General features: G+C 70.4%; 58 protein-coding genes (1 of these 58 cut by a window edge). 34 read left to right on the top strand and 24 right to left on the bottom strand.

The window, feature by feature from the left end; genetic code table 11:
- Positions 1-79, top strand: partial view of a hypothetical protein gene (locus FM051_RS02420; protein WP_158840175.1) — the final stretch only. It extends 455 nt beyond the left edge of the window; 79 of the gene's 534 nt are visible here — the last part of the coding sequence; its start codon lies beyond the left edge, outside the window; its stop codon occupies positions 77-79.
- Between the two features lie 24 nt (positions 80-103).
- Complete coding sequence (locus FM051_RS02415) at positions 104-1,099, top strand: TerC family protein (RefSeq protein WP_158840173.1); 996 nt, start codon at positions 104-106, stop codon at positions 1,097-1,099.
- Positions 1,100-1,170: 71 nt separating this feature from the next.
- Here the strand turns inward: FM051_RS02415 and FM051_RS02410 are convergent, their stop codons facing one another.
- Positions 1,171-1,365 (bottom strand): hypothetical protein, encoded by a 195-nt coding sequence (locus tag FM051_RS02410; RefSeq protein ID WP_158840171.1) that lies wholly within the window; start codon positions 1,363-1,365, stop codon positions 1,171-1,173.
- A 278-nt stretch (positions 1,366-1,643) separates the two neighbouring features.
- The gene (locus FM051_RS02405) at positions 1,644-2,381 is read right to left on the bottom strand and encodes a GntR family transcriptional regulator (RefSeq protein ID WP_238412091.1); all 738 of its coding nucleotides are present in this window, start codon (positions 2,379-2,381) and stop codon (positions 1,644-1,646) included.
- A gap of 187 nt (positions 2,382-2,568) precedes the next feature.
- Here FM051_RS02405 and FM051_RS02400 point away from each other — a divergent pair, with 187 nt between their 5' ends.
- Together FM051_RS02400 and FM051_RS02395 are read left to right on the top strand one after the other, a co-directional pair.
- Complete coding sequence (locus FM051_RS02400) at positions 2,569-3,552, top strand: 2-dehydropantoate 2-reductase (protein WP_158840167.1); 984 nt, start codon at positions 2,569-2,571, stop codon at positions 3,550-3,552.
- A 10-nt stretch (positions 3,553-3,562) separates the two neighbouring features.
- The gene (locus FM051_RS02395; protein WP_158840165.1) at positions 3,563-5,113 is read left to right on the top strand and encodes an aldehyde dehydrogenase family protein; all 1,551 of its coding nucleotides are present in this window, start codon (positions 3,563-3,565) and stop codon (positions 5,111-5,113) included.
- 169 nt (positions 5,114-5,282) lie between these two features.
- Here FM051_RS02395 and FM051_RS02390 read toward each other — a convergent pair whose 3' ends face one another.
- The 3 genes from FM051_RS02390 to FM051_RS02380 form a co-directional block, all read right to left on the bottom strand.
- Entirely contained in the window at positions 5,283-6,776 is a 1,494-nt protein-coding gene (locus tag FM051_RS02390) for an aldehyde dehydrogenase (NADP(+)) (protein ID WP_158840163.1), read from the bottom strand.
- A complete protein-coding gene (locus FM051_RS02385) occupies positions 6,773-7,597 on the bottom strand; it encodes an NAD-dependent epimerase/dehydratase family protein (protein ID WP_158840161.1) in 825 nt (274 codons plus the stop codon). The genes FM051_RS02390 and FM051_RS02385 overlap by 4 nt, the downstream gene beginning before the upstream one ends.
- Before the next feature lie 74 nt (positions 7,598-7,671).
- Positions 7,672-8,454 (bottom strand): IclR family transcriptional regulator, encoded by a 783-nt coding sequence (locus FM051_RS02380; RefSeq protein ID WP_158840159.1) that lies wholly within the window; start codon positions 8,452-8,454, stop codon positions 7,672-7,674.
- A gap of 139 nt (positions 8,455-8,593) precedes the next feature.
- Between FM051_RS02380 and FM051_RS02375 the strand changes: the two genes are divergently transcribed.
- From FM051_RS02375 to FM051_RS02340, 8 genes are all read left to right on the top strand, one after another.
- Positions 8,594-8,908, top strand: a complete 315-nt coding sequence (locus FM051_RS02375; RefSeq protein ID WP_158840157.1) for a hypothetical protein — start codon at positions 8,594-8,596, stop codon at positions 8,906-8,908.
- A gap of 308 nt (positions 8,909-9,216) precedes the next feature.
- The gene (locus FM051_RS02370) at positions 9,217-9,387 is read left to right on the top strand and encodes a hypothetical protein (RefSeq protein WP_158840155.1); all 171 of its coding nucleotides are present in this window, start codon (positions 9,217-9,219) and stop codon (positions 9,385-9,387) included.
- 10 nt (positions 9,388-9,397) lie between these two features.
- Complete coding sequence (locus FM051_RS02365; protein WP_158840153.1) at positions 9,398-10,300, top strand: 5-dehydro-4-deoxyglucarate dehydratase; 903 nt, start codon at positions 9,398-9,400, stop codon at positions 10,298-10,300.
- Entirely contained in the window at positions 10,297-11,553 is a 1,257-nt protein-coding gene (locus tag FM051_RS02360) for a glucarate dehydratase family protein (protein WP_158840151.1), read from the top strand. The genes FM051_RS02365 and FM051_RS02360 overlap by 4 nt, the downstream gene beginning before the upstream one ends.
- Positions 11,547-12,698 (top strand): hypothetical protein, encoded by a 1,152-nt coding sequence (locus FM051_RS02355; RefSeq protein WP_158840149.1) that lies wholly within the window; start codon positions 11,547-11,549, stop codon positions 12,696-12,698. The genes FM051_RS02360 and FM051_RS02355 overlap by 7 nt, the downstream gene beginning before the upstream one ends.
- 286 nt (positions 12,699-12,984) lie before the next feature.
- Complete coding sequence (locus FM051_RS02350) at positions 12,985-13,464, top strand: hypothetical protein (RefSeq protein WP_158840147.1); 480 nt, start codon at positions 12,985-12,987, stop codon at positions 13,462-13,464.
- An 89-nt stretch (positions 13,465-13,553) separates the two neighbouring features.
- The gene (locus FM051_RS02345) at positions 13,554-14,078 is read left to right on the top strand and encodes a hypothetical protein (RefSeq protein WP_158840146.1); all 525 of its coding nucleotides are present in this window, start codon (positions 13,554-13,556) and stop codon (positions 14,076-14,078) included.
- Positions 14,079-14,198: 120 nt separating this feature from the next.
- Positions 14,199-15,518: a jacalin-like lectin gene (locus tag FM051_RS02340; RefSeq protein WP_238412089.1), complete on the top strand. Its 1,320-nt coding sequence runs from the start codon at positions 14,199-14,201 to the stop codon at positions 15,516-15,518.
- Between the two features lie 40 nt (positions 15,519-15,558).
- Here the strand turns inward: FM051_RS02340 and FM051_RS02335 are convergent, their stop codons facing one another.
- Positions 15,559-15,816 (bottom strand): hypothetical protein, encoded by a 258-nt coding sequence (locus tag FM051_RS02335; protein ID WP_158840142.1) that lies wholly within the window; start codon positions 15,814-15,816, stop codon positions 15,559-15,561.
- 101 nt (positions 15,817-15,917) lie between these two features.
- Here FM051_RS02335 and FM051_RS02330 point away from each other — a divergent pair, with 101 nt between their 5' ends.
- Both FM051_RS02330 and FM051_RS02325 read left to right on the top strand, forming a co-directional pair.
- Positions 15,918-16,763 (top strand): helix-turn-helix domain-containing protein, encoded by an 846-nt coding sequence (locus FM051_RS02330; RefSeq protein WP_158840140.1) that lies wholly within the window; start codon positions 15,918-15,920, stop codon positions 16,761-16,763.
- Positions 16,763-16,954: a DUF397 domain-containing protein gene (locus FM051_RS02325; RefSeq protein WP_158840138.1), complete on the top strand. Its 192-nt coding sequence runs from the start codon at positions 16,763-16,765 to the stop codon at positions 16,952-16,954. The genes FM051_RS02330 and FM051_RS02325 overlap by 1 nt, the downstream gene beginning before the upstream one ends.
- Here the strand turns inward: FM051_RS02325 and FM051_RS02320 are convergent, their stop codons facing one another.
- Positions 16,955-18,637, bottom strand: coding sequence for a fumarate hydratase (locus FM051_RS02320; protein WP_158840136.1), 1,683 nt, complete (start codon positions 18,635-18,637; stop codon positions 16,955-16,957).
- Between the two features lie 87 nt (positions 18,638-18,724).
- On the opposite strand from FM051_RS02320, the gene FM051_RS02315 reads away from it, so the two are divergent.
- Positions 18,725-19,099, top strand: a complete 375-nt coding sequence (locus FM051_RS02315; RefSeq protein ID WP_158840134.1) for a phosphotransferase — start codon at positions 18,725-18,727, stop codon at positions 19,097-19,099.
- 261 nt (positions 19,100-19,360) lie between these two features.
- Here FM051_RS02315 and FM051_RS02310 read toward each other — a convergent pair whose 3' ends face one another.
- The 5 genes from FM051_RS02310 to FM051_RS02290 form a co-directional block, all read right to left on the bottom strand.
- Positions 19,361-20,353: a sigma-70 family RNA polymerase sigma factor gene (locus FM051_RS02310; protein ID WP_158840132.1), complete on the bottom strand. Its 993-nt coding sequence runs from the start codon at positions 20,351-20,353 to the stop codon at positions 19,361-19,363.
- 203 nt (positions 20,354-20,556) lie between these two features.
- Positions 20,557-20,982 carry a D-aminoacyl-tRNA deacylase gene (gene dtd, locus FM051_RS02305; RefSeq protein ID WP_158840130.1) on the bottom strand — a complete coding sequence of 142 codons (426 nt, stop codon included), beginning with the start codon at positions 20,980-20,982 and terminating at the stop codon, positions 20,557-20,559.
- A complete protein-coding gene (locus tag FM051_RS02300; protein ID WP_158840128.1) occupies positions 20,979-22,466 on the bottom strand; it encodes a DUF7782 domain-containing protein in 1,488 nt (495 codons plus the stop codon). The genes dtd and FM051_RS02300 overlap by 4 nt, the downstream gene beginning before the upstream one ends.
- A 57-nt stretch (positions 22,467-22,523) precedes the next feature.
- Positions 22,524-22,799, bottom strand: a complete 276-nt coding sequence (locus FM051_RS02295; RefSeq protein WP_238412087.1) for a MarR family winged helix-turn-helix transcriptional regulator — start codon at positions 22,797-22,799, stop codon at positions 22,524-22,526.
- A 101-nt stretch (positions 22,800-22,900) separates the two neighbouring features.
- Entirely contained in the window at positions 22,901-24,394 is a 1,494-nt protein-coding gene (locus FM051_RS02290; protein ID WP_158840124.1) for a PucR family transcriptional regulator, read from the bottom strand.
- A gap of 141 nt (positions 24,395-24,535) precedes the next feature.
- Here FM051_RS02290 and FM051_RS02285 point away from each other — a divergent pair, with 141 nt between their 5' ends.
- Positions 24,536-24,850 carry a DUF3099 domain-containing protein gene (locus FM051_RS02285; protein ID WP_158840122.1) on the top strand — a complete coding sequence of 105 codons (315 nt, stop codon included), beginning with the start codon at positions 24,536-24,538 and terminating at the stop codon, positions 24,848-24,850.
- Here FM051_RS02285 and FM051_RS02280 read toward each other — a convergent pair.
- Both FM051_RS02280 and FM051_RS02275 read right to left on the bottom strand, forming a co-directional pair.
- The gene (locus FM051_RS02280; RefSeq protein WP_158840120.1) at positions 24,832-25,728 is read right to left on the bottom strand and encodes a carbohydrate kinase family protein; all 897 of its coding nucleotides are present in this window, start codon (positions 25,726-25,728) and stop codon (positions 24,832-24,834) included. The two genes, FM051_RS02285 and FM051_RS02280, sit on opposite strands and share 19 nt — an antisense overlap.
- Positions 25,725-26,633 (bottom strand): pseudouridine-5'-phosphate glycosidase, encoded by a 909-nt coding sequence (locus tag FM051_RS02275; RefSeq protein WP_158840118.1) that lies wholly within the window; start codon positions 26,631-26,633, stop codon positions 25,725-25,727. The genes FM051_RS02280 and FM051_RS02275 overlap by 4 nt, the downstream gene beginning before the upstream one ends.
- Before the next feature lie 31 nt (positions 26,634-26,664).
- Here FM051_RS02275 and FM051_RS02270 point away from each other — a divergent pair, with 31 nt between their 5' ends.
- Entirely contained in the window at positions 26,665-26,913 is a 249-nt protein-coding gene (locus tag FM051_RS02270) for a DUF3039 domain-containing protein (RefSeq protein ID WP_158840116.1), read from the top strand.
- Positions 26,914-27,194: 281 nt separating this feature from the next.
- Here the strand turns inward: FM051_RS02270 and FM051_RS02265 are convergent, their stop codons facing one another.
- Complete coding sequence (locus FM051_RS02265) at positions 27,195-28,301, bottom strand: YihY/virulence factor BrkB family protein (protein WP_238412086.1); 1,107 nt, start codon at positions 28,299-28,301, stop codon at positions 27,195-27,197.
- Positions 28,302-28,502: 201 nt separating this feature from the next.
- On the opposite strand from FM051_RS02265, the gene FM051_RS02260 reads away from it, so the two are divergent.
- The 5 genes from FM051_RS02260 (at position 28,503) to FM051_RS02240 (ending at position 35,034) form a co-directional block, all read left to right on the top strand.
- Positions 28,503-30,215, top strand: coding sequence for a DEAD/DEAH box helicase (locus FM051_RS02260; protein ID WP_158840112.1), 1,713 nt, complete (start codon positions 28,503-28,505; stop codon positions 30,213-30,215).
- A gap of 167 nt (positions 30,216-30,382) precedes the next feature.
- On the top strand, positions 30,383-31,516 hold the full coding sequence (locus FM051_RS02255) for a sugar ABC transporter substrate-binding protein (RefSeq protein WP_158840110.1): 1,134 nt from the start codon (positions 30,383-30,385) through the stop codon (positions 31,514-31,516).
- 95 nt (positions 31,517-31,611) lie between these two features.
- Positions 31,612-32,385 (top strand): ATP-binding cassette domain-containing protein, encoded by a 774-nt coding sequence (locus FM051_RS02250; RefSeq protein ID WP_053717179.1) that lies wholly within the window; start codon positions 31,612-31,614, stop codon positions 32,383-32,385.
- A gap of 38 nt (positions 32,386-32,423) precedes the next feature.
- Entirely contained in the window at positions 32,424-33,857 is a 1,434-nt protein-coding gene (locus FM051_RS02245) for a sugar ABC transporter permease (RefSeq protein WP_158840108.1), read from the top strand.
- Between the two features lies 1 nt (position 33,858).
- Complete coding sequence (locus tag FM051_RS02240; protein WP_158840106.1) at positions 33,859-35,034, top strand: ROK family transcriptional regulator; 1,176 nt, start codon at positions 33,859-33,861, stop codon at positions 35,032-35,034.
- Positions 35,035-35,353: 319 nt separating this feature from the next.
- Here the strand turns inward: FM051_RS02240 and FM051_RS02235 are convergent, their stop codons facing one another.
- The 4 genes from FM051_RS02235 to ppgK all read right to left on the bottom strand — a co-directional run bounded on the left by FM051_RS02235 (position 35,354) and on the right by ppgK (position 39,887).
- Positions 35,354-35,533, bottom strand: coding sequence for a DUF7455 domain-containing protein (locus tag FM051_RS02235; protein WP_015800348.1), 180 nt, complete (start codon positions 35,531-35,533; stop codon positions 35,354-35,356).
- A 415-nt stretch (positions 35,534-35,948) separates the two neighbouring features.
- Complete coding sequence (locus FM051_RS02230) at positions 35,949-37,442, bottom strand: vanadium-dependent haloperoxidase (protein WP_158840104.1); 1,494 nt, start codon at positions 37,440-37,442, stop codon at positions 35,949-35,951.
- 181 nt (positions 37,443-37,623) lie between these two features.
- Entirely contained in the window at positions 37,624-38,928 is a 1,305-nt protein-coding gene (locus FM051_RS02225; protein WP_158840102.1) for an RNA polymerase sigma factor, read from the bottom strand.
- Between the two features lie 197 nt (positions 38,929-39,125).
- Positions 39,126-39,887, bottom strand: coding sequence for a polyphosphate--glucose phosphotransferase (gene ppgK, locus FM051_RS02220; protein ID WP_158840100.1), 762 nt, complete (start codon positions 39,885-39,887; stop codon positions 39,126-39,128).
- A gap of 95 nt (positions 39,888-39,982) precedes the next feature.
- Here ppgK and FM051_RS02215 point away from each other — a divergent pair, with 95 nt between their 5' ends.
- On the top strand, positions 39,983-40,783 hold the full coding sequence (locus tag FM051_RS02215) for an inositol monophosphatase family protein (protein WP_158840098.1): 801 nt from the start codon (positions 39,983-39,985) through the stop codon (positions 40,781-40,783).
- A gap of 88 nt (positions 40,784-40,871) precedes the next feature.
- Here FM051_RS02215 and cei read toward each other — a convergent pair whose 3' ends face one another.
- On the bottom strand, positions 40,872-41,585 hold the full coding sequence (cei, locus tag FM051_RS02210) for an envelope integrity protein Cei (protein ID WP_158840097.1): 714 nt from the start codon (positions 41,583-41,585) through the stop codon (positions 40,872-40,874).
- Positions 41,586-42,017: 432 nt separating this feature from the next.
- Here cei and FM051_RS02205 point away from each other — a divergent pair, with 432 nt between their 5' ends.
- Positions 42,018-42,317: a DUF4193 domain-containing protein gene (locus FM051_RS02205; protein ID WP_053717171.1), complete on the top strand. Its 300-nt coding sequence runs from the start codon at positions 42,018-42,020 to the stop codon at positions 42,315-42,317.
- A gap of 126 nt (positions 42,318-42,443) precedes the next feature.
- On the opposite strand, the gene FM051_RS02200 is transcribed toward FM051_RS02205, so the two are convergent.
- Positions 42,444-42,908 (bottom strand): DUF3093 domain-containing protein, encoded by a 465-nt coding sequence (locus tag FM051_RS02200; RefSeq protein WP_238412084.1) that lies wholly within the window; start codon positions 42,906-42,908, stop codon positions 42,444-42,446.
- 24 nt (positions 42,909-42,932) lie between these two features.
- Here FM051_RS02200 and dut point away from each other — a divergent pair, with 24 nt between their 5' ends.
- Both dut and FM051_RS02190 read left to right on the top strand, forming a co-directional pair.
- The gene (dut, locus tag FM051_RS02195) at positions 42,933-43,400 is read left to right on the top strand and encodes a dUTP diphosphatase (RefSeq protein WP_158840096.1); all 468 of its coding nucleotides are present in this window, start codon (positions 42,933-42,935) and stop codon (positions 43,398-43,400) included.
- Between the two features lie 5 nt (positions 43,401-43,405).
- The gene (locus FM051_RS02190; RefSeq protein WP_158840095.1) at positions 43,406-44,032 is read left to right on the top strand and encodes a DUF3710 domain-containing protein; all 627 of its coding nucleotides are present in this window, start codon (positions 43,406-43,408) and stop codon (positions 44,030-44,032) included.
- Here the strand turns inward: FM051_RS02190 and FM051_RS02185 are convergent.
- The gene (locus FM051_RS02185) at positions 44,017-44,751 is read right to left on the bottom strand and encodes an alpha/beta fold hydrolase (RefSeq protein WP_238412083.1); all 735 of its coding nucleotides are present in this window, start codon (positions 44,749-44,751) and stop codon (positions 44,017-44,019) included. The two genes, FM051_RS02190 and FM051_RS02185, sit on opposite strands and share 16 nt — an antisense overlap.
- A 105-nt stretch (positions 44,752-44,856) precedes the next feature.
- Here FM051_RS02185 and FM051_RS02180 point away from each other — a divergent pair, with 105 nt between their 5' ends.
- Both FM051_RS02180 and FM051_RS02175 read left to right on the top strand, forming a co-directional pair.
- On the top strand, positions 44,857-45,234 hold the full coding sequence (locus FM051_RS02180; RefSeq protein ID WP_158840094.1) for an OB-fold nucleic acid binding domain-containing protein: 378 nt from the start codon (positions 44,857-44,859) through the stop codon (positions 45,232-45,234).
- Complete coding sequence (locus tag FM051_RS02175; RefSeq protein ID WP_238412082.1) at positions 45,231-46,043, top strand: DUF3159 domain-containing protein; 813 nt, start codon at positions 45,231-45,233, stop codon at positions 46,041-46,043. Before FM051_RS02180 ends, FM051_RS02175 begins: the two co-directional genes overlap by 4 nt.
- Before the next feature lie 190 nt (positions 46,044-46,233).
- Here FM051_RS02175 and FM051_RS02170 read toward each other — a convergent pair whose 3' ends face one another.
- The gene (locus FM051_RS02170; protein ID WP_158840093.1) at positions 46,234-46,890 is read right to left on the bottom strand and encodes a potassium channel family protein; all 657 of its coding nucleotides are present in this window, start codon (positions 46,888-46,890) and stop codon (positions 46,234-46,236) included.
- Positions 46,891-47,646: a potassium channel family protein gene (locus FM051_RS02165; RefSeq protein WP_420803562.1), complete on the bottom strand. Its 756-nt coding sequence runs from the start codon at positions 47,644-47,646 to the stop codon at positions 46,891-46,893.
- Between the two features lie 388 nt (positions 47,647-48,034).
- Here FM051_RS02165 and FM051_RS02160 point away from each other — a divergent pair, with 388 nt between their 5' ends.
- The 6 genes from FM051_RS02160 (at position 48,035) to FM051_RS02135 (ending at position 56,312) form a co-directional block, all read left to right on the top strand.
- Positions 48,035-50,047, top strand: coding sequence for an APC family permease (locus FM051_RS02160; protein WP_158840089.1), 2,013 nt, complete (start codon positions 48,035-48,037; stop codon positions 50,045-50,047).
- The gene (locus FM051_RS02155; protein ID WP_158840087.1) at positions 50,044-51,273 is read left to right on the top strand and encodes a class I SAM-dependent RNA methyltransferase; all 1,230 of its coding nucleotides are present in this window, start codon (positions 50,044-50,046) and stop codon (positions 51,271-51,273) included. The genes FM051_RS02160 and FM051_RS02155 overlap by 4 nt, the downstream gene beginning before the upstream one ends.
- Before the next feature lie 74 nt (positions 51,274-51,347).
- Positions 51,348-53,246, top strand: coding sequence for a 1-deoxy-D-xylulose-5-phosphate synthase (gene dxs / locus FM051_RS02150; RefSeq protein ID WP_158840085.1), 1,899 nt, complete (start codon positions 51,348-51,350; stop codon positions 53,244-53,246).
- A gap of 249 nt (positions 53,247-53,495) precedes the next feature.
- Complete coding sequence (locus tag FM051_RS02145) at positions 53,496-54,137, top strand: slipin family protein (protein ID WP_238412081.1); 642 nt, start codon at positions 53,496-53,498, stop codon at positions 54,135-54,137.
- Between the two features lie 337 nt (positions 54,138-54,474).
- On the top strand, positions 54,475-55,161 hold the full coding sequence (locus FM051_RS02140; protein WP_158840083.1) for a response regulator transcription factor: 687 nt from the start codon (positions 54,475-54,477) through the stop codon (positions 55,159-55,161).
- Positions 55,158-56,312 (top strand): sensor histidine kinase, encoded by a 1,155-nt coding sequence (locus FM051_RS02135; RefSeq protein ID WP_158840984.1) that lies wholly within the window; start codon positions 55,158-55,160, stop codon positions 56,310-56,312. Before FM051_RS02140 ends, FM051_RS02135 begins: the two co-directional genes overlap by 4 nt.
- Positions 56,313-56,647 lie beyond the last annotated feature (335 nt).

Genomic DNA, 56,647 nt, shown 5'->3' with positions numbered 1-56,647 from the left:
GCGCTACGTGACGCACGCCCGCGTGGTGCGGGAATCGTCGGCACGCGGACGACGGAGGCGTGCCGCCGCGACGAAGTGACCGGCTAGCGAAGGGCTCGCACAGATGGCCATCCCCACCTGGGTCTGGATCGCCACGTTGGGCGGGATCACCGCGGTGATCGCGTTCGACTTCTACCTCGTGGCGCGCAACCCGCGTGACCCGTCGTTCCGGGAATCGCTGGTGTCGGTGTCGGTGTACGTCGGGCTCGCGGTGCTGTTCGGCCTCGGTGTGCTGGTGTTCGCCGGTCCTCGGTACGGCGGCGAGTTCTTCGCCGGGTGGATCACCGAGTACTCGCTCAGCGTGGACAACCTGTTCGTGTTCGTGCTGATCATGGGCCGGTTCGCGGTGCCGCGCGAGTACCGGCAGAAGGTGTTGATCGTCGGCGTGGTGCTGGCCTTGCTGCTGCGCGCGGTGTTCATCGCGGTCGGCGCCGAGGCGATCGCCCGGTTCGACTGGCTGTTCTACGTCTTCGGCGCGTTCCTGATCTTCACCGCGTGGAAGATGCTGAAGGAGGGACCGGGCGCGGAGGAGGGCGAGTTCCCGGAGAACGCGGTGCTGCGCGCGGTGCGCCGGGTGCTGCCCACCAGCCCGCGGTACGACGGCGCGGCGTTGACCACGCGGGTCGACGGGAAGCGGCTGGTCACGCCGATGCTGATCGTGATGGTCGCGGTCGGGACCACGGACCTGCTGTTCGCGGTCGACTCGATCCCGGCGATCTTCGGCCTGACCAAGGAGGGCTACCTGGTGCTGACCGCCAACGCGTTCGCGCTGATGGGGTTGCGCCAGTTGTTCTTCCTGGTCGGCGGTCTGCTCGACCGGCTCGTCCACCTCGGCAAGGGTCTCGCGGTGATCCTCGCGTTCATCGGGGTGAAGCTGATCCTCGAGGCACTGCACCACCACGGCGTCGCGTGGGCGCCGGAGATCCCGATCCTGCTGTCGCTCGGGGTCATCGTGGTGGTGCTGCTGATCACGACCGTGGCGAGCCTGCTCGCGTCGCGCCAGGCCCGGCAGCGGGCCGAGCAGGAGGGCGCACAGCAGGAGGGCGCAGCCGGGTCGTGAGCCGGGGAGCCGGGCGGTGCTGTGGGCGTCGTCCGGCTCCCTCGTGGGCGTTCACCGGTGGCCTCCGGGCGTCAGGAGACCGTGGTGGTCTCTTCGCCCTTGCTGCGCTTGTCGTTCACGTAGTGCTCGATGTCCGAGACGGCGTCGTCGGTCTCCCGGCGCTGGGCGTCCAGCGCGGTGTCCAGGCCGAGGCCGATCCGCCTGCCGTCGGCGGAGAACCCGGCGGGCCGGGTCAGGGCGTGCTTGAGCTGCTGCCATCCAGGCATGGTGCTACCTCTCTTGCTTCGGATTGTGGTTGAGCGCCTGCGCCTTCGGAGGCGACTCCAGTAGACCGCATCTGCACCGGCCGGAGGTGCTACATCCAGAATACAGGCTTTCGTATACAAAACGCCCGCAGCGTGAGGGCGGTCACCTGTGCTCGATTCAGGTGCTCTGAACTGGGCTTCGGTAACCCGATGTGGGACACCGCCCAGTGGTCCCGATCACGCTCCAGGCCCCGCTGGAGCCGAGGAGTGCTCACCATCACGCCCCTCGGCTCCAGCGGTCACTTCGACTGCGAGGCGTCGCGGTGCTCGTGGTACGCGGTGCGAGTGCGCTCGGTGTGCCGGCCCATCAGCAGCGAGGCGCGTTCGGCGTCGCCCTCGTTGATGGCCGCGATGATGTCGGCGTGCTCGTTCCAGGCGTCCTTGCCGCGGGTCAGCGCCAGCGGCGCGTAGTACCAGCGGACCCGGCGGTCGACCGTGGCGATCATCTCGGCCAGCACCGTGTTGCCGGACAGCTGCGTGATGAACGTGTGCAGGGCGGCGTTGGCCGCGACGACGCGTTCCACGTCCTTGGCCTTGAGGGCGGCGACGCCCTCGTTCTGGAGCTTCTCGAGCTGTTCGACGTCCTCGGGCGTGGCGTGCTGGGCCGCGAGCTTCGCCGAGTACGTCTCCAGGACGTTGCGGACGGAGAGGAGCTGGTCGGCCTCTTCGTCGGTGGGCGTGTGCACGAACGCGCCCTGGGCGGGGCGCAGGTCGACCCAGCCCTCGGTCTGCAGTCGCTGCAACGCCTCGCGCACCGGCTGGCGGCTCACGCCCAGGTGCTCGGCCAGCTCGATCTCGACGAGGTGCTGTCCGGGCTTGAGGGTACGGTTCACGATCAGGTCGAGCAGGGCCTCGTAGACGGCCTGGCGCAACGGCGCGGGCCGCTCGACCTTGCGGGCGGCGGCGCTGCTCAGCGATTCGCGGGCCGCGCGGCGGGGATTGCCCGCGCCGATCAGCGGCACGTTGGGCTGACTCACGGTCGCCTCCTCGGGCAGGTGTCGGAAATGCCCGCTCATCAGCATACAGACTTTCGTATGCAAAAAGCAATCTGACTACTCGGTCGAGTGACGCCGCCGACCTCGCGCTTCGGCGCCCGGTTTGGGCTATCGCTCGCACGGTTCATACAACATACTGTATGCAATCATTGCGAAGGCGAGGGACATCATGAAAGTCGCAGTTCTCGGAGCCGGAGCCATCGGTGCCTACGTCGGCGCGGCACTGCACCGCGCCGGGGTGGAGGTGCACCTCGTCGCACGGGGCGCGCACCTCGAAGCCATGCGCCGCAACGGTGTCCGGGTCCACAGCCCCCGCGGCGACTTCACCGCCGCACCGCACGCCACCGACGACCCGGCCGACATCGGCCCGGTCGACCACGTGTTCCTCGGGCTCAAGGCACACCAGTACGCCGCCTGCGGCCCGCTCATCAACCCCCTGCTCGGCCCCGACACCGCCGTCGTCGCCGCGCAGAACGGCATCCCCTGGTGGTACTTCCACGGCCTCACCGGCCACCCCCTCGAAGGCACCCGCATCGAGGCCGTCGACCCGGGCGGCAGCGTCAGCGCCGTCCTCGACACCCGCCGCGCCATCGGCTGCGTCGTCTACTGCTCCACCGAGATCGAGGCGCCCGGCGTCATCCGGCACGTCGAGGGCACCCGCTTCTCCCTGGGAGAACCCGACCGCACGATCTCCGCCCGCTGCAAGGACCTCAGCGAGGCCATGGTCGCGGGCGGCCTCAAAGCACCCATCGAACCCGACCTCCGGGACGACATCTGGGTCAAGCTGATGGGCAACGTCGCGTTCAACCCGCTCAGCGCGCTCACCCGCGCCACGATGGCGGAGATGTGCGAGCACCGCGACACCCGCGAGCTGGTCGCGCTCATGATGTCCGAGACGATCGCGGTCGCCCGCGCCGTCGGCTGCCGTCCCCGCATCTCCATCGAGAAGCGCATCGACGGCGCCCAGCGGGTGGGCCACCACAAGACGTCCATGCTCCAAGACCTCGAAGCGGGCAAGGCGTTGGAGACCGACGCGATCATCGGCGCGGTCGTGGAGATCGCCCGGCTCACCGGCGTCGCCGCGCCGACCCTGCGCAGCGTGTACGCCGCGATCGACCTGTTGGGGCGCAAGGCGCTCACCGCCGCTAGCTGAGAGGACCGACATGTCCCCGATCCTCAAGCCGGGCACCTCGTGGCCCGAGCTGTACGACCGGTGCGCCGGGATCGCGCCCGAGGCGTTCCACCACGACCGGCTGCTCAACCACGTCGGCGGGGAGTGGCAGCGCATCGGCACACCCACCGAGGCCACGTCCCCCGTGGACGGCTCCACCATCGCCGGACCGCCCCGCCTCGACGCCGCGCAGGCCGAGAACGCCGTCGCGGCGGCCGTCGAGCAGCACCGCAAGTGGGCCGCGGTCCCGTTGGAGGAACGCAAGGCCCGCACCAAAGCCGCGTTGGCCGAACTGCACGCCCACCGCGACCTGCTCGCGTTGTTGCTGGTCTGGGAGATCGGCAAACCGTGGCGGCTGGCGACGGCCGACGTCGACCGGTGCATCGAGGGCGTCGAGTGGTACGTCGAGGAGATCGACCCGATGCTCCACGGCCGGACCCCGTTGCACGGCCCGGTCAGCAACATCGCAAGTTGGAACTACCCGATGAGCGTCCTGATGCACGCGATGCTCGTGCAGGCGTTGGCGGGCAACGCGGTCATCGCCAAAGCGCCCACCGACGGCGGCGTCAGCTGCCTGACCCTCGCCACCGCCCTCGTCGTCCGGCACGGCCTGCCACTCACCCTGGTCAGCGGCGGCGGGCGGGACCTGTCGCCGGTGCTGGTCGGCTCACCGGACATCGGCTGCCTGTCGTTCGTCGGCGGGCGCGGCGCCGGAAACGAGATCGTCACCGGGCTCGACACCGGGCTCGACGCCACCAAACGGCACATCCTGGAACAGGAAGGCCTGAACTGCTGGGGCGTCTGGGAGTTCGGCGACTGGGACGCGCTGCGCCCGCAGATCCGCCAGTCGTTCGACTACGCCAAGCAGCGCTGCACCGCCTACCCGCGGTACGTCGTGCAGCGGTCGTTGTTCGACTCCTTCCTGGAGGTCTACCTGGAGGCGGTCCGCGAGGTGACGTTCGGCCACCCGCTGGCCGTCCCGTCGCCGGACGACGACCTGCCTCGGCTCGACTTCGGCCCGCTGATCACCGACGCCAAGGCGAAGGAACTGGCCGACGTCGTGGACGAGGCGATCGCCAAGGGCGGCGTGCCGCTCTACCGGGGCACGCTGGACGCCGGCCGGTTCCTGCCCGACCAGCAGACGTCGGCGTACTTCGCGCCGGTCGCGATCCTCGCGCCGCCGCCGTCCTCACCGCTGCACCACGCCGAGCCGTTCGGACCGGTGGACACGATCGTGCTCGTCGACACCGAGGCCGAGCTGCTGGCCGCGATGAACGCCAGCAACGGCGCGTTGGTCGCCTCGCTGTCGTGTGACGACGAGGGTGTGGTGCGGCGGCTGGCAGGCGAGGTGAACGCGTTCAAGTTCGGCCACGGCAAGGCGCGCTCACGCGGTGACCGCGAGGAGGTGTTCGGCGGACGCGGGGCGTCGTGGCGCGGCGCGTTCGTCGGCGGGGCGTTGCTGGTGCACGCGGTCACCGAAGGACCGCCCGGCGAACGCCTCTACGGCAACTTCCCGTCCTACTCCCTCTACCCGCCCACCTGACTCGCTCCTCTGCCGATTCGGAGGCTCCGATGTCCGTGTCCGTGTCCGTGTCCCACCGAACCGGCCTCGACCGGGTCGTCCGCACCGTGGTCGAATTCACCGCACGAGCCGAGCCGGGCCGCTCGACGGCGACCCGGCTCGGCGCGTGACTCGCAAGGACCAGACCGGCTCAGTGGACGCCCAGAACCCCGTCCACCCGGCGGGGAATGCCCAACGGGTTGTCGTCCCGCAGCTCGGGGGGTAGCAGGTCGTCCGGCCAGGACTGGTAGGTCACCGGCGCCAGCCACCGCCGGATCGAGGTGGACCCGACCGACGTGTGCAGCGGGTTGGTGGTGGCGGGCCAGGGACCGCCGTGGTGCATGCCCCAGGCCACGGCGACCCCGGTCGGCCAGCCGTTGAAGATCAGCCGCCCCACCACCGGCCGCAACGCCTCCGAGACCCGCCCGGCCACGTCGTGCTCGGCCTCGGCGGCGTGCACGGTGCCGGTGAGCGTCCCGGGCAGCCGGGGCAGCACCGGTTCGAGCTCGGCGGGGTCGTCGTAGGTCACCACGACCGCCGCCGGGCCGAAGTGCTCCTCGGTCAGCTTCTCCAGGTTCTCCGCGAACGCGGCCAGCGGCACCTCGTACAGCTTGGGCTCGACGCTCCACCCCTCGGAGGGCGCGGTCCCCTCGGCGACCAGCTCGACCAGACCCGACGCGCCCAGCCCCTCGGTGCCGGAGCGGTACGCGTCGGACATGCGCTCGTTGAGCATCGGACCGCCGACCGCCGAGGACACGGCGTCCGCCAACGCGGGCACCAGCGACTTCGGCGCGAACAGCAGGCCGGGGTTGGTGCAGAACTGGCCCACGCCGAGCGTCAGCGAGCCGACGAACTCCGCCGCGATCCCCTCCGGCCGCGCGGTGGCGACCCCCGGCAGCACGACGGTCGGGTTCACGCTGCCCAACTCGCCGTAGAACGGGATCGGATCGGGCCGGCCGGAGGCGATGTCGAACAGGGCGCGGCCGCCCGCGGTGGAGCCGGTGAAGCCCACCGCCTTGATCGAGGGGTGCTTGACCAGCGCGACACCGGCCTGCTGGCCGTGCACGATGCCGAACACCCCCGCGGGCACGACGGACGCGACGATCCGCGCCGTCTCGCGCGACGTGCCGGGGTGCGACGGGTGCGCCTTCACCACCACCGGGCAGCCGGCGGCGAGCGCGGACGCCGTGTCGCCGCCCGCGACCGAGAACGCGAACGGGAAGTTCGACGCGGCGAACACCCCGACCGTCCCCAGTGGACGGAGCATGCGCCGCAGCACCGGCCGCGGCGGGATGATGTCCGGGTTCGCCGAGTCCAGCGCGGCCTCGACGTAGCTGCCCTCACGCAGCACGTCGCCGAACAGCCGCAGCTGGTTGGTGGTCCGCTTCAACTCCGTGGTCAACCGCGGCACGCCCAGCGCCGTCTCGGCCTCCGCGAGCTCCACCAACGCCTCGGCCGACGCGTCCAGCGCGTCCGCCACCGCGTCGAGCACCGCGGCCCGTTCCGCCGTCGGCATCGCGGACCACGCCGGGAAAGCCGCCTCGCCGGCCCGCGCCACGGCGTCGACCTCGCGGTCGGAGGTCTCCGGCACCGGCTCGCCGACGGGCTCGCCGGTCCGCGGGTTGTACCCCTGCACGCCGCTCATCGACCGGCCTCCTTCACCGCGGTGTCGAACTCGGGGCTGCACCACGCGCCACCCAAGTACACCCGGGCGGGCGAGTCCTCCGGCGGCTCGCCGCTCGCGGCCAGCACTTCCTCCGCGTACACCTCGGAGTCGTCCAAAGACTTGTACCCCAACGCTTCCGCCTCGGCCAACGAGAACCACCGACGCGCGTTGTCCGAAACACCCCACACCACCCGGAACCCGGGCGACGGCGCCGAAAGACACGCCTCGAACAGCCGCGCACCGTCGTCGGGCGACAACCACGTCGACAACATCCGGAAGTCACGCGGCTTCTCGAAGCACGACCCGATCCGCACCGCGATCACGTCCATGCCGTACCGCGACGCGTACAGGCTCCCCAAGGCCTCCAACGCCACCTTGCTCACGCCGTAGTACGTGTCCGGCTGCGGGAACAGGTAGTCGCCCGCCTCACCGGACGCCCGCTCGTAGTACCCCACGGCGTGGTTGGAGCTGGCCAGCACGACCCGCTTGACGCCGGCCCGACGCGCCGCCTCCAGCACCACGTGCGTGCCGTTGATGTTCACGTCCAGGATCTGCGCCCACGGCCGCTCCAGGCTGTGCCCACCGAGGTGGATCACCGCGTCGACGTCCGCGCACGCCTCCTCCATCGCGGCCTCGTCGGTCACCGACGCCGTGACCAGCTCGACCCGTTCGCCGTCGGCGGCCGGCGGCAGCGGGGCGATGTCCAGCAGGCGCAGGGTCCGGTCCGGCGCGGCCAGTCGGGTGCGCATGAGCGTGCCGACCCCGCCGGCAGCGCCGGTGATCAGGATTCGTGCGGTCACGTTGAGCCCTTTCAGCAACAGTGTCAGCTCACAAAGCCAAACTCACAAAGCAAACTCACGTAGTCAGAACAACGTCAGCGGCCGAACTGGCGCAGCAGTTCGGTGATCGTGCGGGCGGCGTGCAGCAGTGCTTCGACGACCTGCCGTTCGTGGTCCGGGTCGAGCCGGCCCAGCGGCACCGAGCAGCTCATCGCGTCGAGCACCGGGTTGCGGTAGGGCAGGGCGACGGCGAAGCAGCCCAGACCGGGCGTGTTCTCCTCGCGCTCGTGCGCATAACCGACGGCTCGGAACCCCGCGAGCTGCGCGTGCAGCGCCGGGCGTTCGATGATCGTGTTCGGGGTGAGCGGGTCCAGCCGCGCGGGCAGTATCGAGTCGACCTCGGCCGGGGTGCGCGCCGCCAGCAGCGCCTTGCCCAGCGACGTGGAGTGCGCGGGCAGCCGGCGTCCGACGCGGGAGACCACGCGCAGGTGGTGTTCGGACTCGCGGCTGGCCAGGTAGATCACGTCGGCGCCGTCGAGCCGGGCCAGGTGGACCGTCTCGTTGATCTCCCGGCGCACCTGCTCCATCACCCGGATGGCCACCTGCACCACCGGGTCGTGGTCGAGGTACGACGTGCCGACGAGCAGCGCCCGGACACCGATGCCGTAGGTGCCGCGGCTCGGGTCGAGTTCCACCCAGCCGCGCGCGACGAGCGTCTGCAAGAGCATGTAGAGGCTCGACTTCGGGTAGCTCAGCTCGCGGTGCAGTTCGGTCAGCGTCAACGGGCGGTCCGACGCCGACAGCACTTCGAGCAGTTCCACAGTCCGATCGGCCGACTTGACCGCGTTCGGCCGAGCGGGTGACGCGGGTCCAGTCACCAAGTCCTCCACGGGAAATGTTCCGGCAACACGCTCTTGACACGTCGCTGCGCCGATTCTTACAGTCCGCCCAACACGTTCACAAGTACGACCCCAATTCATGTATCTGAACAAGGGCTGTGGACAGGAGTCAGCGACAATGACACCCTCCCGCGGGCGCACCACGGCCACCGCTGTCGTGACCGTCGCGGGTCTTGTCGTGTCCTCGACCTGCGGTTCCCCGCTGTCGAACGGTGCTCCGGCCCGGCCCGAGCGCGACGTGTCGTCCCAGCTCCGGGCCTGCGGCGCGGCACCGTCGATCAAGGTCCGCACCCGGTCCCGCGACGGCCGACTCGCCGTCGCCGCGGAGTCCGCCGACCCGGCGGCATCCGCCAAACCGGTGAAATCCCCGGAGCGGCGGTGGTTGCGCAACTCCTGGACGTGGACCGCCAGGTCGCCCAAGGTGGCCCGGTGATGGCGCTCGACACCCAAGACGTGGGGGCGGCGGCTAGTGGCGGCGGTGCCGTTGCTTCCCACCCTGTGGGGCGGCCCCAACCGGGTCGCCCCACAGGAACCACGCCACGCGGAACGCCCCGGAACGTGAAACGTGCCGCGACCGGTGCCGCGTCGGCGCGGACCCGCTCATTGTCGCCGATGGTGCCCTACTGCTCCACCTTGCCGTCAGTGTGTTCGCCGCCTATGCGCTGGCACGCAAGGAGTCCGCACGGGGAAGACGTGGATTCGGGCTCGGATCCGCCGCCTCCCCGTGCCTGCCCGCGCCCGGTGAACCGCACGCCGACCGCCGCACCGCCGTCGTCGCGTTCCGACGACCGGGTGCGGACGGGAATCGTGCTCGCCGGAGCCTTGCCGGCACTGGTGCCGAGCCTGCTCGTGTGCCATCCGCCGCAAAAGTCCTTCCTGCGTGGGATCACCACCGGAGCGATCAAGGGATGAAGGTCTGGGTATGCAACTGGATGGGGTGCTGTTCTTCCCGGTGACGCCGTTCGACGCGAACGGCGGGCTCGCGGAGGACGTGCTGGCCGAGCACGTCAAGCGCGGGGTGGCGGCGGGCGCGGGCGGCGTGTTCGTCGCCTGCGGAACCGGCGAGTTCCACGCGTTGGAGCCGTCGGAGGTCGAACGCGCGGTGACCGTCGCGGTCGAGGCGACCGCCGGGCGGGTGCCGGTGTTCTCCGGCGCGGGCGGTCCGCTGCCGACCGCCAAGCGGATCGCCGAGGCCGCCGCACGGGCCGGTGCGGACGGCCTGCTGCTGCTGCCGCCGTACCTGGTGACCAACCCGGCCAAGGGGTTGGTGCGGTACGTGACGGAGGTGGCGGGCGCGTCCGACCTGCCGCTGATCGTCTACCAGCGCAACAACGCGGTGTTCACGCCGGAGACGGCGGTGGAGGTCGCGTCGCTGCCGACCGTGGTCGGGTTCAAGGACGGGCTCGGCGACATCGACCTGCTGCACCGCATCGTGCTCGCGGTGCGCGCGTCGGTCGACAAGCCGTTCCAGTTCTTCAACGGGCTGCCGACGGCCGAGTTGACCGTGCCCGCGTACCGGGGCATCGGCGTGGAGCTGTACTCGTCGGCGGTGTTCTGCTTCGCGCCGGAGATCTCGCTCGGCTTCTACCACGCCGTGCGCAACGGTGACGACGCACTGGTCAACCGCTACCTGCTCGAGTTCTACAAGCCGCTGGTCGAGTTGCGCGACAAGGTGTCCGGTTACGCCGTGTCGCTGGTCAAGGCGGCTGTCAGAGGCACCGGTCTCGACGTCGGCGGTGTGCGTCCGCCGTTGCTCGACCCGACGCCGGAGCACGTGGCGGAGTTGGAGAAGGTCATCGCGGCCGGTCGGAGCCTGTCCGCATGAAGATCACCGACATCACCATCACCCCGGTGGCCTTCCACGACCCACCGCTGCTGAACTCGGTGGGCGTGCACGAACCGTGGGCGCTGCGCACCGTCGTGGAGGTGCACACCGACGAGGGGATCTCGGGGCTCGGCGAGAGTTACGGCGACATCGGCCACCTGAACCGGATGCGCACCGCCGCGCCCGCTCTCGTGGGTCTGGACGTGCACTCGTTGAACGGGATGCACTCCCGGATCGCCACGGCGTTGGGCGGCGAGGCCGGGTCGGACCGGCACGGGCTGACCGGGGCGCTGACCGTCGAGTCCACTGTGGACCGGGTGTTCTCGGCGTTCGAGGTGGCGACCTGGGACATCCGCGGCAAGGCTCTCGGCCGGCCGGTGAGCGACCTGCTCGGCGGCGCGGTGCGCTCCGCCGTGCCGTACAGCGCCTACCTGTTCTACAAGTGGGCCGGGCACCCCGGTTCGGAGCCCGACGAGTTCGGCGAGGCGCTGGACCCGGCGGGCATCGTGGAGCAGGCCAGGATGCTGGTCGACCGGCACGGGTTCGGGTCGATCAAGCTCAAGGGCGGCGTGTTCCCGCCCGAGCAGGAGATCGAGGCGGTCCACGCGCTGCGCGAGGCGTTCCCGGACCACCCGCTGCGGCTCGACCCCAACGCGGCGTGGACGCCCGAGACGTCGCTGAAGGTCGCCGACGAGCTCGACGGCGTGGTCGAGTACCTGGAGGACCCGGCTCCGGGCATCGACGGGATGGCGGCGGTGGCGGCGGGCGCGCCGATGCCGTTGGCGACGAACATGTGCGTGATCGCGTTCGAGCACATCGCCCGATCGGTGGAGGCGGGCGCGGTGCAGGTCATCCTGTCCGACCACCACTACTGGGGCGGGCTGTCCCGGTCGAAGGAGCTGGCCGCGATCTGCCGGACGTTCGGCATCGGCCTGTCCATGCACTCCAACTCGCACCTGGGCATCAGCCTGGCCGCCATGACGCACCTCGCCGCGACCACGCCGAACCTGAACTACGCGTGCGACACGCACTACCCTTGGAACGTTTCGGACGACGTGATCACCACGCCGTTCACGTTCGTGGACGGCGCGTTGTCGGTGCCGACCGCGCCGGGGCTGGGTGTGGAGCTGGACCGCGACGCGCTGGCGAGGCTCGCGGAGAACTACCGGACGTGCGGCGTCGTGCAGCGCGATGACACCGGTTACATGCAGAAGCACGACCCGTCGTACGAGAGGAAGCGCCCCCGGTGGTGACCACCGTTGCGCATTTGTACCCCTGGGATGTCGTAGGCGATCCCGACGCTGTCGCGCGGGTCGCGTCGTTGGGTGTGGACGCGGTCGCGTTGGCCGCGTCGTACCACACGGTGCGGGCCGCGACGCCGTTCCACCCTTCGCACCGCATGGTGGACGCCAGACACGCGGCGTTCTACCTGCCGGTGCGGGAGGAGGCGTGGCGGGACAAGCGGTTGGCGCCCGCCGCACCGTCCTGGATGGACGGTGACAACTCCTACGGTTCGGCTTCTTCGGCTCTTCGCGAGGCCGGACTGCCGGTGTACGCGTGGACCGTGCTGACGCACAGCAGCCGGTTGGGCGATGCGAACCCCGACGTGGTGGTGCGCAACGCTTTCGGTGACCTGTATCCGTACGCGCTGTGCCCGTCGAACGACGACGTGGTCGAGTACGCCCGGACACTGGTGTCCGAGGTGCTGGAGCTGGGCCGGCCGGACGGGATCGTGCTGGAGGCGTGCGGCCCGCTCGGGTTCTTCCACGGCGGGCACCACGAGAAGACCGATGGCGCGGACTGGTCGGCCGTGCAGCAGAAGCTGCTGTCGCTGTGCTTCTGCGGGGCGTGCGTTCAGCGCTACGACGACCCGGACGGCTTGCGCGCTGCGGTGCGTGCGGGCGTCGACAACGGCGCCACCAGTGTCGAAGAGGCGCTGGGCGAGAGGGCGCCGCAGGTGCGCGAGGTGCGCACGGAGCTCTCCCGCTCGCTGCGGCGGGAACTCGTCGGCCTCATCCGGTCGAAGTCGCCTTCCACGCGCATCGCCGCGCACGCGACGGCCGACCCGTGGGGCACCGGCCCGTTCGCCACGGTGGCCGGGGGAGTCGACGCCGATGTCGACGTGCTGACCATGACGTGCTGGCCGGGCGTCGACGCGTCCCTGCCCGCGATCCGCGCCCTGCGCGCGGAAGCCGACGTGCGCACTGCCGCGTACGTCCTGGCCCTGCCGCCGAAGCAGGCGGACGGCGACGAACTCCTGAAGGAGTGGCTGGCCTACGCGGAGGCCGGCGCACAGGAGTTCCACCTGTACCACGCGGGCCTGGCCTCAGCACAACGCATGGACGCCCTGCGCCACGCCGTAACAGGCATCAAGGCGGCCCTGACCCCCGCCGACTAGCGCCAAACCACGGGGTGGCCGGCGGTGCCCCTCCTCCACCGCCGCCACCCCCTCCCACCGTCCCTCTCCCGAACGCAGACCCCACCACCCCTGAACGTTCGACTCTCGGCCCCCGAACGTTCGACTCTCGCGAGAGTCGAACCCTCAGGTGGCGAGAGTCGAACCCTCAGGTGGCGTGTGTCCTACGTTGGGGAGGGGTGTGTCCTACGTTCGCGGTGGTCACCTGAACGGGTAACTGTGAAAAGGGTGGGGCAACCCCGGGGGCGGGTGGTTCCGTCCTCTGCACATGAGAAGCCTTGGAACCGCGATCGGTGCGGGTGCGCTGCTGGTCGTGCTCGCTGCCTGCGCAACGTCCACGCCCGACGTGGGTCCGGCCGCCGGGGGCCCGGTGCTGACCACGTCGGTGGAGCCGACCTCGCCCACCCAGGAACCGGAGTTCGAGAGCCCCGTGCCACCAGGTGGCAAGGAGGTGCCCAAGGACAAGCTCGACGCGAGCAGCGTCCCCGAGGGCACTCCCACCGCCGCCTGGACCGAGGGCGACGGCAGCACGCTCGGCGTCATCGCCCAGGAAGCCGGCTGCGGCAAGGCGAGCGTCGAGATCGCCGAGCAGAACGCCCAGGTGGTGAAGGTCGTGCTGGTCGAGACCACGCCGGTCGACCAGCAGATCTGCACCATGGACATCCGCTACCCGCCGCTGACCGCGAAGCTGGACGCGCCGCTCGGTGACCGCCAGGTCGTCCTCAGCACCCGGCAGGACACGAAGTAGACCTTCCTCCCTGGTGCCCGGTCGGCCTGCCCCCGGTCGGCCGGGCATCGCCCCTGCAACCTCAACGGCGCGAGTACCGTCCTCCAGCTATGAGGAACGTCAAGGTCGCCGTTGCCCTCGCCCTGCTAGCCCTGGCGGGGTGCAGCAGCTCCACCTCCAACGCCCCGCTCGGCTCGTCGCCGTCCTCCACCACGACAACAACCACGACCTCGTCGGCTGTCTCGACAACGTTGTCATCACCGGACGAGACCCAGCCGCCGGCCCCACCGCCGCAGACCACCGCCGCACCGCTGGCCGGCGGCCCCACCGAGGTCCCGGCCGCCCAGGTGGACGGCGGCACCCTCCCGGACACCTACAAACGGCAGGCCTGGACGTCGTCCGACGGCCGAACGGTGCAGGTCATCGGCCTGGCCGGCGGCTGCAAGACGGCGAGCGCCGAGGTCGCCGCGCAGTCCGGCGACCAGGTCCTGATCACCCTCGTCACGACCTACCACCCGCCACCCGGAGGCGGCCTGTGCACGCAGGAACTGCGCGACGTGCCGATCAACGTCACCCTCGACGCACCCCTCGGCTCACGCCGCCTCGTCCTGGAAGCCCGCGAAGACACGGCTTGACCTTCACGCGGACGTCAAGCAGACCGCGACCGGGTGAGCCTGCGCTGACCGGATGAATACATGAAGAGCTTTCGGATAACAGGGTTCCGAACGCTCGCCGTGATCGCCAGACTCCCCACCGTGAAACGACCACTGAACCTGCTGCTCGCGGTGGTGCTCGCCGGCGCGACGACCACCGCCCTGACCGCACCGGCCGCGTCCGCCGCCGAAGTCCAAGGGCAGTTCTCCGTGCTGACGTACAACGTCGCCGGGCTGCCCGAACCGCTGTCGTCGGGCAACCCGGAGCGGAACACGCCGATCATCGGTGCCCGCATCCGCGACTACGCCGTGGTCAACGTCCAGGAGGACTTCAACTACCACGCCGCCCTCTACGCCGCCGACAACCACCCGCACCGCACCCCCACCAGCGGCGGCGTGCCGTTCGGCGACGGCCTCAACACGCTGTCGGCGTACCCGTACACCGACCTCGCCCGCGTGAAGTGGAACCAGTGCAACGGCACGGACTGCTTGACGCCCAAGGGTTTCACGTTCTCCCGACTCCGCCTGGCCGAGGGCGTCTACGTCGATCTCTACAACGTCCACGCCAACGCCGGCAGCACCGACGCCGACCTGGCCGCACGCCGCGCGAACATCACCCAGCTGTCGCAGTACGTCGCCCGGAACTCCGTCGGCAACGCCGTGATCATCATGGGCGACACCAACACCCGCTACACGCGCACCGGCGACAACATCCGCGACCTGGTCCGCGCGAACGGCCTGACCGACGCCTGGGTCGAGCGGATCAGGGGAGGCGTCGAACCTGCCGCCGGCGCCCCGGCCCTGGTGTGCGACCCGGCGAACGTCACGAACACCTGCGAGGTCGTCGACAAGGTCTTCTACCGCGGCAACGCGTTCATCGACCTCGACGCGACCGGCTACCGCAACGACCACGCGGCGTTCCTCGACGCCGAAGGCCAACCGCTGTCCGACCACTACCCGCACACCGTCGGCTTCACCTGGAAGCTCGCCGACCACCTCCGCATGAGCGACCAGGTCGGCGGCCCGCACGGCACCCCGTTCACCGATGTCGCGGCCCTGCGCCCCGGCGCGACCGTCCGCGCGGTGACCCTCAAGGGAGGATCACGCCTCGACCGGGTCGGGATCACCCTCGCCGACAACACCGTGCTCGAACACGGCGGCACCGGTGGCACCGCGGCCTCGCTCACGCTCCCGGCGGGGGAGTACCTGACCGCGATCACGCTCACCCAGGGCCAACGCGACGGCCGCACCAGGATCTTCTCGGTCCGGATCACCACGAACCTCGGCCAGACGGTCGCAGCGGGCACGCCCACCGGCGACTCGACCACGTTCACCGCGCCCGCGGGCTGGCAGATCGCCGGCTTCACGGGCCGTTCCGGGGACGAGATCGACAAGCTCGGCGTCATCTACGTCCGGCGCTGAGACTCGTCCCGCTTGCCGGTGATGGCCTCACCCCTTTCGATCACTCGGCGGTCGCGAAGGTGGCCACCCCGTCCCACGCCAGCCACAGGTCGGCGTCGATCTGGTCGCCCTCGGCGGTAGTCGTGCCCGCCTCGGCGACGTAGAGCCCCAGGTGACACCGGTGGGCAGCGAGCATCCGCACCATCCACGCGTGCAGGTCCTCCTGCTCATCGGTCGTCATCCGCGTGATGTGGCGGAAGTTCACGCCGGAAACCCCCGACTCGATCAAGCTCAGCTGGCGGAACCGCGACCCTGCCATTCGTCACTCCCTGGTCATTGTCTTATACTCTCCGAACTTGGGACGACTATTTCGTATGTACAACCTGTGCACAAGTCCCGATCGGGTGATCGAGGAGAGCGATGACCAGCCCACACCGCAGTGCCGCCCGCATCCAGATCGGCACCACCCTCCGCCGCATGCGCGAAGAAGCCGGCGTTCCGCGTGACCGGGTGGGCGAGGTGCTGCACTGCACGATGACCAAGATCAGCAACATCGAGAACGCGATCAGCGGCGTCAAGCAGGCCGAACTGGAGAAGCTGCTCGACCTCTACGACGCGGACGAGGCGACTCGCGAGGACCTGCTGACCCTCAACTCCGAAGCCCACCGCCGCAGGCCGAAGAGCAAGATCGGCGGCGCGATCCACCCGTGGCTGCGCCGGATCCTCGACGTCGAGGCCATCGCCACCGAAGCCCTGTACTCGTCGTTCGAGCTCGTTCCGGCGGTGCTCCAGACCGAGGACTACGCCCGCACGCTCATGTCCGGCATCGGCCTCGGCGGCGAAACCCTGGAGAAGAACCTCCACCTGCGCATGGAACGAAGGGCGCTGCTCACCGACCGCGAGCCGCCGCTGCGCCTGTGGGCCGTGATCGCGGAACCGGCGCTGCGGGCCAACATCGGCAGCCCTGAGGTGATGCGCGACCAGGTCAAGCACATGCTGGCCATGACGGAGTTGGAGAACGTCGTGGTGCAGGTGATGCCGCAAGGGGCCGGGGCGCACGCGTTGACCGGTACTACGCTGACCTTGTTCCGGCTGCCCGAGAAGCTGCCGTCGCTGGTCAGCGTCGACACCCCGTACGGCGCTCACTTCGTGGACGGGCCCGACCAACTGGAGAAGACGAGCCGCTGGTTCGACTACACCCGTGCGAAGGCGTTGGGAGTCGAGGAAAGCCGCGAACTCCTGACCCGGATCACGGAGGAGACCTGATGACCCTGAAGCTGCACGAGTGGACCAAGTTCAGCGGCGGCGGCGACAACTGCGTCGAGGTCATGCGCACGGCCGACGAGGTCCTCGTCCGCAACAGCAACCGGCCTGAAGAAGCCCCACAGCGCTTCACCTACAGCGAGTGGGACTTCTTCACGCGCGGCGCCAAGCTCGGCGTGTTCGACCTGGGCTAGCTACCTCCGGAACGAGATCTGGAGGGTCGGGGCGGAGGTCTCGGCGAAGAAGTCGTTGCCCTTGTCGTCCACCACGACGAACGCCGGGAAGTCCTCCACCTCGATCTTCCAGACCGCCTCCATGCCGAGCTCGGGGTACTCCAGCACCTCGACCTTGCGGATGCAGTCCTGCGCCAGCCGCGCCGCCGGTCCACCGATCGAGCCCAGGTAGAACCCGCCGTGCGTCTGGCACGCCTGCGTCACCTGCTTGGACCGGTTGCCCTTGGCCAGCATCACCATCGACCCGCCGGCCGCCTGGAACTGCTCGACGTAGGAGTCCATCCGACCGGCCGTCGTCGGCCCGAAGGACCCGGACGCGTAACCCTCGGGCGTCTTGGCCGGACCGGCGTAGTACACCGGGTGGTCCTTCAGGTACTGCGGCATCGGCTCGCCGGCGTCCAGCCGTTCCTTGATCTTGGCGTGCGCGATGTCCCGCGCCACCACCAAAGGCCCGGTCAACGACACGCGCGTCTTCACCGGCAACGCCGACAGCGTGGCGCGGATCTCCGACATCGGACGGGTCAGGTCGATCTTCACGACCTCGTCGGACAGGTCCTCGCCCTGCACGTCCGGCAGGAAGTGCGCCGGGTCGCGTTCCAACTGCTCCAGGAAGATGCCCTGTGGGGTGATCTTCGCCTTCGCCTGCCGGTCCGCCGAGCACGACACCGCGATGCCCACCGGGCAGGACGCGCCGTGCCGGGGGAGCCGGATCACGCGCACGTCGTGGCAGAAGTACTTGCCGCCGAACTGCGCGCCGATGCCGAAGTTCCGGGTCAGCTCCAGCACCTGCTGCTCGAGGTCGACGTCCCGGAACGCGTGCCCCGAAGCAGATCCCTCGGTCGGCAGGCCGTCGAGGTACCGGGCGGACGCGAGCTTGGCGACCTTCAGGTTCTGCTCGGCCGACAGACCGCCGACGACGACCGCCAGGTGGTACGGCGGGCACGCCGCCGTGCCGAGCGAGCGCAGCTTCTCGTCCAGGAACTTGGCCAGGCGCGACGGGTTCAGCAGCGCCTTCGTCTCCTGGTACAGGAACGTCTTGTTGGCCGAGCCGCCGCCCTTGGCCATGAACAGGAACTCGTACTTCGGCTCCACGCCCGGCGCGGTGAACAGGTCGATCTGCGCGGGCAGGTTGGTGCCGGTGTTCTTCTCGTCCCAGAACGTGGTGGGCGCCATCTGCGAGTACCGGAGGTTCAACTCCTGGTAGGCCTCGAAGATGCCACGCGAGAGGGCTTCCTCGTCGGTGCCGCCGGTGAGCACGGACTCGGTGCGCTTGCCCATCACGATGGCGGTGCCGGTGTCCTGGCACATCGGCAGCACACCGCCCGCCGAGATGCACGCGTTGCGCAGCAGGTCCATGGCGACGAACCGGTCGTTGCCGCTGGCCTCGGGGTCGTCCACGATCGCGCGCAGCTGCGCCAGGTGCGAGGGGCGCAGCAGGTGCTGGATGTCCCGGATGGCCTCCTTGGCGAGCAGCGTCAACGCCGCGGGCTCGACCTGGAGGAACGTGCGGCCGGCCGCCTTGACGACCGACACGCCGTCCGGCGTCACCAGCCGGTAGTCGGTGTGGTTGTCCTTGGCCAGGGGCAGGACGTCGGTGTACTGGAACTGGGGCGCCAAGAGGTTTGGCGGAGTCACTGCGGGCACGTCGCGGGCTCCCTTGCGCGCTTCGGGTTCCGCCGAACCTATACCGATCACGCCGCCGCGTCCTGTTGTCGTGGTGTGATTCGCGTCGTGGTCGACAGCCTCACCAAGCGCCGCCTCTCCGCGCCGGAACTCGACGTCCTCGTCCGCCGCGCCCTCGGGGTGCCGCTCGTCCTGGCCGACGGCCGCATCGAGGGGATCATCGACCCGGAACGGGCGCTGTTCGGCGATCCGCTGGCGGAGATCGCGACCGTCGCCCTGTTCACCGAGTTGGACGACGACTTCACGGCCGGCTACGGCAGGCAGGCGTTCACCGGGTCGGAGCAGACCAGGATCGCCCTCTACCGGACGTACCCGTGCCTGGTCATGATCGTCGAAGGCGTGCCGCGCGGCTATTCCGGTGAGGAGCGCGACGGGCACGTGCGGTTCTTCCGCGACCGGCTCGCGGAGTACCTGGAGCTCTGAGAACGCAGCGAAGTCCGAGAACGCTGCGAAGTCTGGAGAAGTCCGGGAAGGCGGGAACGCGGAAGGCCGGGCCGGCCCCCGACCGCCCCGACCTTCCTCAGCGTGCGACAGCCTCCGCGTAATGAGGCGGAGGTGTCGCATAGCTCGTGTAACGCACGACCGTGCCGTGACAAGCGTCACAAGTCAATCCTGCTGAACGGGTGACTCCCAGCCGGATCGATTCCCTTACTGCCCGCGTACAGCTACCTCACGTGTCGACTGTCAGCTCGCGTAAGCGCGCAGCTTCGCCGCCCGCTCGCCCTGCCGGAGCTTCGACATGACCTCGCGCTCGATCTGCCGCACCCGCTCCCGCGACAGGCCGAACTGCTTGCCGATCTGGTCCAACGTGCGCGGCTGGCCGTCCTCCAGGCCGTAGCGCAGCCTGATCACCGCCTGCTCGCGCGGGTCCAGCGTGGCCAGCACCCGCCGCAGGTCGTCCTGCAGCAGGCCGGAGATGACCGCGCTCTCCGCGTCCGTCGCGTCGGAGTCCTCGATGAAGTCGCCCAGCGGGGCGTCCTCCTCGGTGCCGACCGGCATGTCCAGGCTCACCGGGTCGCGGGCGTGGTCGAGCAGGTCGACCACCTTCTCCGGCGACAGGCCCGCTTCCTTGGCCAGCTCCTCGTTGGTCGCCTCACGGCCCAACTGCTGGTGCAGGTCGCGCTTGATCCGGGCGAGCTTGTTGACCTGCTCCACGAGGTGGACGGGCAGCCGGATCGTGCGACCCTGGTCCGCCATTCCCCGCGTGATCGCCTGGCGGATCCACCAGGTCGCGTAGGTCGAGAACTTGAAGCCCTTGGTGTAGTCGAACTTCTCGACCGCGCGGATCAAGCCCAGGTTGCCTTCCTGGATCAGATCGAGCAGCGGCATTCCGCGTCCCGTGTATCGCTTCGCCAGGGAAACGACCAAGCGGAGATTCGCTTCGAGAAGGTGGTTCTTTGCCACGTGACCATCGCGGATCAACGCGCGCAGTTCCCGCTGGCGCTCATCCGGCAGGCCGGGGTGCGTCTCCAGCTTGTGCTGGGCGAAGACACCCGCCTCGATGCGCTTGGCGAGCTCCACTTCGTCGGCCGCGGTCAGCAGCGCTGTCTTGCCGATCCCGTTCAGGTACACCCGAACCAGGTCTGCGGCCGGTCCCTGGGCGTCGAGATCCAACTCGGCGCTGGTGGTGGTCGTCTCGTTCCCGACCTGACGGTCGAGGAGCTTCGGGACGGTCATGGAGCTCCCTCCCCCTTGTGTCGCGGGCTGGCAGTGCGGGTCGTGTCGCACACTCCGCGCTGCGTTGCGCGGCTCGCCTTTCGGCGTCTGACACTGAGGGAAACGCGAACCGGACCGAAATGGTTCCCGCTTCCCATGACCAGAAGACGTCACTGCGGTCACAGCGGTTGCGCCGCGAATCCTGAGGATTGGCTGAGAACGATCTAGAGTTCCACCAACACGGTGAACGGACCGTCGTTCACACTCCGCACGGACATCATCGCGCCGAACCGTCCCGTTTGAACTCGGGCGCCCTTGCGGCGCAGTTCCGAGACCACCGCGTCGACCAAGGGCTCGGCGTGCTCGGGCCGTGCGGCGGCGGTCCACGACGGCCGCCGCCCCTTCCGCGTCTCGCCGTAAAGTGTGAACTGGCTCACCACGAGCAGTGGAGCGCCGGTGGTGGCGCATGACTCTTCGTCACGAAGTACGCGCAGTTCGTACAGCTTTCGGGCCATCACGTTCGCCTTGTCGGCGTCATCGTCGACGTGGACGCCGAGCAGGACCAGGAGACCGGGCTCCTCGATCGCCCCGACGACCTCGCCGTCGACCGTGACGGACGCCTCCGTGACGCGCGCCACAACCGCCCTCACGCGGGCACCACCATCCCGTGCCGCACCAGTTCGCGGACCACCGGCAGGGCGGCGTCGGCGAGCGCGTCGGCGTCCAGGTCGTGGGCGTAGGCGAGCAGTGCGACCAGGTCCTCCAGCGGCAGCGCGCCGCGGAAGCCCGCGATCAGCGCGGAGGCCGTCTCGTCCAGCTCGTGCTGCCAGCCGGGGCCGTCCGTGCGGTGCAGGCGGCGGACGACCGACTCCCAGCCCTCGTCGGTGGGCGCGGAGACCTCTTCGAGGACGACCGTCTCCGGCACGGTGAAGCGGGTGCTCAGCAGCTTGGCGTTGTCGGTGGCGCGCAGCCAGGAGACCCGGTCCAGCCAGGCGGCGGACTCGGGACCCAGCGGGTCGTCGTAGGCGTGGCGGAGGTCTTCGCACACCACCTCGGCGTGCTCGGCGTCCGTGCGGCGGAGCGTGACGAAGCCGAACCCGATGCCCTCGACGTCGTTCTCGGCGAACCAGTCCAGCCAGGCCGAGGCCTTCGCGCGGCCCTCGTCGCTGCGCGGGTCGACCCCCGCGTCACGCAGCCACGTGCCGACGTACAGGGTGGGGTCGGCCACATCGCGCTGCACGAACCACGCGTCCACGCCGCCGCGCGGCAGCCAGTTCGAGACCCGGTCGGCCCAGTCCTCGCCCTTGCGGTGCAGCCAGGAGGCGAGCAGCTGGCCCACGCCGCCCTCGTTGAGGAAGGACGGCATCTGGCGGACGACGAGGGCGCTGGCGTCGTCACCGGCGAGGCCGGAATCGCGGTAGACGTAGTCGACGCGTGGCGGGCCGACGACGAACGGCGGGTTGCACACGACCTGGTCGAACCGCCGGCCGCGCAGGGGGCCGAACCACTCGCCCTGGCGGAGTTCGACGTCGACCTCGTTGATCCGGAACGTGCCCGCGGCCAACGCGAGCGCGCGCTCCGACAGGTCGGTGGCGGTGATCTTCTGGGCGTGCCTGCCGGCGTGCAGGGCCTGGACGCCGCACCCGGTGCCCAGGTCGAGCAGCGTGCCGACCGGGCGGCGCGACGTGGCACGGGCCAGGCTGATCGACGCGTGGCCGACACCCAGCACGTGGTCGGTCGGCACGGGCCCACCCCGTTGGTCGGAGTCCTGGTCGGCGATCACCCACCAGGAGCCCTCGTCGTCGCCGTAGGGCCGGATGTCCAGCCCAGCGCGCAATCCGTCCCCGGCGCCGCGCAACACCTCGGCCTTGACGGCCTGGCTGAGGTCGACGTCGGGCAGTGCCGCCTGGACGGCGGGCTCCGCCTCGGTGTCGCCCAGGAGGAACAGGCGGATCAGGGTGCCCAACGCGCCGGCGTCGCGGGTGGCCCGCCTCGCGGCCTCGGGCTCACCCCGCCCCAGGGCGGCGTGGGCCTGCGGCCCGAGCACCTCGACCACCCCGTCCGCGTCGTAGTCAGCGGCTCGGAACGCCTCACGCAGCCGAGCGGTCAGGTCGGCAGAAAGATCAGGGAGCACCGGGTAATCGTCCCGCGCGTGGTACTCCGACGCCCCGGCGGCCCCACGAACCTGTCCTCAGCCCAGGGGCGCTTGATAAGGCGTGGCTTCGCCGAGGATGTCGGCCGCGCGGTCGGTGACGATCTCGCTGATCTGTTCCAACGCGTCGAGCTGCTCCGGTCGGAGTGCGTCGATGACGAGGCGGCGCACGGCGGCGACGTGGCCGGGAGCGGCCTCGACCAGCTTCCGGCGGCCTGCCTCGGTCAGCTGGACCAGGTTGCTCCGCTTGTCCGTGGGGGAGGGGGTGCGGCGCACCCAGCCGGCTTTCTCCATCCGCGCCACCGCGTGGGACATGCGGCTCTGTGACCAGCCCGTGCAGGCCGTCGGCGAGCTGTTCACCGCCGAGACCGCCGCCGAACGGTTCGAGTTCGGCCTCGGCATGCTGCTCGGCGGGCTCAGGAGCTGATCGCCAACGCGATCGCCATGGCCAGCCGCTGCTCGGGATCGTCCAACGGCAACGACGTCACCGCCGCCATCCGCTGCATCCGGTACCGCAACGTGTTCGGGTGCACCGACAGCGCCCGCGCCGCCTCCCGCGCATCACCCTGAGCCGCCAGCCACGCCCGCAACGTCACCGCGTACTGCGTCCCGTGCTCGGCGTCGTGCCGCACCAGATCCGCAACCGGCCCCCGCAGCGGCAACCGCCCGGCCTCCGCCACCCCGGCCAACCGCCGCAACAGCACCCGCGCCCAAGCCTGGTCGTACACGACGGGCTCACCACCGGACAGCGCCAGGCACTCGTCGGCCTCACTCCGTGACGCGGCCAGCGACGCGGCATCCGCCCGCCCACCGACCCCGGCCGGCACGACCGCCTCCGCCGGCAGCTCACGCCCGAGCGCCCGAACCCAGTCCACCGCCGCCGCCGGGTCCTCCCCACACGGCAGCACGGTGTAGAGCACGTTGCCGAACAACGCCGAACGCCCAGGCCGTGACCAGCCGAAACCCGCCGTGGCGCGGGAGAACGCCAACAACGCCGCCCCGTGCTCACCCTCACCGGCGTGGGCCTGCACCGCGATCACCCGCAGGTCCGTCGACGGCAACCCCAACCGGGCCAGGTTCGCGGGCACCCCGGAGTCCAGCGCCTCGATCACCAGGTCCGCCTCGGCCTGCCGCTCCAGGTCCGCCGAAGCCCGCGCCCGCAGCAGGTGCAACGCCGCCGTCCGCGCCCCGTCCACCAGCGCCGCCTCACGCACCGCGTCGACCGGGTCGTCGACCTCGACCCACACCGACCCCAGCAACTCCCGCCCGGCCCGCACCGCCGCCACCAGCCGACCGCCCAACTGGTCGGTCAGCTTCGGCACGAACAACGGCTCGTCCGACCGCGCCAGGTGGGTGAACACCCCGTACGCGTCCAGCGCCTGCCAGGCCTCCTCCGGCACCCGCCGTCCCAGGATGGTCTGCACCCGCACCGGGTCGACGTCCTGCTGCCGGTACGAGTACGCCAGCACCCGGGACTGCTGGTCCTCGATCGTCACCGGCCCGCCGACCACCGCCGCGATCGCGTCCGCCACCGCGAACAGGTCACCGGACCCCTGCCCGCCGAGCACCAACGTCTGCGCGACGTTCGCCAGCTGCCCCCACGGCACCGACGGGTCCACCAACAGCACCGCCGCACCGGACCGCTTCGCCGCCGCGACCACCCGTTCGTCCAACGGCGGTGACCCGTGCAGCACGACCGCCGCCGCCGACGTCCCACCGACCAACCGGGCCGCCGCGGCGGGCGTCGGCACGCCCAGCCCCAGCAGCACGTCGTCCGGCGCGGCGGCCGTGTGCTCCGCCGGATCGTGCAGCGCCACACCGCGCAGCTCCACGTCCCGCCCTCGCGGCGCGCAGCTCAGGTGCGTGCCGAGGCTCCCCAGCACGTCCACCAGGCGATCAAGGGCGACCACAGCCGGATCGTACGGTCACCAGCGTCGACACGCGGCCGATCGACCACCACACGACCTCCCCGCGACGCCGGAGGCGGCGCAATCCAACACAGCAATCAAACCCAGCTATCGGTCCGGTCCCCGCGGTGGGACGATGGGTGCATGGTCAGTCCCGAGCGCGACGGCACACCGGTGCTCATTACCGAGGCGGCTCCTTCCTTCGAGGAGCAGCACGCCGCGCGCAAGCGCAAGTACGCGATCATGATGGGCGCGCGCATCCCGTGCCTCATCCTGGCGATGGTCTTCTACCAGACCTGGTGGCTGGCCCTGGCGTTGATCGTGCTGTCCGTTCCGCTGCCCTGGATGGCCGTGCTCATCGCGAACGACCGGCCGCCCCGCAAGGCGGAGAAGGCCAGCCGTTTCGCCAAGGAGAAGGGCGCTCTCGAAGCGCGCTCCCATCACGTCATCGAAGGCTGACGCGCACTCCCACCGGACGGCTGCGCACCCACCGCGGACACCGCCCGAGCCGCCGCACGCACCCCGCCGAGCAGCGCGTCCCGTCGTGACGCCCCGGCCAGCCACGCCGCCAGCAACCCGGCGTCGAACGCGTCACCGGCACCGGTCGAGTCCACGCACTCGACGTCCTCGGCCGGCACGGACACCACACCGTCCCGGTCCACCCAGCTCGCACCGTCCGCTCCGGACGTCAACGCCACCGCGCCCACCACGTCCAGCAGCACAGCGGCCGACGCGGGTGACGTGGACCCGGTGAGCGCCACCAGCTCCTCGGTGTTGGGCAGCAGCAGGTCCACCCCGCGCACGTCGTCCAGGAACCCGTCGTAGATCAACGCCGCCGACTGCGGGTCGACCGACGTGGTCAGCCCCGCCTCCCGCGCCGCCCGCAGCACCGCCAACCCGGCCGGCCGGGACGACGCGTCCAGCAGCACGTACCCGGACAGGTGCAGGTGCGAGGCGTCGGCCAACAACCCCGGATCGAGGTCACCGGGGGAGAACCGGGCGTTGGCGCCCCGGTCGGGCAGCATGCTGCGCTGACCGGTCTCGTCGACCAACACCACCACGCAGCACGTCGCCGCCTCGGTGTCGACCGCGAACGCGCACCGCACCCCGGCGGACGTCAGCTCGGCGTGCACCTGCCGTCCCGCAGAGTCCGCGCCGACCCGTGCGACCAGCATCGGGGACGCGCCGCACGCGGCCATCCACACCGCCGTGTTCGCGCCCGCGCCACCGGGCTCGATGGTCACCGACGCCCGCGAGTCGCCGCCGTGCACGATCGGACCCGCGTGCCGGGCCACCACGTCCAGCCCGGCGTCGCCGACGACCACGATCCCGGTCACGCCGCGAGCTCCACGGCCACCGCGGCCGCCAGCGAGGCGTTCGACACGACCAGGGCCTCGTTCGCGTCCAGGCTCACCCCGCCGCTCGCCGTGTGGAAGTGCTCCAGCAGCACCGGCGTGACCTCCTTGCCGTGCACGTCCCGCTCCCGCAGCAGTTCCAGGCCCTCGGTCAGCAGCCGTTCGTGCAGGTCGGCGTCCATCTCGAAGTCGACCGGGATCGGGTTGGCCAGCAGCACGCCCGCCGATCCCGGCACCCCGCGGTGCGCCGCCACCACCGCGGCCGCGTCCGCCACCGAATCCACCCGCCACGGCACGTCGAACTCCGATTCCCGCCGGTAGAACGCGGGGAACCGGTCCGTGCCGAAGCCGAGCACCGGCACCGAGCGGGTCTCCAGCAGCTCCAGCGTCGCGCCCATGTCGAGGATCGACTTCACGCCCGAGCACACCACCAGCACCGGCGTCGTGGCCAGCACGTCCAGGTCGGCGGAGACGTCCCACGTCTCCCGCGCGCCCCGGTGCACGCCACCCAGGCCACCGGTCGCGAACACCCCGATGCCTGCGGCGTGCGCCAACGCGGCCGTGCTGGCGACGGTCGTGGCGCCGTCGCGCTTCAACGCGTACGCCGCGCCCAGGTCCCGCCGCGACAGCTTCACCAGGTCGTTGGCGGGATCGCAGACGAAATCCAATTCGCCGGGGGTCAGCCCGACCTTCGGCACGCCACCGAGCACGGCGATCGTGGCCGGCACCGCGCCCGCGGCGCGCACCACGCCTTCGAGCCGTTCGGCGACCTCGCGGTTGCGGCCGGGCGGCAGCCCGTGCGACAGGATCGTGCTCTCCAACGCGACCACCGGCCGGTTCTCGGCCAGGGCGGTTTGTACCTCTTCGGTGATGCTCGGCGTACTCACGAGGGGCCATCATCCCAGGTACGCTGTTCGCGTGAGCACGCAGACTCTGCCCGAGGTGGAGACCCGGCCGGAAGGCACGGACCACACCGGGGACGACACCCCGAAGATGTTCCACTACGTGCGCAAGGCCAAGGTCGCGGAAAGCGCGGTGATGGGCACGCACGTGGTGGCGCTGTGCGGCGAGGTGTTCCCGGTGACGAAGACGCCCAAGCCGGGCTCTCCCGTCTGCCCGGAATGCAAGAAGATCTACGACAGCCTGCCCAAGGGCGGCGGCGAGTAGACCTCCGCACCCGCTGAAGGCCCCGGCGCCACACACGCCGGGGCCTTCACCATGCCCACCCGAGAGTCGAACCCTCAGCCCCCGAGAGTCGAACCTCCAGGTCGCGTGAGTCGAACGTTCAGGACCCCTGAGTTCAACACTCGCGTCGGCCGGCGGAGCACCCGAGCGTTGAATTCGGGGTACCTGAACGTTCGACTCACGGGACGCGAACGTAGGACTCTCGCGTGTGTCCTACGTTCGGAGCAGGTGTGTCCTACGTTCGGGACGCGCGAGTGGTCCGGTCAGACGCCGCGTGACTCGCGCGTCGGACGCTGCTGCGGCCTGTCCACCGGCAACGGCACGGTGTTGTTCGTGTCCGCGGGCGACGGCGCGGTGTGCTTGGTCTCCGCGGGCGACGGAGTGCCGCCGTTCTGCCACGCCTGCTTGCCCTCGTCCGACCGGATCCGCTCCGCCGCCCGCTCGATCTCCAGCCGCTGCCACCGCCGTCGCTGCCGCCGGGTCATCTTCGCCGGCCACATCTCCTGCAGCGCGCTGTTGAAGTACGCCCCGATCGTGATCGCCAGCCCGATCAGGTAAGCGAACAGCAGGAACGCGATCGGCGTCGCCAACGCCCCGTACGTGTACCCGGTGGTCGTGATCCACTGGATGTACAGCCGCAGCCCGATGGACGACAGCAGGAACACCGCCATCGCCAGCACCGCACCCGGCATCAGCCGGTGCCACGGCAGCTTGTTCGGCAGCGACAACTTGTACAACGTCGTCAACGCCAGCACCAGCAGCACCGCGATGCCGGGGTAGTAGAACGCGCTCAGCCAGAACCCGATCGTCGGCTGCCAGGCGGTCGGGAAGATCTCCGTCAGCAGCTCCGGCCCCAGCGCCAGCACCGGCAGCCCGACGATCAGCAGCACCAGGCTCGCCATGTACAGCAGCAGCGCGAAGATCCGCTGCCACACCTCGTTGCGCACCCCGTACTGGTCGTGCGCCGCGGTGATCGCGTCCACGAACGACGACATCGCCGACGACCCGGCCCACAGCGAGATCAGGAACCCGACCGAGACGATCTCACCCTTCCCGGTGGTCAGGATCTGGTCGACGGTGGGCACGATCACCCCGTTGACCACGTCCTGGCTGAAGATCGTCCGGCAGGTGGAGATGATCCGGTCCTTGACCGCGCTCACGACCTCCGGCCCGAACCAGTCACCGAGGTACCCGAGGCTGCCGAGCAACCCCAGCAGCAGCGGCGGGAACGACAGGACCTGCCAGAACGCCGCTTCGGCCGCCTCTGAGAAGATGCTCCCGTCCCACGCTTTCGACAGCGTGCGCGCCAACAGACGCAGCGGCCCCTTGCGGCCCGCGCTGCGTGCTGTGTCGTCCCTCGGCGAACCCATCGCAACATCAAGCATGGTGCATCCCGGGTGATTTCGCGGCATCGGCGCCCGTACGTCGTAGCGGCAGCGGGTAGGCTGTCGATGCCCTCGACGGTCACCCGCACCGAGGGCATTTGCGTGTCCACCGCCGCAACACCACCGCACCACCCATCGCAACACCTATGCGGCACCGCCGCTGATCAGCGCAGAAGGGGTTCGAGGTTGTCGCAACCGCAAGTCGCCACGACCCGACCTCTCCGCGCCTGGCAGCGCCGCGCGCTGACGAAGTACCTGGCCGCGAAGCCCAAGGACTTCCTGGCCGTCGCCACGCCCGGCGCGGGCAAGACGACGTTCGGCCTGCGCGTCGCCGCCGAGCTGCTGGCCGACCGCACGATCGAGGCCGTCACGATCGTCACGCCCACCGAGCACCTCAAGCACCAGTGGGCGATGGCGGCGGCCGAGGCGGGCATCGCGATCGACTCGAACTTCCGCAACACCAACGCGATGACCTCCCGCGACTACCACGGCGTCGCCCTCACCTACGCCCAGGTGGCCGCGCACCCGACGCTGCACCGGGTCCGCACGGAGAACCGCAAGACGCTGGTCCTGCTCGACGAGATCCACCACGGCGGCGACGCCAAGTCGTGGGGTGACGCGATCCGCGAGGCGTTCACGCCCGCCGTGCGGCGGCTGTGCCTGACCGGAACGCCGTTCCGCTCGGACGACTCGCCGATCCCGTTCATCAGCTACGAGCCGGGCCCGGACGGCGTCCAGCGCAGCCGCGCGGACCACTCCTACGGCTACTCGGACGCGTTGCGCGACGGCGTCGTCCGGCCGGTGATCTTCCTGGCCTACTCGGGTGAGGCGAGCTGGCGGACGAGTGCGGGCGAGGAGTTCTCCGCCCGGCTCGGCGAGCCGTTGACCCAGGAGCAGACCGCGCGGGCGTGGCGGGTGGCGCTGGACCCGACCGGCGAGTGGATGCCGTCGGTGCTCAAGGCCGCCGACATGCGCCTGACCCAGCTCCGCAACGGCGGCATGCCGGACGCGGGCGGCCTGGTGATCGCGACCGACCAGACCGTGGCCAAGGCCTACGCCGAGATCCTGAAGCGGCACACCGGCCACGACGCGACCCTGGTGCTCTCGGACGACCCGAAGGCGTCCGGCCGGATCGCCGAGTTCGCCGCCACGCAGGAACGGTGGCTGATCGCGGTCCGCATGGTGTCCGAGGGCGTGGACGTGCCGCGGCTCGCCGTCGGCGTCTACGCCACCAGCGCCTCGACACCCCTGTTCTTCGCCCAGGCCGTCGGCCGGTTCGTGCGTCAGCGCGCCAAGGGCGAGACGGCCAGCGTGTTCCTGCCCAGCGTGCCGGTCCTGTTGGGCCTGGCCAGCGAGCTGGAGCAGCAGCGCGACCACGTGCTGGGCAAGCCGCACCGGGAGAAGGACGGCTGGGACGACGAGCTGCTGTCCCAGGCCAACCAGGTCAAGGACGAGCCGGGCGAGGAGGAGAAGGCGTTCACCGCGCTGGGCGCCTCCGCCGAACTCGACCAGGTGATCTACGACGGCTCCTCGTTCGGCACGGCCGCGTTCGCGGGCAGCGACGAGGAGCAGGAGTACCTCGGTCTGCCGGGGCTGCTGGAGCCGGACCAGGTGCGCGCGCTGCTGCGCCAGCGGCAGGAGAAGCAGCTGGTCGACGCCAGCAAACGGCAGGTCGCCGCACCGCCGCCGCCCGCGCAGACGCGCCCGGCGAGCGTGCAGGAACGGCTGGCGCAGCTGCGCAAGGAGCTCAACACCCTGGTGGCGATGCACCACCACCGCACCAAGAAGCCGCACGGCAAGATCCACAACCAGCTGCGCGAGTACTGCGGTGGCCCGCCGACCGCGATGGCCAGCATCGAACAGCTCGAGGAGCGGATCGCCACGCTGCGCTCGTGGTGACTTCACGTGACGAAGTGCGGCATTAGGCGTAGACAGATGACCGTTCGGTTACCTCGTCGTTAGCGCATCGTGCCTTCTTTACCGGTCAAGTGTGCTTCCGGTCACCGCCTGTCCCGGCATACGTTGTGCGCCACAACATTTTCGCTCCTGCGTGAAAGGGATGGCGGATGCGCAGCAAGAGCCTCGCTCTCATCGCCGTTGGCACCGGCCTCGCCGTGGCCATGACGGCATGTGGCGCCAACACGTCCACCGGTGGCAACACCGCGGACACCAACACGAACAGCGGCTCGGGCGGCGCGAAGGTGGGCGTCATCCTCCCCGAGACCGCCAGCTCCGCGCGCTGGGAAGGCTTCGACAAGCCGCTCCTGGAGAAGGCGCTCAAGGCCGAAGGACTCGACCCCGATATCCAGAACGCCCAGGGTGACGTGCAGAAGTTCTCCACGCTCGCCGACGGCATGATCAACGCCGGCGTCAAGGTGCTGATCATCGCCACGCCGAACAGCGAGATCGGCGCGACGGTCGCCAGGAAGGCCGAGGCCTCGGGCATCGCGGTCATCGACTACGACCGGCTGAACCTGGGCGGCAGCTCGAAGTACTACGTCTCGTTCGACAACGAGGCGGTCGGCGCACTGCAGGGCGAAGGCCTGGTCCAGGGCCTGGCCGCGCTCGCGCCGGGCAAGAAGCCCGCCGAGATCATCGAGATCGAGGGCGCCCCGACCGACAACAACGCCACCCTCTTCTACAACGGCCAGCAGAAGGTCCTGAAGCCCAAGTACGACTCGGGCGACCTCAAGCTGGTCCAGTCCCAGCCGATCGACAACTGGGACAACCAGAAGGGCGGCACCACCTTCGAGCAGATCCTGACCGGCAACGGCCAGAAGGTCGACGGCGTCGTCGCCGCCAACGACGGCCTCGCGGGCGCGGTCATCACCGTGCTGAAGAAGTACGGCCTGAACGGCAAGGTGCCGGTCACCGGCCAGGACGCCACCCCGGAGGGCCTGCAGGCCATCCTGCGCGGCGACCAGTTCATGACCGTGTTCAAGCCGATCAACGAGCAGGCCGAGGCCACCGCCAAGCTGGCCGCCGCGCTGGCCAAGAACGACACCGCGGCCGCCGACGCGCTCGCCTCGGGCGTCACCAAGGACACCAAGGCCAACCGCGACGTCAAGTCGGTGCTGCTGCCCGCGCAGCTGATCACCAAGGACAAGGTCAAGACCGTCGTGGACGCGGGCTTCGTCAAGGCCACCGAGATCTGCGGCGGCGACCTGGCCGCCGTCTGCACCGAGCTCGGCATCAAGTAGTCCAGCTCGCGTCGGGGCGGGGTGTGGGAGACGCACCCCGCCCCGACGCGCCCACCCGTGTGTGGGGAAAACCCGGGTTAGACGGAGGAAATCCAGTGAGCGAGCCGATCCTCGAACTGCGCGGCATCAACAAGAGTTTCGGTCCCGTGCACGTCCTGCACGACATCGACTTCGACGTGCACCCCGGCCAGGTCACCGCCCTCGTCGGCGACAACGGCGCGGGCAAGTCGACGTTGGTCAAGTGCATCGCGGGCATCCACCCGACCGACTCCGGTCAGGTCCTGTTCAACGGCGAGGAAGTGCACATCCACGGCCCCCGCGACGCCGCGCACCTGGGCATCGAGGTCGTGTACCAGGACCTCGCGCTGTGCGACAACCTCGACATCGTGCAGAACATGTTCCTGGGCCGGGAACGCGGCAAGCTGGGGCTGCTCGACGAGGCGGACATGGAGCAGGCCGCCCGCAAGACCCTGACCTCGCTGTCGGTGCGCACGGTCAAGTCGGTGCGCACGCAGGTCGCGTCGCTGTCCGGCGGCCAGCGGCAGACCGTGGCGATCGCCAAGGCCGTGCTGTGGAACAGCAAGGTCGTGCTGCTGGACGAGCCGACCGCGGCGCTGGGCGTCGCCCAGACCCGCCAGGTCCTCGACCTGGTGCGCAGGCTCGCCGAGCAGGGCCTCGGCGTCGTGCTGATCAGCCACAACATGAACGACGTGTTCGAGGTCGCGGACCGCATCGCGTGCCTCTACCTGGGCCGGATGGCCGCCGAGGTGAACACCAAGGACGTCACGCACGGCCAGGTGGTCGAGCTGATCACCGCCGGTCGCTCCGGGGACCTGGGCATCGCCCGGCCCGAGACCGCCACCATCTGATGTCGCCGCGCCAAGCTCCCCACGACGAGGAACGCAGCATGACCAACACCACCAGCGAGACGTCCCCGAAGGACTCACCTCAGGGCGCCGCGATCTCCGACTTCGGCATCGACACCACTTCCCAGTCCACCGGCGAGGCGATGCGCGATTACGTCGCCCGCCTGCGCGGTGGCGAATTGGGCTCCCTGCCCGCGATCCTCGGCCTGGTCGTGCTGCTGATCGTGTTCAGCTCGCTGGCCGACACGTTCATGACGCTGGGCAACATCGCCAACCTCCTCGCGCAGGGCGCGAGCGTCGTCATCATCGCCATGGGCCTGGTCTTCGTGCTGCTCCTGGGCGAGATCGACCTGTCCGCCGGCACCGCGTCCGGCGTCTGCGCCTCGGTGATGGCGCTGCACCTGGTCAGGGGCGGCAACCTGCTCGGCGGTATGGGCGACACCGTCTTCTACCTGTTCTGCGGCCTGCTGCTGCTGGCCGCCGTGCTCGCCGCGCTGATGCGGATCTGGGCGGGCACGGCGTTGTCCCTCGTGGCGCTGGGCATCGCCGCGTTCGGCGTCCCGGCCAACCCGTGGATCGAGATGCTGCTGGCCGTCTGCGTCGGCACCGCCATCGGCTGCATCACCGGCTTCATGGTCGCCCGCGTCGGCATCCCGTCGTTCGTGGTGACCCTGGCGCTGTTCCTGGCCTGGGGCGGCGTGGTGCTGCAGCTCATCGGCCAGGGCGGCACGCTCGGCCTGAACAACGACACGCTGTTCAACGTCGCCAACGGCAACCTGAGCACCGCGGGCTCGTGGATCCTGTTCGTGCTGGCCGCGGGCGGTTACGCGGCGGTCGTGCTCGGCCGCCACTTCAGCCGGCTGCGCCGCGGCCTGGTCGCGTCGCCCACCCCGATGGTGCTGGCCAAGGTCGGCGCGGTCGTGCTGCTGGCCGCTGCGGCCACCTACGCGTTGACGCTGAACCGCTCGGTGAGCGACCTCGTGGTGATCACCGGCGTGCCGTTCGTGGTGCCGATCGTGCTGGTGTTGCTGGTCATCGGCACGTTCGTGCTCGAACGCACCCGCTACGGCCGGCACGTCTACGCGGTCGGCGGCAACCAGGAAGCCGCCCGCCGCGCCGGTATCAACGTGGCGCAGATCCGGATGAGCGTGTTCGTGATCGCCTCCTCGGCGGCGGCCATCGGCGCGATCGTCTACTCGTCGAAGGTCGGCTCGGTCGACCCGAACGCCGGTGGCGGCAACACGCTGCTGATGGCGGTCGGCGCGGCCGTCATCGGCGGCACGTCGCTGTTCGGCGGCAAGGGCAGGCTGCGCGACGCGGTCATCGGTGGCGCGGTGCTCGCGATCATCCAGAACGGCATGGGCCTGCTCAAGCAGCCCGCCGCGGTGGTGTTCATCGTGACCGGCCTCGTGCTGCTGCTGGCCGCGAGCGTCGACGCGCTGTCCCGCCGCCGGGCGGCGTCCGCCGTCCGCTGACGTGAGCACACCGACCGCGGGAGCCCGACCCGACGAAGTCCGCAGGCACAACCGCACGGCGCTGCTGCGCCGACTGCACGTGGACGGGCCGTCCACCAGGGCGTCGCTGGCGGCTGAGCTGGGCCTCAACCGCAGCACTATCAAGGCCCTGGTGGACGGCCTGGCCGAGTCCGGGGTGGTGGCCGAACGCGTGCCGGCGCAGCGCTCCGGCGCCGGCCGCCCGTCCCTGCTCGTGCTGCCGCAGCCGCACGCCGCCGTGGTGATGGCCATCGACATCCGCGTCGAGCAGGTGGCGATGGCCATGGTCGGCCTCGGCGGCGACATCCTCGGCCGGGACTCGTGGAACCTGCACCACCGGTCCCGCGACCCCGGCGAGGTGATCACGCACGTCGCCGACTCGGCGAAGCTGCTCGCCGACGAACTCGACGTGCAGGCGGTCGGTGTCGGCGTCTCCGTGCCCGGCGTGGTCCGGCGGGCTGACGGTTTGGTGCACGAGGCGCCCAACCTGCACTGGACCGACGTGGCGCTGGGCGAACGGCTGTCGTCGGTGCTGAAGGTGCCCGTCCAGGTCGGCAACGACGCCGAGCTGGGCGCCCTGGCGGAACACGTGCGCGGCGCGGCGCGCGACTCGTCCGACATGGTCTACATCTCCGCCGACGTCGGCATCGGCGGCGGCGTGATCTCCAGCGGACAGCCACTGCGCGGCACCGGCGGCTACGTGGGTGAACTGGGGCACATGGTCGTGCGCCCAGGCGGCCGGCGCTGCTACTGCGGCTGCCAGGGCTGCTGGGAGACGGAGGTGGGCGAGGCCGCCCTGTGCCGAGCCCTGGCCATCCCCGAGGACTCGCCGCGCGGCACGGTGGTCGCGGAGCTGCGCTCGCTGGCGGCGGGGTCGCCGGACAGCGTCTCGCACCGGCTGGGGGAGTTCACCGAGTGGCTGGCCATGGGGCTCGTCACGGTGGTCAACATGCTCGGGCCCGAGCTGGTGGTGCTGGGAGACCTGTTCACCGCACTGCCGGAGAGCATGGTCGACGAGCTGCGGCGCATCGTGCAGAAGCGCTCACTGGTGTCCCGTGCGGTCGGCGGCACCCGCATCATCTCGTCGCCCCTGGGGCGTGACGCGAAGCTCATCGGCGCCGCTGAGCTGGCCTTCGAACCCGTGCTGGGCGAGGTCTGATCGTTCCTTCCGCCCACTACGCGAGGTTGTGCCGGTCTGCACGCCCTGGTTGTCGTGCACGTCGATGCGGTACTTGCCGGCGCTCGCATCCTCGGGGGCGGTCGGCTCCTCGTCGCTCCCACCCCGGCGCAATGCCCGGCGCGTCAGCGACTTCAAGCCCTGATTGTCGCCGCCGGTATCGAAGACATCCCGCCAGTTGATACGGGCAATACGCCCGCACGCACCCAAACAGCCCATCGAAAAGGAGGGGGGCGGGGATCCTCTCGGATCCCCGCCCCGGACGGCTAGGGTGCTACGAGCCCGTCAGGGCTCGTGGTGTTCAGCCCTGCTGCAATTCCGCAGCGAGTTCACGCAGCTTGGTGCTGTGCTCACGGGCGTGGTGCCCGCAGAACAGCAACTCGCCCCCGGAGGGGAGCACGGCGCGAACCTGGGCAGCAGCCCCGCAGCGGTCGCAGCGGTCGGCAGCGGTCAACGCGGGGCGGGTGAGCGTCGTAGTCATGGAAATCTCCCTCCGTCCCGGCACCGGGGATCGGTGCCCTCACACCTAGCTGCGACCACCTCGCATCTGGCGGGTGCGCCGTGTTCGCTGCTTCCACTCTTGCAGACGCACGGGCGGAAGTCAGTGTTCCCGCGGTCGTGGCGACCCGCGTCACTCATCATTTACCCGGCGCCGGGGTGGCCCGAACCTGGGATTTCCACCGGATCGATCCGCCTCTGATCACGTTCCGCTGTCGTGGCAACGGTTACATGACCTGCGAATACGGCGTTGGACGCACATCCGCTGCTCCAAAAGGTGGGCACCGGGGGACCTTTACTGTGACCGGTAACACTTTGGTCAGCTGAGAGCGAACACGGCCCCCGGTTCCACCATTCGGACGCCGAATCGTCCGGTTCACGACCCGTTCGACAACCCGTCAGATGGTGACGCGACGTCCGTCGAACCGCGTCAGACCGAACGACGCGTCCTCGTGGTTGACCCGCACGTGGTCCCGCAGCACCCCGATACCGACCTGCTCGCCCAGCAGGACGGCCTCGGTGAAGTCGGTCCGCCAGTGCACGCCCCCCATGTTGCGACCGGTCGCGACGTTCGCCGCCACCTTGTCCAGCTCGCCGCCCACGGTGAGCGCCTCACCGCCCTTGTAGGGCTTCAGTGCCGTCCCGTCGGCGTTGGGCACCACCGGGTCGGGCAGCACCCACGACTCGTCGAACCACGCCTTCAACACCGTCACGCAGGCCCCCGCGACGGTCGCGTGACCCGAACCGTAGGCCGGGTGCGTCGGCGAACCCTCCGGGAACGCCTGCGGCAGCAGGTACGACCCGTGCTTCTCGTGGGCGAGCTTGACCGCCTCCGAGTCCAGCACCTCGCGGTCGATCATGTCGTAGTCCCGCAGCCCGGACAGGTGCGCGTGGACCCGCCCGCCGAACGCCTCCGGCCGCAGCCTGCGGTGCACGAACCACTTCTGGAACCACACCGCCTTCAACGCCCTGGTCGCCACCTCGGTCACCAGCGACAGCAGGTGCGGGCCGCCGTAGGTGCCGAAGCCGATCTGGTTCGCCGAGTGCTCGTACGGGTTGCCGGTGTCGACCGGCGCGCCCAGGTCGAGCAGGATCAGCGCGGCGTTGAGGTACGCCTCGTACAACGCGTCGAAGTGCACGTAATTGGCCAGGTCACGGCCGTTGCGCAGGTACCGGCGGTGCACTTGGTCCCGCTCGATGCCCGGCACCGCGGCGCCTTCCTGCACCGCCCGCCACGCCTTGAAGTCGGTCAGGAAGTCGCAGTCCGGCTGCACGGTGTCGTGCAGCTGCGGGATGCGCAGCGTGCCGTACTGGATGTCCCGCAGCAGGAACTGCGACACGAACGGCCCGCGCAGGTCGCCCCGCGTGTCACCGCGGAAGATCGTGGCGGGCGTGACCCGGCCGCCGACCTTCGGCGCCCGGTAGTCGCTCAACCGGGACAGCTCCTCCGCCGCCTGCGCGATCAGCGGGTTGTCGCCGTACTCGGTGAACGGCACGTCCCTGGTCAGCGCCATCCAGTACAGCTCGACCGCCTCGGCCGAGTTGCGCGCGCTGTCGATGCGCGGCGCGGGCGGCATGGCCAGCGACTGGGCGTCCGGGCCTTCGAGGTCGAACGCCAGACCGGACTGCGGGTTGGTGAGCCTGAGCCCCCGCCCGAGCGGGATGCGCTCGAAGTCCTCGGGCCGCCCGGTGGCCAGAGCCCGCAGCAGCGTGTTGTACGCCTCGGGACGGACCTCGCCGAACTTGTCGTGCGGCAGACCCTTGCTGTAGTTGGCGACGTACGGGTAGTCGCCCTCCTCGCCGTTGTTGGCGTGCTCCGGCCACGGCTGCCGGTCCAACGCGTCGGCCGCGGCCAGGCGCGAAAGGCGTGCTTCAGTGCGACGTTCACTCATGAGCTCCCCCTTGCGGTGGCGCGTCCCCTGTGCCGCCCCCCGGCGGCTGCGCCTCTTCCAGGAGAACACGCAGAGTGAGCTCTGGCATCATCCAATCGGGTGGACGATCGAGTGCAAGAGCAAGGGCCCCTCGGCCGAACAGCCGAGGGGCCCTTGCTCTTGGTGATCTTCAGCCTGGGTATCAGTCCAGGTAGTCGCGCAGCACCTGCGAACGCGACGGGTGCCGCAGCTTCGACATGGTCTTCGACTCGATCTGCCGGATCCGCTCCCGCGTCACGCCGTAGACCTGGCCGATCTCGTCCAGCGTGCGCGGCTGGCCGTCGGTGAGGCCGAACCGCAGCCGCACCACACCCGCCTCGCGCTCGGACAACGTCGCCAGCACCGACTGCAGCTGGTCCTGCAGCAGCGTGAACGACACCGCGTCCACCGCCACCACGGCCTCGGAGTCCTCGATGAAGTCACCGAGCTGGCTGTCGCCCTCGTCGCCGATCGTCTGGTCCAGCGAAATGGGCTCCCGGGCGTACTGCTGGATCTCCAGCACCTTCTCCGGGGTGATGTCCATTTCCTTGGCCAACTCCTCCGGGGTGGGCTCGCGGCCCAGGTCCTGGAGCAGTTCGCGCTGGATGCGGCCCAGCTTGTTGATGACCTCGACCATGTGCACCGGGATGCGGATGGTGCGGGCCTGGTCGGCCATCGCGCGGGTGATCGCCTGGCGGATCCACCACGTCGCGTACGTGGAGAACTTGTAGCCCTTGGTGTAGTCGAACTTCTCCACCGCGCGGATCAGACCGAGGTTGCCCTCCTGGATCAGGTCCAGGAACGCCATGCCACGACCGGTGTAGCGCTTGGCCAACGACACCACCAGGCGGAGGTTCGCCTCCAGCAGGTGGTTCTTGGCCCGTTCACCGTCCCGCACGATCCACCGCAGGTCGCGGCGCAGCTGCGGGGTCAGCTTCTCCTGCTCGTCCTCGGCACGGCGCACCCGCTCCGCGGCGTAGAGGCCGGCCTCGATGCGCTTGGCGAGTTCGACCTCCTCCTCCGCGTTGAGGAGCGCGACCTTGCCGATCTGCTTCAGGTATGCCCGGACCGAGTCGGCCGAGGCGGTCAGTTCGGCGTCCTTGCGGGCCTGCCGCAGGGCCTCCGACTCCTCCTCGTCCCAGACGAAGTCGCCTTCGCCGGGTTTCGCCGTCTCTTCCTCGGCGGGCTCCTCCTCGACCGGCTCGTCGATCAGTTCGACGTCGTCGACCAGGTCTTCGGCATCCGGAGCACCCTCGAGGTCCTCGGGCTCGTCGCCTTCCTTCTTCACCTTGCCAGGCGCGGCAGTGGCGGCCTTGGCGGCCGTCTTGCGCGGCGCCCGCGTGGCCGTCTTCCCCGCCGCGGCGGTCTTCGCCACCGGCTTCTTGGCCGGGGCCTTCCTCGCCGAGGTGGCCTTGGGCGTCTCCTCGGCGTCAGCCTTAGCTGCCTGAGTCGTCTTCGCGGCTGCCACGTACGCCCTTTCGCGACTGTCGATCAAGGCAAACCGAAGGGCGCGAACTTCGGTCGCCGGAGTACGGGGGATCCCCCGCCGGATCGTTCGTCAGCGGGGCACCGTTCCATTGTAACGACGAGAATCGCGTGCCGTTGCGCCCCGGCGTCCTCGGAAGTGGGCCGGCACGCGTTCTCGCAGGTGGGAGGACTGCGAAATCAGTGCCGGAGACCCTGCGCGGCGGCCACCGCGGCGCCCACGATGCCCGCGTCGTTCTTCAGCGCGGCGGCCACCACCTCGGTGCGCACCTCCAGCAGCGGGAGCCACTTCTCCGCCTTCTTGCTGACCCCGCCGCCCGCGATGACCAGGTCCGGCCAGATCAGGTTCTCCAGCACGCCGATGTACCGGGAGACGCGCGGCGCCCACTCGGCCCAGGTGAGGCCCTTGTCCTCCTTCACCGAGGCCGCCGCGCGCTTCTCCGCGTCGTGGCCGTCGACCTCGAGGTGGCCGAACTCGGTGTTCGGGACGAGCTCGCCGTCCAGGAACAGGGCGCTGCCGATGCCGGTGCCGAACGTCAGCAGGACCACCAGGCCGTCCCGGCCGGCGCCGGAGCCGAACCGCATCTCGGCGATACCGGCGGCGTCGGCGTCGTTGAGCACGACGATCTGCTCCTTCGGCCGGCCGAGGCGCTCGGCGAACAGCCCGGCGGCGTCCGTGCCGATCCACGCCTTGTCCACGTTGGCGGCCGTGTGCGCGACGCCGTGCTTGACCACGCAGGGCAGAGTGATGCCCACGGGGCCGTCCCAGTTGAACTTCTGGACGATCTCGGCGACCACGTCGGCGACCGCGTCCGGCGTCGACGGCTGCGGCGTGACGATGCGCAGGCGTTCACCGTCCAGCGCACCCGCCTCCAGGTCGACGAGCCCGCCCTTGATGCCGGAACCGCCGATGTCAACGCCGAACCCGCGGGTCATGCCCATCCCCGTGGCCCTTCCTACTCGATTCAGTAACCGTGGCCGCAGACATTAGCCTGCAGTTCTCCGATAGTCCCGTGAGAGTGACACAGGAGGAACAGTTGCGTTTCGATCCGCGCTCATTGGTGGACGTCGCCGTGCTCGTGGCCCGCGAGGCGGGCGAGCTGGCCGTCACCGTGCGCGAAGCCGCCGTGACCGATGTCGACACCAAGAGCAGTGCTACCGATGTGGTGACCGCGGGCGACCGCGCGTCCGAACAGCTGGTCCGGCGGCGGCTCGCCGAGCTGCGGCCCGGTGAGCCGGTGATCGGGGAGGAGGAAGGTGGAACGGCCGCCGTCGAGGGGCTGACCTGGGTCGTCGACCCGATCGACGGCACGGTGAACTACCTGTACGGGATCCCGCACTACGCCGTGTCGATCGCCGCCCAGATCGACGGCGCGTCGGTGGCCGGCGCGATCGTGGAGCCGGTCAGCGGCCGGGTGTGGACGGCGGCGCGGGGCGGTGGGGCGTGGCTGGACGGGCGGCGGCTCGCGGTCTCGGACGCCACCCGGTTGGACCTGTCACTCCTGGGCTACGGCTTCGCCTACCGGGCGGAGCGGCGGCAGCGCCAGGCGGACGCGTGGGCCGGTCTGGCGACGAAGGTGCGGGACATGCGGCGGGCCGGTGCGGCGTCGTTGGACCTGTGCGCCGTGGCGGCCGGGCGGCTGGACGCCTACGCCGAGCACGCCCTGGGCCGGTGGGACTGGGCGGCGGGGGCGTTGCTGGCCCGTGAGGCCGGTGCGGTCGTCCACCTTCCGGGTGAAGCTCCGGAACTGGGTGCGGACGCCACGTTCGCCGCGGCGCCCGGCATCGCCGACGCCCTGTTCGCCGCCCTGGTGGAGTCCGGCTTCGGCAAGGTCTGACCCTGGAAGGTCCGACCCTGCCGCACGTCTCGCGACGTCAGTGCCGACTCGCGGCGTGCCGGACAGCCGGGCCGATCAGCCGGGCCGGTCAGCACTGGACGTCGCGGGCGCCTGCGAGCTGGTCGGCGTTCAGCGACGGCGGTGCGGAACCCTCGGCCGCCTGGCCGCCCTGCTGCTCCGGCTGCTGCGCCGCCCACGCCGTCAACTGGTCGAGGACCTTGCGGGCGTCGCTGTTCGGCTTCACCTCGCCGAACTTCTGGCCGATCGCCAGGTCCACCGTCGCGTCCTGCCGCTCGTCGCGCACCAGCTCCAGGCACGGCTCGATCAGGCTCAACGTCCGCGCCGCACCCGCACCGGGCGCCCCGAACCGGATCTGACCGCGACAGGTCATGTCCTGCGCCGGGTACACCGGGTCGTTGCCCGGCTCGGCCGCCTGCTTCAACCCCAGCTCGGTCAACGTCGTCGCGACGAACCGGGCCTGGTTGCGCTGCGTGCTCGCGTTGAACACCCGGAACTGCACGTCGGCAGGCGGCACCGGATCGGTCCGGTCCAGCGCGTCGTGCTCCAGCACCGTGCCCAGCGCGGGCGGCGGCTCCGCCGGTGCCGGCGCGCCGGCCGAGGACGAAGTCACCCCGCCGGGCGGATTGCACCTGATCGCCGCGTCCACGTCGCCCGCGTCGGACAGCACGCGGTTCCACACCACCACCGCGGTCACGGCGAGCACCAGGAACAGGACGAGCGCCGGCACCGGCCGCCGCTTTCGGTACCGCGACGACCCGCTGCTACCCGAACCGGGTCCCACGTCCGTCGACCTCCCCTGGGCCAGTGTTGTTGGTGATCAGGCTATGCCGCGTCCCGCCGTCCCGCGTCTCGGGCGGGGTGTAGCGGGGCGCAATCACCCGGTCGCGGACGGTCAACGGCCCCGTCGGGCGTCGCGGCACTCGATCACCGGATGGGCGACGCCCCTCCAAAGCCTATCGGGCCAGCGTGCGAAGGGCCTCTCACCCGTCTGCTCAATTAGGGGGAACCCGCTGCGCGACCCCCCGATCAATGAGCTACCCTCTCGGCGCTCCGCGCACCGCCGGACACCGGAAAGCGTCGACGAACAGGGGGTTGGCGCCCGGCCGCGAGAGCGAGACCTCCGTCACTGGGGACGGAGGGCACAAACAGGGGCGCTGGTGCGTTAACCAGCGACACGAAGAGTATCTCCGTTGACCGCAGGGGTGAAAGAAGTATGGCGACCGACTACGACGCACCGCGTCGCAGCGAGGCAGACGAACTCGCTGAGGACTCCCTCGAGGAGCTGAAGGCGCGGCGCAATGAAACGCAGTCCGGGGTCGTCGACATCGACGAGGACGCGACCGCCGAGAACTTCGAGCTGCCGGGCGCCGACCTGTCCGGTGAGGAGCTCACGTTCAAGGTCCTGCCGAAGCAGGCGGACGAGTTCACGTGCTCGAAGTGCTTCCTGGTGCACCACCGCAGCAGGCTGGCCGAGGAAGTCAACGGCCAGTACATCTGCCGCGACTGCGCCTGAGGCACCTCCGGGCACGACCCGCTCGAAACCGACCGACCGAGCAACAAACACCTACGACCAGATCTGGGCGCTCACCCCCACCGCCGGGGTGGCGCCCAGTCCCCGTCGACCCGGCCCGGCGGGAGTTCACCGATCGCGCAGCAGGGCCGCCAGCTTCTCCGCCGAACGCACGCTGAACAGCCAGTACGGCGTCGGGTCCGCCGGGTCGTCCAACGCGACCCGCACCATCGGCCCGATCCACCCGCGGTGCGTGACGTACGCCATCGGGTCCAGGTTCGGCCCCATCGCCTTCCGCTTGCTCTTCGCGTCGAACACCTCGACCTCGCCGAGCAGGTCCAGCGGCACGTGCGCCGAGCCGACCCGCAGCTCGCCGCCGGACACCTCGACCTTCACCGAACCCAGCCGCACCAGCAGCAGCACCGCCAGCGGCACGGTGATCAGGTACGGCAGCCACGAACGGACGCCCGGGAACCCCATGTGGATCTCGGCGGCCAGCAGCACGGCCGCGGCCAGCGGCAACGGCCAACCCCACCAGGGGACGTACAACCGCTCGCGGAACACGATCGGGGCGGTCACAGCAGTCTCGCTCACGCCACCAGGGTAGTCTCGCGCGCCGTGCCCAGCGTCGAGGTCCTGTTGTCCCGGCTCGATCCTGCCGTCCCGCTCCCGGCCTACGCCCGACCGGGTGATGCCGGCGCGGACCTGGTGACCACCACCGACGTGGTGATCGAACCCGGTGAACGCGCGGTGGTCGGCACGGGGATCGCGATCGCACTGCCCGAGGGGTACGCGGGATTCGTGCACCCGCGTTCCGGTCTGGCCGCGCGCGTCGGCCTGAGCGTGGTCAACGCACCGGGCACGATCGACGCGGGCTACCGGGGAGAGATCAAGGTGTGCCTGGTGAACCACGACCTGCGCGAGGCCGTCGTGCTCACGCGCGGTGACCGGATCGCCCAGCTCGTGGTGCAGAAGGTGGAGCACGCGGTGTTCCGCGAAGTCGACGAGCTGCCCGACTCCGCGCGGGGTGCGGGCGGCTACGGCTCTACAGGCGGGCACGACGTGCTCGCCCGGACGGAGGGGTGAAGGCGATGTTCGGAAAGCGCCGCAAGCGCGGTAGGCACTCCGCGAACCGGGGGACGGCGCAACCGGAGGTCGAGTTCGACGGCGTCGAGTCGGCCGAGGACGGCCCGTTCGACGAGTCGCAGGCCCCGAACGACGGCTTGAACCGGCTGGACCTGGGTTCGATCCGGCTTCCCGTGCCCGAGGGCGCGCAGTTGCAGGTGGAGATGGACCCGGCGGGCTCGGTCCGGGCGGTGCACCTGTTGACGACGGTCGGCCAGCTCACCGTCAGCGCGTTCGCCGCGCCGAAGTCCGACCGGCTGTGGCCGGAGGTCAGCGGCGAGATGATCGCCCAGTTCAAGTCCGACGGCTTCCGGATCATCCGGGAGAACGGCGACTGGGGCGAGGAGATCCTCGCCCGCAACAACGAGGTGCACCTCCGGGTGGTCGGCGTGGACGGCCCCCGGTGGATGCTGCGCGGCATCGCGGCGGCGCCGACGGAGGAGCAGAGCGTCCGGGCGACCGACGCCCTGTACGCGCTGATGCGGGACACGATCGTGGTGCGCGGCGAGCAGGCGATGCCGGTGCGGACCCCGTTGCCGATCGAGCTGCCCGAGGCGATCGCCCGGCACATCCAGGCTCAGCAGGAGAGCTGACCCGGCGCGACCGCCGACCTCGACACCGACTCCGACGACCTCGGCGCCGGCGCTGACGCGTCGAGGTACGCGGCGAGCGCGGCGCGGCCCAGGGACTCCCGGTCCGCGCCCAACGCCGCCAACGTCGTCGTGCGCAGAGCGGCACGGGGGAGCGCCCCGACCCACGTCCGGGCGACCTCCAACGGGTGAACGGGGTCGTCGGTGCACGCGGCGACCCCCACCGGCGCCGTCAGCCCGCCCAACTCGGCCAACGTCGGCGAGGTCGTCCCCGCCGCCTCCCGCAGCACCGCCGCCAGCCGCGTCCCGTACCGGGGCCACGCCCGGCGCAGCTCGGCGCCGAGCCACCCGTCGACCCCGTCCAGCGCGGCCTCGACGCCCGCCGACTCCACCACCGAGGCACTGGCCGACGCCGCCAAGGCCGCGGGCGCGCCGTCAGCGGGCCCGTGCCACGCCGGCAACGCCACCAGCACCCCCGCGCACCGCTCGGGGTGCCTTACCGCCCACGTCGCCGCCACGTGCGCGCCCAGTGACACCCCGCCCACGATCAGTGGCGTCCCGTCCCAGGCGGTGTCCAACGCCTCGAAGTGCTCCCGGACACCTCGTGACGCGGGCGCGACGAGGGTGAAACCGGCCTCGGCCAGCGGGCGTGCGAACGCCGAGGACACGAACACCTCGTCGGACGCGGTGCCCGGCAGCAGAACGGCGCGTGGCTGTCTCATGTCGCCAGATCCTCCCCCAGTCGGATACCCGGTTGGGTGTACCCGGTTACGCTGGCTGTTGGACGGGCTTCGTCGTCGAGGCCCCGCGCATTCCAGGAGTCGGGGATGACTGGTACTGGGGGTGGCTACTGGCGCCGCCTCGTGCGTCGGCTGACCACCGACGTGAGCGAGTTGGACGCCGACGACCTGTCCCGAAAAGCCGAGGCCGTCGGGGCCATCCGCGCGTGCGACTGCGAATCCGGCCAGGAGGTGACGGTGTTGGGACGGTTGCGCAGCGTCGAGCTGTGCCCCCGTGACGCCGCCGCCACGCTGGAGGCGGAGTTGTACGACGGCACCGAGGGCGTGACGCTGGTCTGGCTGGGCCGTCGCCGGATCGCGGGCATCGAGCCCGGCCGCACCATCAAGGCCAAGGGCCGGATCGCGGTGCGGGACGGTCGCAAGGTGCTCTACAACCCCTACTACGAGTTGCAGAACGCTTCATGACACAAGTGAACGAGTCCGAGAAGCAGCCCACGATGCTCGAACAGATGGGCGGCGTCAGCGGCCTGGTGTTCTCCTCGTTGCCAGTTGTGGTGTTCGTGCTGGTCAACGCCTTCGCCGGGCTCATGCCGGCGATCTGGAGCGCGTTGGCGTCGGCCGTGCTGATCGGCATCGTGCTGGCCATGCGCAAGGGCTCGGTGCAGCCGGCCGTCTCGGCGGTGTTCGGCGTCGGCATCGCCGCGTTCATCGCCTACCGGACCGGTGACGCCAAGGGCTTCTTCCTCTACGGCATCTGGCAGAGCCTCGTCTACGGCGGCGTGTTCCTGGTGTCGATCCTGGTCAGATGGCCTCTGGCGGGTGTGATCTGGTCGTTCCTCAACGGTCAGGGCACGGCGTGGCGGCGGGACAAGGCGAGTGTCCGCGACTACGACATCGCCACCCTCGTGTGGGCGCTGGTCTTCGGCGCCCGGTTCGTGGTGCAGCGCTGGCTGTACGACGAGGCGTCGGTCGGCTGGCTGGCGGCGGCGCGACTGGCGATGGGCTACCCGCTGATGGCGGTGGCGCTGGTCGTCACCGTGTGGGCGGTGCGCCGTTCGGACAAGCGCCTCAAGGCCACCCTCGCCCGCGAGGAGGAGGAGAACCGGGAAGCGGAGGAACGCCTCCGAGCCCAGGCCGAGGCCGAGGGCAGGCCGAACATCTACGACAAGGTGCTCGAAACCGCCACCGACGAGATCCTCGACGACGTCACCGACAAGATCCTCGACGACGCCGCCAACCCCCGCCCCCAGCCCGCGCGGGCCGACGAGCGGTAGCCGCACCACTACACGCGGAGCGCTTCACACGCCGAACGCTCCACGCCCAGAACGCTTCGCAGGGGTCCCCGCCAGGGGACCCCTGCTTTTATCCTGCCGGAGAGCACCGACGAAATCCGGGCGCTCGTCGTCGCCTGTGGACAACTCGGCAGAACGACCCCGCCTGTGGACAACCCGCCAGGCGTCAGCGTCAGTAGCCGAGCGCCGAGCGGATCTCGCGCTCCACGTCCGCCGCGGCCACGAACAGGAGTTCGTCCCCACCTTCGAGCGTGTCGTCGGGCGTCGGCACGATGACCCGGCCCCCGCGCAGGATCGTCACCAGAGCCGCGTCCCGCGGCAGCGCCAGCCCGTTCACCGGAGACCCGGCCAGCGGCGTGTCACCGGGCAGCGTGATCTCCACGAGGTTCGCCTGGCCCTGGCGCAGCGTCATCAGCCGCACCACGTCACCGACCGTCACCGCCTCCTCCACCAGGGCCGACAGGATGCGCGGCGTCGACACCGCGACGTCCACCCCCCACGACTCGGTGAACAGCCACTCGTTCGCCGGGTCGTTCACCCGGGCCACCACGCGCCGCACCGCGAACTCGGTCTTCGCCAGCAACGACACCACCAGGTTGACCTTGTCGTCACCGGTCGCCGCGATCACCACGTCGCACAGCTGCATCCCGGCGTCCTCCAAAGAGGACAGCTCGCACGCGTCGGCCTGCACCCACTCGGCCTGCTCCACGGTGTGCGGCTCGAACTGCGTCCGATCCCGTTCGATCAGCATCACCTGGTGCCCGTCGGACACCAACTCGGCCGCGATGGACCGGCCCACCGCACCGGCACCCGCAATCGCGATACGCACTCAGCTCTCCTCGGGCGCGTGAGCCGCAGCCGCGGCCACATCGGTCACGGTGCCGGACAGGGCGGCCACGTACACCTGGTCGTCGGCCTGCAGCACGGTCTTCGAATCGGGCAGCACACCGGTCCCGAACCGCATCACGAACGCCACCCGGCACCCGGTGGCCTCCTCCAGGTCGCGCACCGTGCGCCCCACCCAGTCCTCGTGCAGCTCCAGCGGCAGCACGGCCACGCTGCCCGACGGGTCGCGCCACACGGTCGCGGTGCCCTCCGGCAGCAGCATCCGCAGGAACCGGTCGGTGGACCACGGCACGGTCGCCACGGTCGGGATGCCCAGCCGCTCGTACACCGCCGCGCGCTTCTCGTCGTAGATCCGCGCGACCACCGCCTCCACCCCGAACGTCTCCCGTGCCACCCGCGCCGAGATGATGTTGGAGTTGTCGCCGCTGGACACGGCCGCGAACGCGCCCGCCCGCTCGATGCCGGCCTGGATCAGGACCTTCTGGTCGAAGCCGTTGCCCACGACCTGCTGCCCGTGGAAGTCGGGGCCGAGCCGGCGGAACGACTGAGCGTCCTTGTCGATCACCGCGACCTGGTGGTCCAGGCGTTCGAGAGCCTTGGCCAGGGAGGAGCCCACCCGGCCGCAGCCCATGATCACCACGTGCACGAAAGCCTCCTGAACGACGCCTACGGAGAACCTACCGTTCCTAATCGGTGAGCGAGAGTGGGTGTTGGCCCCGCGTCCCGGCACCGCGCGCATCCCGAACGGTGTCGGGTGCGCTGGTCGCCCGCGTTTTCTTGGTGGTCCCGTTTTCTTGGTGGTCCCTGTCCGGCGGCGTGCATCGTGTGCGCGTTCCGTGGTCCGTCGCCGGAGCGGGTGGCCGAGGGCGCGTCGTCCGATCGCGACCGCTGCCGCGTCGTGACGGGTCATGGCGCGATCCTCGCTGGTGAGGGGCTTGCGTCAGTGCTCGGCGCCCTACCTGCTGGTGCAGGCCCAACGTATCGAACACATGACGAACTCCCCGACGAACACGCGAACGACCACCTGTTCGAGCCGCCACACCAGACCGGCGACGCACATCACAAGCCACCCAGTGCTCACCTGACGACAACACTCGGCAGGTCACCACCCCTTACGCTTTCGACCCGTGTCCAAGCTCGCAACCGCGGCCAAGCGCCTCCTGGTCGGCAGGCCCTTCCGCAGCGATCGCCTAGCCCACACCTTGCTGCCCAAACGGATCGCCTTGCCGGTGTTCGCATCGGACGCGATGTCGAGCGTCGCGTACGCCCCCGAGGAGATCTTCCTCGTGCTGTCGGTGGCTGGTCTGTCGGCGTACACGCTGGCACCGTGGGTCGGCATCGTGGTCGTCATCGTGATGCTCACGGTGGTGGCGAGCTACCGGCAGAACGTGCACGCCTACCCCTCCGGGGGCGGCGACTACGAAGTCGCCACGGTCAACCTGGGTCGCAGAGCGGGCCTCACGGTGGCGAGCGCGTTGCTCGTCGACTACATCCTCACGGTCGCCGTCTCGATCGCCGCCGCCGCCGCCAACATCGGTTCGGCCATCCCGTTCGTCGCCACCCACAAGGTCGGCTTCGCGGTGGCCGCGATCGTCATCCTCACCGCGATCAACCTGCGCGGCATCCGCGAGTCCGGCAGCGCGTTCGCCATCCCGACCTACGCGTTCATGGCCGGCATCATGCTCATGATCGGCTACGGGCTGTTCCGCGGTTTCGTCCTCGGTGACGAGATGCGCGCGGAGAGCGCGGGCCTGGAACTGCGGGCCGAGGACGACCACCTGATGGGTCTGGCGTTCATGTTCCTCGTGCTGCGCGCGTTCTCCTCCGGCTGCGCCGCGCTGACCGGTGTGGAGGCGATCAGCAACGGCGTGCCGGCGTTCCGCAAGCCGAAGTCGCGCAACGCGGCCACCACGCTGTTCCTGATGGGCATGATCGCGGTCGTGATGCTGATGGGCCTGATCGTGCTGGCCCAGCTCACCGGCGTGAAGATGGCCGAGAACCCGGCGCACCAACTGGTCAACGCTCCCGAGGGCTACGAGCAGAAGACGATGGTCGCGCAGATCGCGGGCGCGGTGTTCGAGGGCTTCCCGGTCGGCTTCTTCTTCATCACCGGTGTCACCGCCCTGATCCTGGTGCTGGCGGCGAACACCGCGTTCAACGGCTTCCCGGTGCTCGGCTCGATCCTCGCCCAGGACCGCTACCTGCCCCGCCAGCTGCACACCCGCGGCGACCGGCTGGCGTTCAGCAACGGCATCGTGTTCCTCGCGGGCGCGGCGATCGTGCTGGTCATCGCGTTCGACGCGGAGGTGACCAAGCTCATCCAGCTCTACATCGTGGGTGTGTTCGTGTCCTTCACGATGAGCCAGACCGGCATGATCCGGCACTGGAACCGGCTGTTGGCCACCGAGGAGGACCCGGCGGCGCGCCGCCGGATGCGCCGGTCCCAGGCGATCAACACGTTCGGCCTGGTGATGACGGCCGCGGTGCTGATCGTCGTGCTGATCACCAAATTCCTCCACGGCGCGTGGATCGCCATCGCCGTGATGGCCGCCATCTACGCCCTGATGACCGCGATCCGCCGGCACTACGACCGGGTCGCCGAGGAACTGCGCCAGCAGGAGCGGCAGAAGCTGCTGCCCGCCCGCAACCACGCCATGGTGCTGGTGTCCAAACTGCACATGCCCACGCTGCGTGCCCTGTCGTACGCGAAGGCGACCCGGCCGGACATCCTCGAGGCGGTCACCGTGAACGTCGACGACGGGGACACCCGCCGCCTGGTGCGGGAATGGGAGAAGGAGAACTTCAAGGTGCCCCTGAAGGTGATCGAATCGCCCTACCGGGAGATCACCAGGCCGGTGCTGGACTACGTCAAACGGGTCCGCACGGACAACCCGCGGGACGTGGTGACGGTGTTCATCCCGGAGTACGTGGTCGGTCACTGGTGGGAGCAGTTCCTCCACAACCAGAGCGCGCTGCGGCTCAAGGGCAGGCTGCTGTTCCAGCCCGGCGTGATGGTGACGAGCGTGCCGTGGCAGCTGGCGTCATCCTCGAAGGTGACCGACAGGGACGTCCTCGCGCCCGGAGCCATCCGGCGCGGCCTGGACAAGCGCGGCCAAGAGGATCAGGGGAACGGCAAGTGACGGCGACCTGGAAGCAGCGGCTCATCGAGGTCGAGGTCGGCGCGGTGGCCCACGGTGGGCACTGCGTGGCCCGGTACGAGGGCCGCGTCGTGTTCGTCCGGCACGCGTTGCCGGGCGAACGGGTGGTCGTGCGGATCACCGAGGACACCGGCGGCTCGTTCTGCCGCGGTGACGCCGTCGAGGTGCTGGAGGCGTCCCCGGACCGCGTCCAGGCGCCGTGCCCGTACGCCGGGCCCGGCCTGTGCGGCGGCTGCGACTGGCAGCACGCGTCGTGGCAGGCCCAGCGCGAGCTGAAGGCCGCCGTGGTCAGCGAGCAGCTGCACCGGCTGGCCAAGCTCGACTGGGAGGTCATCGTCGAGGACCTGCCCGGCGGGCCGGAGGACTGGCGCACCCGGATGCGGATGGCCGTCGGCCCCGACGGCCGGGCCGGGTTCCGCGCCCACCGCAGCCACGAGGTCATCCCGGTGGACGACTGCGTCATCGCCGCGCCGGACGCGCTGAAGGGCGTCCTGGACCGCACGTGGCCGCCGAAGTCCGAGCTGGTCGTCACCCGGGACGCGGGCGCGCAGGTGCACCTGACCGAGATCGGCCCGCCGGTCGTGCGCCGCGGCCGTCCCGTGCCCGGACCGTCCCGGCGGCGTCGTGGCAGCGGCCCGGCCACCGAACTCGCCGCCGGCCGGGCGTGGAACCTCCGCGCCGACGGTTTCTGGCAGGTCCACCCGGCCGCCGCCGACACGTTCGCCGCCGTCGTCCGCGACTGGGCGGACTGCCAGCCCGGTGAACGCGCCTGGGACCTGTACGGCGGCGTGGGCCTGTTCGCGTCCGTGCTGGCCGAGCAGGTCGGCCCCTCCGGGTCCGTCGCCGTGGTCGAGTCGTCGTTCGGCGCGGTCGAGGACGGCAGGCGCAACCTGTCCGACCAGCCGCAGATCAGCTGGTACGCGGGCCGCACGGAGGCGGTGCTCGAGACACCCGGGTTCACCGACCTGCCGCCGGACGTCGTCGTGCTCGACCCGCCGCGCAAGGGCGCGGGCAAGGTCGTCGTCACCGCCATCGCCCGAAGCCGACCCGCTCGTGTGGTTTACGTCGCGTGCGACCCCGCCGCACTGGCCCGCGACATCGCCGCGTTCGCCCAGCACGGCTACGAGTTGACCCAGCTCAGGGCGTTCGACGCGTTCCCCATGACTCATCACGTCGAGTGCATCGCGCTGCTGAGGCCCGCTCGCTGAGCGGCATCTCAGTCCGTGGTCCGTAGACTGACCGGACGAATCGGGGTGTCCAACCACAGGGCGAGGTGGAGCGAGTGACGCTGCTGGAATCCGTGCACGGACCGGCGGATCTGAAACGGTTGGGGGCCGACGAGCTGGTGCGGCTCGCGGAGGAGATCCGGCGTTTCCTGGTCGACAAGGTCTCCCGGACCGGCGGGCACCTCGGGCCCAACCTCGGTGTCGTCGAGCTGACCATGGCCGTGCACCGGGTCTTCGACTCGCCGCACGACTCGGTCGTCTTCGACACCGGGCACCAGAGCTACGTGCACAAGATCCTCACCGGCCGGCGCGACGGCTTCGACACGCTGCGCCAGAAGGGCGGCCTGTCCGGCTACCCGTCGCGCGCGGAGAGCGAGCACGACGTCGAGGAGAACAGCCACGCCTCGACCGCGCTGTCCTACGCCGACGGCCTGGCCAAGGCCTACCAGCTCGGCGGCCAGCGGCGGCACGTCGTCGCGGTCGTCGGCGACGGCGCGCTGACCGGCGGCATGTGCTGGGAGGCGCTCAACAACATCGCCGCGGGCGCCGACCGCCCCGTGGTGATCGTGGTCAACGACAACGGCCGCTCCTACTCGCCCACCATCGGCGGCCTGGCCGACCACCTGTCGTCGCTGCGCCTCCAGCCCGGCTACGAACGCGCCCTGGAACGCGGCAAGAGCGCCCTGCAGGGCACCCCGTTCGTCGGCAAGCCCCTCTACGCGGCCCTGCACGCGGCCAAGCGCGGCATCAAGGACGCCCTCAGCCCGCAGGCCATGTTCGAAGACCTCGGCCTCAAGTACATCGGCCCGGTCGACGGCCACGACCACGCGGTGCTGGAGTCGGCGCTGCGGCGCGCCAAGTCGTTCGGCGGACCGGTCATCGTGCACACCGTCACCCGCAAGGGCAACGGCTTCGCGCCCGCCGAGAACCACGAGGCCGACCAGATGCACGCCACCGGCGTCATCGACCCCATCACCGGCGAGAACGTCGGCCCGTCCAAGCGCACCTGGACCCACGTGTTCGCGGACGAGATCGCCGTCCTGGGCGGAGAGCGGCCCGACCTGGTCGCCATCACCGCCGCCATGCGCGGCCCGACAGGGCTGGACAAGTTCGCCGGCCTCTACCCGGACCGCTGCTTCGACGTCGGCATCGCCGAACAGCACGCCATGACCTCCGCCGCGGGCCTCGCGATGGGCGGCATGCACCCGGTGGTGGCGATCTACGCGACGTTCCTCAACCGGGCGTTCGACCAGCTGCTGATGGACGTCGCCATGCACAAGCAGGGCGTCACCGTCGTGCTGGACCGCGCGGGCATCACCGGCCCCGACGGCGCCTCCCACCACGGCATGTGGGACCTGTCGATCTGCGGCCTCATCCCCGGCATCCACGTCGCCGCGCCCCGTGACGCCGCCTCGCTGCGCGAGGAGCTGCGCGAGGCCGTGCGGATCTCCGACGCGCCGACCGTGGTGCGCTACCCGAAGGCGTCGGTCGGACCCGACCTGCCCGCGCTGGAACGCGTCGGCAACGTCGACGTGCTGCACCGGTCCGGCGAGGACGTGCTGCTGGTGACCGTGGGCGCGTTCGGCGAGCTGGGCATGGCCGCCGCGCAACGGCTCGCCGACCAGGGCATCGGCGTGACCGTGATCGACCCGCGCTGGGTGTTCCCGGTGCCGGGTGAGCTGGTCGAGCTGGCCGCACGGCACCGACTCGTGGTGACCGTCGAGGACGGCGGCCGGCACGGCGGCTTCGGCTGGGCGCTCGCCGCGGCACTGCGCGACGCGTCGGTCGACGTCCCGCTGCGCGACCTCGCCATCCCGCAGGCGTTCCACGAGCACGGCGAGCGCGGCGAGGTGCTGGCCGAGATCGGCCTGACCGCACAGGACGTCGCACGGCACATCACCGAGTGGGCCGTGGCGGCGGAGCCCGCGGAAATGGGCGCGACGGTCGAGAAGTAAGCCGGATACCCTCCTCCACGCCCGGTCAGCGGCTCGGACGGCACTGCCTCACCGGGTACCGCGATCTCAGCCGGGCAAGCCTTTCGGTTAGGCGCGTCTGCGGAACGCGATGGGTTCGACTCCCACTGCCGCGACCCCGGCCGACCACGGGGCGTAGGGCCCTGCGAGCCACGTGCTCCCGCCCTCCGCCCCACGGCCGGGGTCGCGGTCCGCTACGGCTTGCGCGCTCTTGTGGGTGGAGGAGGACCGGTGAAGCACACGCTCATGCCGTGGGAACGCGGTGTCGTGTTCCGGCACGGCGAGCTGGTGGACGTCCTGGCTCCCGGCCGCCACCGCCTGCGCTGGCGTGACGTCGTGGACCGCGTCGACGTCCGCCCCCGCTCCCACACACCCGCGTGGCAGGACATCCCCACGTCCGACGGCGTCCTGATCCGCGTCACCCTGGTCGTGGTGTGGGCGGTCGCCGACCCGGCGATGTTCGTCCGGACCGTGGCCGAGCCCGAGGTGGAACTGCACCTGCTGGTCCAGGTCGCCCTCCGCACGGCCGTGCTCACACGCGCTCACGACGAGGTCGACCCGTCCCGCGAAGCCATCGGCGCCGAGACCCTGGCCGCCGTGGCCCCTCGCGCCGTGGCTTTCGGCATAGAGGTCCGCGAGGTAGCCGTTCGGGACGTGGTGATGCCCTCAGAGCTCCGCAAGGCCGCCCTGGCCGAACTGGTGGCCCGCTCAGAGGCCCGCGCGGCCCTGGAACGCGCCCGAGGCGAGACAGCGGCCTTCCGCTCCCTCCTCAACGCCGCCCGCCTGGCCGAAGCGCACCCGGCCCTCCTGGAACTGCGCGCCCTCCAATCGGCCACGACAGTCGTCGTCAACCGCCCCTCAACCCCCACATAACCCCGTGTGTCCTACGTCCAGAACGCGCGTGTCCTACGTTGGGAGCGCGTGTGTCCTACGTTCAGAACACCCGAGTTGAACGCTCAGGACACGTGGGTCGTCCCTGTCACGCACTCGGTCGCCGTCCACCCACCCCAGCCGGATCCTGGACAGCCCTCGCGCCCCAGCTCCGGAGTTATCCACACCCTGTCCCGCGGCGAGCCGATTCGTCGGTCCGCCGTGGTTGGGTATGTGCGAGGGGATCCCCGGCCGGGAGCACCCCTGCGACAGCACGCCGACAGCGTTCCGACAGCTTGACGCTAAGCGCGCTCTCAGGGATGTGTGGCACCTTTGTGGGGTGCGGATCCTGGTAGTCGAGGACGAGGTGCCGTTGGCCGACGCGATCGCGCGTGGCCTGCGGCGCGAAGGTATGGCCGTTGACGTCGCCTACGACGGCGAGACCGGCCACGAGAAGTCGACCGTGACCCGGTACGACGTGGTCGTGCTCGACCGCGATCTACCCGGCATGTCCGGCGACGAACTGTGCAAGGAGATCCTCAGCTCCGGCGCCCTGACCAGGGTCATGATGCTCACCGCGAGCGCCGGCATCGACGACCGCGTCGCGGGACTGTCCCTCGGCGCCGACGACTACCTGGCCAAACCGTTCGCGTTCCCCGAGCTGGTCGCCCGCGTCCGCGCCCTCGCCCGCCGCGCCACCCCGGCCACCCCGCCACTGCTCACCGCCCGCGACGTCGAACTCGACCCGGCCCGCCGCACGGTGCGCCGCGGCGGCCAGCCGGTCGAGCTGACCCGCAAGGAGTTCGGCGTGCTGGAGGTGCTGCTGGCCGCCAAGGGCTCGGTCGTCTCCAGCGAAGAACTGCTGGAACGCGTGTGGGACGAGAACGCCGACCCGTTCACCACCACCGTCCGCGTCACCGTCATGACGCTGCGCAAGAAGCTCGGCGAACCGGGCATCATCGACACGGTGGTCGGCTCGGGCTACCGCGTTCCTTCGGCAGGTTTCACCGAAGCAGGCCCACGCTGAACTCTGAGCTCGCCCGCAGGCGCGGACCCGGGCTGCGGACGCGGCTCACCCTCCTCGCGACCGGTCTGGTCGCGTTCGTCAGCGGCCTGCTGCTCCTGCTCGGCTGGCTGCTCGTCGGCCGGGTCATCGCCTCCTCACCCCGCTTCGCCGAGGGCAGCACCGTCGTGGTCGACGGGCGCGAGGTCGACGCCGGCGCGCTCGTGGACCTGCTCGGCGAACAAGCGCGGGACGACGTGCTGCGGTCCGGCTCGGTCGCGTTCCTCTGCGTGGTGGCGGCAGCCGCCCTGCTCGCGTGGACCATCACCGGCCGCGTGCTCCAACCCGTGCACGACGTCACCGACGCGGCCCGCCGCCTCTCCGCCGAATCGCTGGGGGAGCGGCTGCGCCTGGACGGCCCGCGTGACGAGGTCGCCGAACTGGCCGACACGTTCGACGAGATGCTCGACCGGTTGCAGGCGGCGTTCGAGTCGCAACGGCGGTTCGTCGCCAACGCCTCCCACGAGCTGCGCACACCGTTGGCCGTGGTCCGCACCGAACTGGACGTGACGCTCGCCGACCCGGACGCCGACGCCGAAGAACTGCGCCGCATGGCGGGTGTGGTGCGTGCCGCGACGGAACGGGCCGAGCAGCTGGTCAGTGCGTTGTTGCTGCTCGCGCGCACGGACGGGCTCGGGTTGGCGGTGCGTGAGCCGGTGGACCTGAACGCCGTGGTCGAGTCCGCGTGGAAGGCCGCACGGCCGGAGGCGGAGGACCGTCAGCTGCGGGTGTCGTTCGTGACCGCGCCGGCGCCCGCAGTCGGCGACCCGGCGCTGCTGGAGCGGATCGCGGGAAACCTGCTGGAGAACGCCGTGCGGCACAACGTGCCCGGTGGGTGGATCGAGGTGCGCACCGAAGGCGGCCCCGAGTGGACGTTGCTGCGGGTGTCGTCGTCCGGTCCTGTCATCGCACCGGACCGGGTGGACGAACTGTTCGAGCCGTTCCGCCGGGGTGGGACGGACCGGACCGCGCGCACCGGCACAGGGCTCGGGCTGTCCATCGTGAAGGCCGCCGTCGCAGCTCACGAGGGTCAGGTGCACGCCTCGGCGGTGCCCGGCGGAGGGCTGTCGGTGGCCGTGCACCTGCCGTCCGCACCGCACGGCAAACTCGCGTGAGTGGTCCCGATCACACATGATCCGGTTCGGGGGCGACCGCACGTGGTCCTACCTGCGAAGACAGGGCTCCTGACCCCCGATTTGTGTCTGCGTTGGGCGAGGTGTAACTTTCTCTCTGCCAGCGCGGAACGGGCCGGAGAGAGACCGGAACGGAGCGCGGCGAACATCAGCCCCAGATCGAATCACCAGAAGTGATGAGTGATGGTGTGCGCGTGTTCTTTGAGAACTCAACAGCGTGCCGAATAGCCAGTAAATTGTATGAACCTCGTCAAGAGGTTTTCCTTTGAGATTGTTACTGGACAACTGACATTATTGTCAGTGTTGTTCGGAGCGAT

The sequence above is a fragment of the Saccharothrix deserti genome, from assembly GCF_009769385.1.
GTDB lineage: Bacteria > Actinomycetota > Actinomycetes > Mycobacteriales > Pseudonocardiaceae > Actinosynnema > Actinosynnema deserti.
This window is presented reverse-complemented; position numbering and strand designations above follow the sequence as displayed.

Excerpts from the sequence above, each read along its gene's own strand:
- FM051_RS02390 (WP_158840163.1), bottom strand. The coding sequence starts at position 6,776 with ATGAGCGGCGTGCAGGGGTACAACCCGCGGACCGGCGAGCCCGTCGGC.
- FM051_RS02285 (WP_158840122.1), top strand. The coding sequence starts at position 24,536 with ATGGTCAGTCCCGAGCGCGACGGCACACCGGTGCTCATTACCGAGGCG.
- FM051_RS02335 (WP_158840142.1), bottom strand. The coding sequence starts at position 15,816 with ATGGCAGGGTCGCGGTTCCGCCAGCTGAGCTTGATCGAGTCGGGGGTT.
- FM051_RS02330 (WP_158840140.1), top strand. The coding sequence starts at position 15,918 with ATGACCAGCCCACACCGCAGTGCCGCCCGCATCCAGATCGGCACCACC.
- FM051_RS02395 (WP_158840165.1), top strand. The coding sequence starts at position 3,563 with ATGTCCCCGATCCTCAAGCCGGGCACCTCGTGGCCCGAGCTGTACGAC.
- FM051_RS02410 (WP_158840171.1), bottom strand. The coding sequence starts at position 1,365 with ATGCCTGGATGGCAGCAGCTCAAGCACGCCCTGACCCGGCCCGCCGGG.
- FM051_RS02235 (WP_015800348.1), bottom strand. The coding sequence starts at position 35,533 with ATGACTACGACGCTCACCCGCCCCGCGTTGACCGCTGCCGACCGCTGC.
- FM051_RS02165 (WP_420803562.1), bottom strand. The coding sequence starts at position 47,646 with ATGCGCGCGGTGCCGGGACGCGGGGCCAACACCCACTCTCGCTCACCG.
- FM051_RS02230 (WP_158840104.1), bottom strand. The coding sequence starts at position 37,442 with ATGAGTGAACGTCGCACTGAAGCACGCCTTTCGCGCCTGGCCGCGGCC.
- FM051_RS02310 (WP_158840132.1), bottom strand. The coding sequence starts at position 20,353 with ATGACCGTCCCGAAGCTCCTCGACCGTCAGGTCGGGAACGAGACGACC.
- FM051_RS02325 (WP_158840138.1), top strand. The coding sequence starts at position 16,763 with ATGACCCTGAAGCTGCACGAGTGGACCAAGTTCAGCGGCGGCGGCGAC.
- FM051_RS02245 (WP_158840108.1), top strand. The coding sequence starts at position 32,424 with ATGACCAACACCACCAGCGAGACGTCCCCGAAGGACTCACCTCAGGGC.
- FM051_RS02360 (WP_158840151.1), top strand. The coding sequence starts at position 10,297 with ATGAAGATCACCGACATCACCATCACCCCGGTGGCCTTCCACGACCCA.
- FM051_RS02265 (WP_238412086.1), bottom strand. The coding sequence starts at position 28,301 with ATGGGTTCGCCGAGGGACGACACAGCACGCAGCGCGGGCCGCAAGGGG.
- FM051_RS02185 (WP_238412083.1), bottom strand. The coding sequence starts at position 44,751 with ATGAGACAGCCACGCGCCGTTCTGCTGCCGGGCACCGCGTCCGACGAG.
- FM051_RS02345 (WP_158840146.1), top strand. The coding sequence starts at position 13,554 with ATGAGGAACGTCAAGGTCGCCGTTGCCCTCGCCCTGCTAGCCCTGGCG.
- ppgK (WP_158840100.1), bottom strand. The coding sequence starts at position 39,887 with ATGGGCATGACCCGCGGGTTCGGCGTTGACATCGGCGGTTCCGGCATC.
- FM051_RS02255 (WP_158840110.1), top strand. The coding sequence starts at position 30,383 with ATGCGCAGCAAGAGCCTCGCTCTCATCGCCGTTGGCACCGGCCTCGCC.
- FM051_RS02295 (WP_238412087.1), bottom strand. The coding sequence starts at position 22,799 with ATGTCCCACGCGGTGGCGCGGATGGAGAAAGCCGGCTGGGTGCGCCGC.
- FM051_RS02175 (WP_238412082.1), top strand. The coding sequence starts at position 45,231 with ATGACACAAGTGAACGAGTCCGAGAAGCAGCCCACGATGCTCGAACAG.
- FM051_RS02205 (WP_053717171.1), top strand. The coding sequence starts at position 42,018 with ATGGCGACCGACTACGACGCACCGCGTCGCAGCGAGGCAGACGAACTC.
- FM051_RS02400 (WP_158840167.1), top strand. The coding sequence starts at position 2,569 with ATGAAAGTCGCAGTTCTCGGAGCCGGAGCCATCGGTGCCTACGTCGGC.
- FM051_RS02180 (WP_158840094.1), top strand. The coding sequence starts at position 44,857 with ATGACTGGTACTGGGGGTGGCTACTGGCGCCGCCTCGTGCGTCGGCTG.
- FM051_RS02350 (WP_158840147.1), top strand. The coding sequence starts at position 12,985 with ATGAGAAGCCTTGGAACCGCGATCGGTGCGGGTGCGCTGCTGGTCGTG.
- FM051_RS02190 (WP_158840095.1), top strand. The coding sequence starts at position 43,406 with ATGTTCGGAAAGCGCCGCAAGCGCGGTAGGCACTCCGCGAACCGGGGG.
- FM051_RS02375 (WP_158840157.1), top strand. The coding sequence starts at position 8,594 with ATGACACCCTCCCGCGGGCGCACCACGGCCACCGCTGTCGTGACCGTC.
- FM051_RS02365 (WP_158840153.1), top strand. The coding sequence starts at position 9,398 with ATGCAACTGGATGGGGTGCTGTTCTTCCCGGTGACGCCGTTCGACGCG.
- FM051_RS02415 (WP_158840173.1), top strand. The coding sequence starts at position 104 with ATGGCCATCCCCACCTGGGTCTGGATCGCCACGTTGGGCGGGATCACC.